Source organism: Thioalkalivibrio sp. (genome assembly GCF_007692535.1).
Taxonomy (GTDB): domain Bacteria; phylum Pseudomonadota; class Gammaproteobacteria; order Ectothiorhodospirales; family Ectothiorhodospiraceae; genus Thioalkalivibrio.
In genome coordinates this window covers 1-47420 of record NZ_REBW01000229.1, presented here as the reverse complement: position 1 = coordinate 47420, position 47420 = coordinate 1, and the positions used below count along the sequence as shown (strand labels likewise).

Sequence of the window (47420 nt, the reverse complement as noted above, 5' to 3'; positions counted from 1 at the left end):
GGGGGTTCAGGTCACCGGCGCAGTTCGTCGTCCCGGTAGTGCATATCGAGCCAGCAACGGGGCAGCGGCTCGCCGGAGGGAAACGCCACGTTGACCTTGGCGAAAGGCTCGGGATCGGGAAGATCCTCGCCCCAGTTGTAGCGGCCTTTGAAATGGGTCGCCGACGGATCGAAGAGTGCCGCCGTATCCAGCACCTCCACCAGATGGCCGTTGCTGATGTCCTTGAGAAACATGCCTGGCCTCCATCTCGCTCGCTTTCCCTGAGTATGGACGCGGGGTCCCTGATTGCAAGAACGCCCCCATCGTCACGTCAGTGGCTTCCCCGTCCGAAAGCGAAGGAACAGCTCGCCTTGCCGGTCGCAGCCGAGCACTTCGAACGCCCTGCGGTTTCTGCTGTGCGAACAGGATCGGCAACCTACCCCCGATTTTCTCAGGCATAGCGTGGCGTCGTTGTTTCCCGGACTGCATACTGGGACAGTTTCCTGGAGTTTTCCCCGCAGAAGGGGCACGAGGCGGACCAACTGGAATGAAGGGCTCCTGGCGTGATCTTGCACTCCTCCTCCTGATCGCAGTCGGATTCGCCACCGAGGCTGCCAGTTCGGAGTTGGCGGGCTATTGGTCCTGCCCCACGAAGCTACATCTGGCGGCGGTCGGGCAAAGCGAACTGACCCTGCAGCTGAACACCCGCGCTCATCTGCGTCCCGAGGGTCGTTACGAGAGCGAGGGGGATGCCATCGTGCACCTGGGGAGGTGGCCGCTGACGCTGGCGGCGACGAGCCGTGGGCAATGGGTGCGCGAACAGCAGGACGTCACGGTTACCGTGGAAACGCTGGAACTGTCGCCGGGGTCGACATTGGGCGTTGAACTGCAGCGCCACCTGATCCAGCAGATTACATCGCTGTTCCCGGAGCTCCCGCATACCCAGACCACGCGCATCCTCGCGGAGACACCCACGCAGCTTGTGCTCGAGGACGCGTTTGGCGAGCAATACACCTGCAGCCGGTTGTAAGTCACACGCAGCAACCGACACCCGCCATACCGGAGCCTTTTGATGCGCGGATTCCAAAGGGGTCCACGTAAAGTCAAACAGCGCTTTGGCCGGAAGTCGAGTGCCGGGTAACGTGGATGCGCGGCGATTGGCTAGAATACCTGTCATGGAAGCCATCAGTGAGTTGGGCACCCTTCCCGCGCTGATGGCGGGCATCAGCCTGAGCGCCGCGGCAGGGTTGCGCGTGTTTCTGCCGGTGCTGGCGCTTGGTCTTGCCGCGCGCTTCGGACTGCTGGAACTGGGCGAGCAATTCGCCTGGCTGGCTTCCGACCCGGTGCTGATGGTGGTGGGCATTGCAGCCCTGCTCGAGGTCGGCACCTACTACATCCCCATTGTCGACAACCTGCTCGACACCCTGGCCACGCCGGCGGCCATCGGGGGCGGCACGGTCATCGTCGCGGCGCTACTGCCGGAGATGCACGGGCTGCTGCAGTGGGGCACCGCGGCCCTGCTGGGCGGTGGCGCGGCGGGCATCACGCAGGGCACGACCGTTTTGGCGCGCGGCGTTTCCACGGCCTCGACCGGCGGTCTCGGCAACCCCCTGATCGCGACTTCCGAAACCGGAGGCAGCCTGGTCGCGATCCTGCTCGCCCTGTTGATCCCGGTGGTCTTCGGCGTGGTGGTGATCCTGGTCCTGGCCTGGCTGCTGGTGCGGCTGGTCCGGCTGTTACGCGGCAGGCGACACCGGGCACCGGCTCCCGACCGTTGAGAAAGCGGTCGCATCCCGGCTCAACTGCAGAATCGCCGTCTGCGGGGCTCAATCCCCACAAGGCAAAGCATCGATGAAGCGTACGGCCAGGCCCGATTGCGCTGCGGTAGCGAGTTCCTTATCGTCGCCAGCATCCTTTGCTTTCGACGAGAGAGTGGCATGAAGGTACTGGTCGTCCTCGGGCACCCTCGCGTCGAGAGCCTGTGCGGAGCACTGGCCGGGGCATTCGAAACGGGGGCACGCGAGGCCGGCGCCGAGGTTCGACAGTTACACCTCTCGGCGCTGGAGTTCGACCCCCACGTGCGCACGGAATCGCCGAACCAGCAGCCGCTGGAAGCGGGTTTACGGCAGGCACGGGACCTCATCGTCTGGGCCGAACACCTGGTGTTCGTCTATCCGACCTGGTGGGGCACGATGCCGGCCTTGCTGAAAGGATTCCTGGACCGGGTGTTCACCCCCGGCTTCGCGTTCCGGACCTGCGAGGGCGGTACCGGTTACCAGGGATTGCTCGGCGGACGTTCCGCGCAGCTGATCACGACCATGGATACCCCACCGCTGATTCATCGCCTGGTGTATCGCCAGCCCGGTCGCGAGGCGATGGCGCGTGCGACCCTGGGCTTCTGTGGCATCCGGCCGGTGCGTTCTCTGGTCTTCGGCCCAGTGCGGACCTCCAGCCCGGAGCGGCGCCAGCGCTGGCTGGACCGCGCTCGCCGCCAGGGCCAGAGGCTGCAACGTGGCCGGTTCACACCCAGCGAGCGGCTGCGCGGCAAAGCCGGCTCCTGGCTCCAGGGCCTGCGCCTGCAGTTCTATCCGATGACCTGGCTGGCCTACACGGCCGGGGCACTCGCAGCCGGGCCGCCGGGCGGCGTGTTCGGCAACCCGGTCTTCTGGCTGGGCTACCTCTGCCTGTTCCTGCTGGAGGTTGCGACGGTCCTGAGCAATGAACTGTTGGACTTGCGCAGCGACCGCAGCAACCGCTTCTTCAGCATGTTCACCGGCGGCTCCCGGGTACTGGTCGAAGGCTTGCTGAGCCCGCGGGAGGTCCAGGCCGGCATTGCGGTCAGTCTGGCGGCTTTCGTCGCGGCCACTGTGGCGCTCCTGACCCTGACGCCGGGTTCCGCATCTGCAGCGCTCGCCGTACTGGCACTGCTGACGTTCCTGGCCATCGGCTACACCGTGCCGCCCATGAAACTCAGCTACCGCGGACTGGGCGAGGTCGACGTGGCGGTCACCCACAGCCTCGGCGTGATCCTGTGCGGCTTCGTCTTCCTTGGCGGGCACTGGCAGGACCCGCTGCCGTGGCTGCTGAGCCTGCCGCTGCTGCTGGCAATCCTGCCGTCGATCACCCTATCGGGCATTCCCGACCTCGAGGCCGATGCGGCTGCCGGCAAGCGCACGCTGGCCGTGCGGCTGGGGCGCAGGAATACGCTGTGGCTGGCCACCGCGTTCACAGCGCTCGCGGCGGCTGCGGCAGTGCTGTGGGACCTGCTCGGCCTGGCCGACGGGGCATACGCGGGGATCGCCTATCTGGCCGTGCCCCACGCGTTGTGGCTGGCCTGGCTGCTACATGGACGCATCGAATCCGCGGCCCCTCCGGGCCGCATCGATGGCCTGATGGCGGCTTCCCTCACCTTCATCCTCTGGTTTGGCATCATCCCGGTACTCCGGCTCGCCGGTTGACTCGCAGTCGCCCTAGTCACGCGTACGGTGCCGTGAGGCGCAACCCCGGCCGGTGCCATTCGCATGCGCTCATTGACACCCTGCGCAGGTGACGGGCGCAGGGTGCCTCGAGGCACGACCGGACCGCACCGGAGCAGCGGTCCTGACCCTATCGGCGGACGCCGAAGAGGGTCAGCAGCAGGCCAACCACCACAGCGACACCGCCACCGATGAAGTACCACATGGTCTCATCGGTGAAGCGACCGGTCAGTGCCTCGTGTGCCTGGTCGACGAATGCCTCGGAGGCCTGCCAGCCGAAATAAAGCGCAACGATCCCCGCGACCAGCAGGGCGATACCGAGAATGCGAACAGGGCTCATCCGTGTCCTCCTATGCAAGACCTGCCACTGCCGATATCCGCGATAACGGTTGGCAGTCTCGAGATGGTTGATGGTCGGATCGGCGGCCGGGTCCAGACCCCGGATCACCGATGCGATGGAAAGATCAGATCCGCGGACGTCTGCCGGTGATCATGAACACGAGTGCGAGCACCAGACCGACGACGAACAGGATCCAGGCGATGTTCGTGGCCGCTCCGGCAACACCGGTCAATCCCAAGGCTCCCGCGATGATGGCGACAATCAGAAAGATCAATGCCCAATAGATCATGGCGACCTCCTTGTTACGAGTGGTCCTAATAACTTTAGCAGCCGTGCGGGACCTTTTCCAAAGGAGATCCGTCTCGTACGCGATCGGATAGGGGGTGAATCATCCGCCTGGTTCGAACCCCGGCGAATCTCCGCCGCAAGCCCCGCGACCGGGAAGAGGAGCGAGGCGGCACCCGCCTCGAGGCTGGTCGGAATGGCTCACTCCGTGGTCACCGAGTCTTCATCACTGGTCAACGCGGTGTCCAGCGTATGCCAGGACAGGGTCGCGCACTTGACCCGCATCGGGTACTCGTGAACGCCGGCAAGCGCCCCGAGGTTACCGAGTTCGGCGGGGTCGGTGTGCGGGTGGTCGTTGGTCAGAAGATCGTGCACGTCGGCGAACAGGCGTTGCGCCTCGTCCACCGTTCGCCCTTTCACAGTCTCTGTGAGCATCGACGCGGATGCCATTGAAATTGCACAGCCAACACCGATGAAGCTGACATCCTCGACCCGCCCGCCCACGACCTTTACGAACAGCCGCAACTGGTCCCCGCAGAGCGGGTTGTGTCCGTCCACCGCCCGGGTGGCATCGGGCATATCGCGAAAGTTTCGGGGATGCCGCTTGTGATCCAGGATCAGTTCCTGATAAAGGTCGTTCAGTTCGCTCATGCCAGAAGCTCCCGTGCGTGCCGGAGGGCCGCCGCCAGCCTGTCGACCTCCTCCACGGTGTTGTAGAAGGCCATCGACGCCCGGGAGGTGGCGGGTACCTGGTAGAAGGTCATCACCGGCATCGCGCAGTGGTGGCCGGCGCGGACCGCCAAGCCCCGGTGATCGAGGATCGTGCCCATGTCGTGGGGGTGCACGTCGTCCATCACGAAGGAAACCAATGCAACCTTGTCCCGCGCCTCGCCGATGACGCGCAGACCCGGTATGTCCTTCAGTCGATCGGTGGCGTACTCCAGCAAGCGGTGCTCGTAGGCCATCACGGCGCTCCAGTCCAGCTTCTCGAGGTACTCGATCGCCCGACCCAGACCAATGGCGCCGGCGATATCCGGGGTGCCTGCCTCGAATCGATGCGGCAGTCCGGCGAAGGTGGTTTTCTCGAAGCTCACCGTGCGGATCATCTCGCCGCCGCCCTGGTACGGGGGCATCGCCTGCAGCAGGCTCTCGCGCCCGTAGAGGACACCGATGCCGGTGGGCCCGAACAGCTTGTGCCCCGAGAAGGCATAGAAGTCGCAATCCAGCGCCTGGACGTCCACCCGCATGTGCGGCATGGCCTGGGCACCGTCCAGCAGCACGGGAACCCCGTGTTCATGTGCCATCGCAACAACTTGCCGTACGGGATTGATGGTACCGAGCGCATTGGACACGTGCGTCAGCGCGATCAGGCGCGTGCGGGCACTGAACAGGCCGGGCAACGCCTCCAGGTCCAACTCCCCTGCCGGGGTGATCGGCAACACCCGCAGGACGACGCCGGTCCGCTCGCGCAGCAGTTGCCAGGGCACGATGTTCGCATGGTGCTCCATCGCGGTGATGATGACCTCGTCACCCTCGCGCAACCCCTGACCGAAGCTGGACGCCACCAGGTTGATGGCCTCGGTAGTGCCGCGCACGAACACGATCTCGCGAGCGGACGGGGCATTGATAAACCGTCGCACCGACTCGCGGGCGGCCTCGAAATCCGTCGTTGCCCGTTCCGCGAGCGCGTGGACGCCGCGGTGCACATTGGCATTGTCGCGCCGGTAGTACCGGTCCATCGCCTCGATCACCGACTGCGGTTTCTGCGTGGTCGCGGCGTTGTCGAGGTAGGCCAGCGGGTGACCATGCACCTCCTGATCCAGGATCGGGAAGTCCCGGCGCACGCGCGCAACATCCCAGTCGGCATCCGACCTGGGTTTGACAATCGCATTCATGGCAACGCCCTCGGCAGCTTTCGCGGCTCGGATCCCCTATCCCATTCGCAAACCAACCTCCCGTGGGGCCGGCCCGGCCGCTGACCAACAAGAGTAGACGAGTTCAACCACATGCTCCGAGCCTCGACCCAATCCGACGCCCGGGTCAAGTTACAGGATCAAGAGCGGCGTCTCTGGGGTCGGACCAAGCCAAGCCATTGTTAAATCTGTTAAAAGATGCCCAAATAAGGGTGGATCAATGCCTTAAAGGGCCATTTTGGGTGCCAAAAATGGGCGTTTAAGAAGAAGGGATCGAGTCTCCAGAACATTCCCGGCGCACAAGGGCAGCCCGAAGGGGCGCGCCAGGGGTTTCCGCTGTTAGGGCGTCGTTTTGGATGCCCAAAATGGCCCTTTAAGCGCTTTTTCGGGGTGTTTTTTCGCCTCAATTACTATAGGGATCAATGGGTTGGCTTGGTCCGACCCCTGTGGCTGGCGTTTCACTCCCACTCGATGGTGGCGGGAGGCTTACCGGAAATGTCGTAGGTGACACGAGATATACCGTCTATCTCATTGATTATTCTTCGAGAGACGAGGTCGAGAAACTCGTATGGCAGATGTGCCCAGCGCGCGGTCATGAAGTCGATGGTCTCGACGGCTCGCAGGGCGACCACGTAATCGTAGCGACGGCCGTCACCCATCACGCCGACGGAACGCACCGGCAGGAATACCGCGAAGGCCTGGGAAACCTGGTCGTAGAGATCCGCGCGGCGCAGTTCCTCGATGAAGATGTCGTCGGCACGCCGCAGCAGGTCGGCGTATTCCTTCTTCACCTCGCCCAGGATGCGCACGCCCAGCCCCGGGCCGGGGAATGGATGTCTGTATACCATCTCGGAGGGCAGGCCCAGTTCCACGCCGATCTTCCGCACCTCGTCCTTGAACAGCTCGCGCAGCGGCTCGACCAGGCCCATCTTCATGTGTTCCGGCAAGCCGCCGACGTTGTGATGGGACTTGATCACGTGGGCCTTGCCGGTCTTGGAGCCCGCCGACTCGATCACGTCCGGGTAGATCGTCCCCTGCGCCAGCCAGCGCGCATTGACCAGCTTTCCGGCCTCCTCGTCGAAGACGTCGATGAACAGTCCGCCGATGATCTTGCGCTTCTTCTCGGGATCGCTGACGCCTTCCAGCGCCTTCAGGAAGCGCTGCTCGGCATCGACCCGGATCACCGTGACGCCCATGTGCCGGGCGAAGGTGGCCATCACCTGGTCGCCTTCATGCAGACGCAGCAGACCCGTATCCACGAATACGCAGGTCAGCTGGTCACCAATCGCCTTGTGCAACAGGGCGCCGACCACCGAGGAATCCACCCCGCCGGAGAGACCCAGCAGCACGTGGTCGGAGCCGACCTGCTCGCGCACCCGACCGATCATGTCGTCGATGATGTTGTCTGCGGTCCACAGGTCCTCGCAGCCGCAGATTTCATGGAGGAAGCGCGACAGGATGCGCTTGCCCTGGCGGGTGTGCGTGACCTCCGGATGGAACTGCACGCCGTAAAACCCGCGTTCCTCGTCGGCCATGCCGGCAATGGGGGCGGAGTCGGTCGAGCACATGAGCTTGAAGCCGGGGGGCAGTGCGGTAACGCGGTCCCCGTGCGACATCCACACATCCAGCAGCCCGTAGCCCTCGGCCGTCGTGTGGTCCTCGATATCGGTCAGGAGGCGGGTGTGACCACGGGCACGGACCTGCGCATAGCCAAACTCGCGGTGACTTGAGGGTTCGACCTTTCCACCCAGCTGCGCGGCCATGGTCTGCATGCCGTAACAGATGCCGAACACCGGAACCCCCAGTTCGAAGACCAGGGCCTCAGCACGCGGCGGATCCGCCATGTTCACAGACTCCGGGCCGCCCGAGAGGATGATGCCACTGGGGGCGAAGTCCCGCATGGCCTCCGGGTTCATGTCCCAGGGATGGATCTCCGAGTAGACCCCCGCCTCGCGCACGCGCCGAGCGATCAGCTGGGTGTACTGGGAACCGAAATCCAGCACCAGGATCCGGTGTGCATGTACGTCTTGAGTCATCTCGTCACCCAGTCATCAAGGGAAAACCACCTGATTATCACGCAAGATCTGCGGGCCGCTCTGTCGTGAAAACACTCTTTCCGCATCAGCCTTCCCAGGAGGTGAACCCTCTCGGCGATCTGGCGCCGGGAAACCCATCGGCCAGGGGCTGGCCTCCTACGTCCGCTCCCGTGAGACGCGGCCGGATACCGATCAGCCGCGCGATCGATCATCAGTCGCGCCGGTAATTCGGTGCTTCCTTGGTGATCGCAACGTCGTGGACGTGACTCTCGCGCATGCCCGCCGAGGTGACCCGCACGAACTGCGGCTTGGTCCGCATTTCCTCGATCGAGCGCGCTCCGACATAGCCCATGGAGGAGCGCAGCCCGCCGGTCAACTGGTGGATGATCGCGGTGATCGACCCCTTGTAGGGAACACGGCCCTCGATCCCCTCGGGCACGAACTTCTCGGGACCGGTGTCGACATCCTGGAAGTAGCGGTCCGAAGAGCCCTGCTGCATCGCGCCGAGCGAGCCCATCCCGCGGTAGGACTTGTACGACCGCCCCTGGTAGAGCTCAACTTCGCCAGGCGCCTCCTCGGTTCCGGCAAACAGGGACCCGAGCATCACGCTGTGGGCGCCAGCCGCGATCGCCTTCGCGAGATCCCCAGAGAACCGCACGCCGCCATCGGCAATCAGCGGGATTCCCGTGCCCTCCAGAGCGGCAGCGACATTGGCGATCGCCGTGATCTGCGGAACCCCAACGCCGGCAACGATGCGGGTGGTGCAGATGGACCCGGGCCCGATGCCGACCTTGACCGCGTCGGCCCCGGCCGCGACCAGATCGCGGGCCGCATCGGCGGTGGCGATGTTGCCGCCGACGACCTGCACATCGGGATAGTGCTGCTTGACCCAGCGCACCCGGTCGAGCACACCCTGGGAATGACCATGGGCGGTATCGACCACGATCACGTCGACGCCGGCCTCGACCAGCGCCGTGACCCGCTCATCGGTGCCGGCACCCACGCCCACGGCGGCGCCGACCCGCAGCCGGCCCCGATCGTCCTTGCAGGCGCCCGGATGCTCGGAGGACTTCTGGATGTCCTTCACGGTAATCATTCCGCGCAGTTCGAAACGGTCGTTCACGACCAGCACCTTCTCGATACGGTACTTGTGCAGCAACCCCATCACATGGTTCTTGTCGGCACCCTCCGGCACCGTGATGAGGCGGTCCTTCGGGGTCATGATCTCGGATACCGGTGCATGCATGCGGGTCTCGAAGCGCAGGTCCCGGGAGGTCACGATCCCGACCAGATCGGTGCCGTCCACGACCGGAACCCCGGAGATCCGGTTCGCGCGGGTCAGTTCCATCACCTCGCCGATGCTGGTGCCGGGAGCGACCGTGATCGGGTCGCTGATGACCCCGGCCTCGAATTTCTTCACCTGGCGGACCTGCTCGGCCTGGGCCTCGATGCTCATGTTCTTGTGCACGATACCGATCCCGCCTTCCTGGGCCATGGCAATCGCCAGCCGCGCCTCGGTCACGGTGTCCATCGCCGCCGAAAGCAGCGGCGAGCCGAGAGTGATCTCCCGGGTCAGGTGAGTGGACAGGTCGACGTCACGGGGCATGACGGTGGAGTGTCCGGGGAGCAGGAGCACGTCGTCGAAGGTAAGGGCTTCCGCGAGTATGCGCATGGGCTGCTCCTGAGGTTGGGGCGTGGGAAAACGGAAATAGCCGATCAGTATAAAATTCGCGGGGATCCTGGTAAAGGAAACCCGCACCAATCCTGCGAGCGCGGCGCGCGATGCAAGACCTTTCTGGCTGCCCAGGAGGCGGAGACCGGGGCCTTCCCTGCCAACTCTCCTGCCCTCGGACGCGCCACCACGAAGGATGAAAGCGCGGGTGCCTATGGAGTGCGGCGGCTTGCCGCCGCTGTGGGGAGCTGGGTTATCCCCGACGCCGAATGGCGGGAGCAAGCTCCCGCACTCCATAAGTCGTCCGCAGCCCCCCGGCTGACGATGAAAAGCCGCAAACGGTAGGTCGGGTTAGCCCAAAGGGCGTAACCCGACGGGTCTCGCACCCACCCATGGCCGCAAAACAGCGTCTTCCCCGGCACCCGGCACGTCGGGTTACGCTACGCTAACCCGATCTACAGAACTGGGCCGTGTAATTTGACGTTAAGCTGCGAGGCCCAACGAAGCCATACCGCCGGAGCCACATGGCGAACGAGCGAAGCGTCCTCAGCGTCAGCGAACTGAATCAGCAGGCCGACGACCTGCTGCGCGCCGCCCTGGGCGCGGTGTGGGTCGAGGGCGAGGTCTCCAACCTCAAGCGCTATGCCTCAGGGCACCGGTATTTCTCGCTCAAGGACGCAACCGCGAGTATCAGCTGCACGCTTTTCCGGGGGCAGAGCCGCAACGCAGCCGCCTTTGCCGACGGCGACCGGGTTCAGATCCTGGGCCGCGCAGGCGTCTACACGGCCCGCGGCCAATTCCAGCTCATCGTCGAACGGCTGGAGGCTGCCGGAGAGGGCCGCCTGCTGGCAGAGTTCCAACGCCTGAAGGCGCGGCTGCTCGCGGAGGGACTGTTCGAGCCCGAACGCAAGCTACCGCTTCCGCCCCTCGTGCACCGGCTTGGCGTGATCACCTCGCCCCAGGGCGATGTCCGCCACGACATCGCCCGCACGCTGGCACGGCGTTTCCCGCTGCTGTTGCCCTTCAAGCTTTACCCCGTTGCAGTACAGGGCGCCGCGGCAGCGCCCCAGATCGTGCGGGCGCTGGAACAGGCCGGCGAGGAGGCCGTGGTGGACGTGTTGATCCTCGCCCGTGGTGGCGGCTCGCTGGAGGACCTCTGGGCCTTCAACGAGGAGACGGTCGCCCGCGCAATCGCCGCCTGTCCGATCCCGGTGGTCACGGGGATCGGCCATGAGACCGACACGACCATCGCCGACTACGTCGCCGATCTGCGCGCCTCGACGCCCACCGCGGCGGCAGAGGCCGTAAGCCCGGATGGAGCGATGCTCAGGCGCCGGTTGGCCGAGTCCCGGACGCGGATGCGCCAGGCGCTCGCCAGCCAGCTAAGGGCACGCCGGCAGTCTTTGGCGCAGGCGCTGGCGCGGCTGCGCCGCATGCACCCGGGCCGGCGCCTGGAACAGCATCTGCTGCGCCTGGACGAACTGCGCGGCCGGCTGGACCGGGGGGTTCGCCGTCAGGGGGAGCGCCAGCGGTCCCGGCTGCGTCAACTGGCGCTGGAACTGCGGCTGCACAGCCCAGCGCATCGTATTCGGACCTTCCAGGCCCGCCTCCAGCAGCTGCGGCATCGCCTCCTGCAGGCGCGCCCGTCCCGGCAGCTGCAGCTGCAGCGGGGCCGGCTGGAGGGCCTGCACGAACGCCTCCGGCGCGAAGTACGCAACCGGCTCGGCCGGGACCGGTCGCGGCTGGACGGCGTCGCCGGAAGGCTGAGGGCCCTGGACCCCGATGCCGTCCTGCAGCGCGGTTACAGCATCCTGATGACCCCCGACCAGCGGGTGATCCGCAGTGCCGAACCGGAACTCGCCAACGCCCGCCTGCGCGCGCGGCTGGCCCGGGGCGAGCTGGATCTGCAGGTTCTCGAAGTTCGCACCCAATCCGCCGCCCGGAAGAAGCCCGTGTAGGAGGCCAGCCTCCTGGCCGACCGGGCTTGCCCGGCGGAGCTGTCGCCGAGAGGGCTCGCCTCCTACAACCCGGCCTCCCAGGCCAACCGGTGCCAGCGTTCCAGACTGTCCAGGTCGACATGACCGGCCACTGGCGGCTCTCCCGCCTGCACCGTCACCGGGACGCCGGGCTCGCCGAAGCCGTCCAGCACCGCCACGGCACCGGAGAAGTCCTGTCCCTCGGTGTAGTCGTTGGTGGTCACCACGACCGCCAAACCGGCGCCCTTGGCCGCCCGCACGCCATTGTCCGAGTCCTCCAATGCCAGGCAGGCCCGGGCCGGCAGGGCCAGTTCCGCCAGCGCGCGATGGAAAATATCGGGTGCCGGCTTCTTGGCCGGCACGATGTCGCCGGCCGCGATCACCTCGAACCACCCGATCCCCTCCTCGCCCAGCGTGGCCCGCAGCAGGGTGGTCACGTTTTCCGGGGTCGTGGTGGTCGCTATCGCCAGCCGCAGTCCCGCAGCGCGCGCCTCCTGCAGCAATCGCCGAACGCCCGGCCGCAGCGGGATCGCGCCCGTCTCCAGCAACGCGACATAGTGGCGGGTCTTGGCGGCATGCAGGGCTCGGATACGCGCGTCGATATCCGGCTCCTGCAGCAGCGCCGGCCAGTCCTCGGAGAGAAATTTCCTGATGCGTTCCTTGCCGCCGGTCACCGACAACAACGCCCCGTACCGGGCGACGTCCCAGTGCCAGTCCAGGCCGGCCTCGGCGAAGGCCCGGTTGAAGGCCACCCGGTGGCCATCCCGCTCGGTATCGGCGAGCGTGCCGTCGACATCGAAGATCAGCGCAGCGAGTCTGTCCATGCAATCCTCCCGGAACCGGCCCGAGCAGTCCGCCCGGACAAGCGTTTCAGGACCCCGCCAACGGCAACATACCGAGCGTCGCGCGATCCCGGAGCACCCCGGGGGGCTTGCCGTCGGGGTCCGACTCTGATACTAAAGGCGCCCATTTCATGCTGGAGATCAGCGACGATGGCTGCAAACCCGAAGAACGCCAAGCCCTCCTCCAAGCACATGGTCGCGAGCGGCATCGCCGCGTATGAGCCGGAAGCGGGCGAAGAATATATGAGCAAGGCGCAGCTCGCACATTTCCGGGAACTCCTGCTGATGTGGAAACAGGAGCTGGTGGAAGAAGTGAGCCGCACCGTCGGGCACATGAAGCAGGATGCGGCGAATTTCGCCGATCCCGCCGATCGCGCGACCCAGGAAGAGGAGTTTGGGCTGGAACTGCGCGCCCGGGACCGGGAACGCAAGCTGTGCAAGAAGATCGACGAGGCTCTGCGCAACATCGATCTCGGCAACTACGGCTACTGCGAGGCCTGCGGCGTCGATATCGGCATCCGCCGCCTTGAGGCGCGCCCGACCGCGACGCTGTGCATCGACTGCAAGACGCTGGCCGAGATCAAGGAGAAACAGATGGCATGAGGGCCGGCCACCCTCCCCGGCGCCAGCCGGCGACGTCTTGACCACGTACGTCGGCCGCTTCGCGCCCACCCCTTCGGGCCCGCTCCACCCGGGCTCCCTGACCGCAGCCGTGATCTCATGGCTGGACGCCCGCAGCCAGGACGGTCGCTGGCATCTGCGCATCGACGATATCGATCGCCCGCGCGCCGTAGCGGGAGCCAGCGACGCCATCCTCCGTGCCCTCGACTGCTTCGGCCTGTCCTGGGATGGTCCCGTCGTCCGTCAGAGCCAGCGCGGGCAGGCCTACGAGGAGGCTGCAAGGCAGCTGCTGTCGTGTGGGCATGCCTTTGACTGTGGCTGCTCCCGCAAGGACGTGGTCACCGCCGGGCAGCCCGGCTGGGAGGGCCCCGTCTACCCGGGCACCTGTCGCAATGGCCTCCCTGCCGGACGCAAGGCACGGGCCCTCAGGTTGCGGGCGGTCCAGCGCCACTGGACGCTGGTGGACCGTTGTCTCGGCCCGCTCGGCTTCGACCTGCATTGGCTGGGCGGTGACTTCGTGATCCGGCGCGCCGACGGCTTCTTCGCCTATCAGCTCGCGACGGTGGTGGATGACATCGATCTCGGAGTCACCGATGTCGTGCGGGGCATCGACCTCCTCGGCTCGGTACCCCGGCAGATGCAGTTGTATCAGTCCCTGGGCCGGAGCGCCCCGCGCTATCTCCACCATCCGGTGGTGATTGCGGGCAACCGTCTCAAGCTCGCGAAGTCCTCCGGGGCCACCCCTATCCACTGTCGTGACGCCGGCGCTTTCCTGGCCCGGGTGCTGACCGCGATCGGCGTCCCCGGGATCGAAGCCGACTTTGCGGCCAGCGGAGCCCGCGCCGCCGGCGAATTGCTTGAGCATGCGCGCTCCCATTGGCATTCCCGCTTCTTGCCCACGGGTCCGATTCCCGAGGCGTTCCTGCGCCAGGGTGACCAACCTGCGCCGGGGCGACTAAAGTGAACGGAATATCATGAAGGCCGTGCAACCGCGAACATCAGGCCGGCGCCATTAGGCGTGTGTAGGGGCAATGCATGATGAGAAACCTCGCAGATCGCGGACCCGGCAGGGCAGACTGCCAATGAACCCGTCCGTTGGCGTGTTGCTCGTCGTCGTGGGAATCCTGCTGTTCCTGTCGCCGCTCGTTCCCTGGGTGGCCACGGTGGCACCGGCATGGTGGTGGCCGTTCGCGGCCTGGGCCGCGTTCATCGCCCTGATCGCCGTCAGCATGATGAACCGCCGTGACCCTTAGTCTCGGGCTGCTCTACACGGTCGGGGTCATTTACCTGGCGCTGCTGTTCGGCATCGCCTTCGCTGCCGAACGCACGCGGACCCTCGGAAGCCTGGCCGGCAACGCCTGGGTCTACACCCTGTCCCTGGGTGTCTATGCGACCTCGTGGACGTTCTACGGCAACCTGGGTTTTCTCGAGACCCACGGGTATCTGTACCTGACGATCTACCTTGGCGTGACCCTCGCGTTCGCCGCGACGCCATGGTTGCTGCGTCCGATCCTGCGACTGGCCCGCGAACACCAGTTGACCTCACTCGCCGACCTCTTCGCCTTCCGCTACCGCAGCCGCCTCACAGGCCCTGTGGTCGCCCTGTTCATGCTGGCTGGTGTACTCCCCTATATCGCGCTGCAGATCAAGGCGGTGGCGGAATCCGCCGCAGTCCTGACGGCGGACACCCCACCCCACCTCCTGGCATTGACGTTCAGCGCCACCATCGCTCTGTTCGCGGTCCTGTTCGGCGCCCGTCACATCTCGCCGCGCGAGAAGCACTCGGGCCTGGTCGTCGCCATCGCCTTCGAGTCGCTGGTCAAGCTGGTGGCGCTGCTGACCATCGCCGGCATCGGCCTGTTCGCGGTCTTCGGCGGACTGGCCGGCCTGGATGCCTGGCTGGAGCGGCATCCCGAAGCGGTCACCGCACTGTACTCGCCCGTACTCGAAGGGGGCTGGTTCAGCCTGATGGTGCTGGCCTTCGCTGCCGCATTTCTGCTGCCCCGGCAATTCCACATGCTGTTCACCGAGAACATCAACCCGAGGGCCCTGACCCAGGCGGCATGGGGGTTTCCACTCTTCCTGCTGCTGCTCAACCTGCCGATGCCCGTGCTGTACTGGGCCGGGCAGGCCGCCGACCTGACCCAGGACACGAATTACTTCGCCCTGGGATTGGCCGCGTGGCTCGAATCGCCGACGCTGGCCCTGCTGGTCTTCATCGGCGGTCTTTCCGCCGCCAGCGCAATGATGATCGTAACGACGCTGGCTCTGGCCAACATGGGCATGAACTACCTGTCGCTGCCGGCCCGGGTGCGTGAACGCAGGACACTGTCGGCGAACCTCTACCGCAACCTGCTGTGGGGTCGGCGCATGTGGATCGTCCTGATCATCGCGCTGGGCTACGGCTTCTACGGGCTCCTGCAGGTGGTCGAGGGGCTGGCCCAGCTGGGCCTGATCTCTTTCGCCGCGGTCACCCAGTTCCTCCCCGGGCTGGTCGGCCTCCTGCTGTGGCCGCGCGCGACCCGGGTCGGGTTCCTGCTCGGTCTGGGTGCCGGCATCCTCGGCTGGTTCTTCAGCCTGGTGGCGCCGCTGCTGGGTAACGCCGGAATCTGGGCGTCGGCACCGCAACTGCAGCAGGCCCTCGGCGCCGGGGAATTCGATGCCTGGACCTTCGCGCTGACAGTGAGCCTGGGTGCGAACACCCTGCTGTTCGTTCTCGGTTCGCTGCTTTCGCGCCCGAACCAGGAGGAGATCGAGGCCGGACAGGCCTGCTGTCCCGGCGGATCCTTCTCTCCGACTGCCGGTCTGCCGCTGGCCCGCGACGTCACCGAGATGGAGGCGGAACTGGGCGCCACGCTTGGGACGATGCCCGCCCGGCACGAAGTGCAGCGGGCCCTGGACGACCTGGGCCTGCCGCGCCACACGCGTTCGCGGCGCGATCTGCAGCGCCTGCGCGAGCGCATCGAGCGCAACCTGTCCGGCTTGCTGGGCCCGGTCCTCGCCCGCATGATCGTGGACCAGCACCTGCGCCTGGACGCCGCCGGACGCTCCAGTCTCGGCGAGAGCCTGCGCCGCATCGAACAGCAGCTGGAAGACGCCAGGCTGCCGCTGACCGGCCTGGCCGCCGAACTCGACGCCCTGCGCCGTTTCCACCGGCAGATCCTGCACGAACTGCCGCTGGGCGTGTGCAGCACGACCGCGGGGGGTGAAATCACCGGCTGGAACCACGCCCTGCGCGTCCTCACGGGCATTTCCACGGACAGCGCCGTCGGCCAGCTGATCGAGCGGCTGGAACGGCCGTGGGGTGGGCTGCTGCAGGCCTTCCTCGAGAGCGGGGATCGCCAGATCTACAAGCTGAACCTCGAAACGCGTCACGGACCGCGGCGGCTGAACCTGCACAAGTCTTCCCTGGAGGTGGTCGCAGGCCGCCGCGAGGGCTATGTCATCCTGATCGAGGACGTGACCGCCCGGGTGCAGCTGGAGAGCGAGGTCGCGCACAGCGACCGCCTCGCCTCGATCGGCCGCTTCGCCGCCGGCGTCGCCCATGAGATCGGCAATCCGCTGGCCGGCATCGCATCGTTGGCACAGACCCTGCCTCTGGAAGACGATCCCGCCGAAATCCGTGACATCGCCGACGACATCGTCGGGCAAACCCACCGCATCAACGCCATCGTGCAGTCGCTGATCGCATTCGCCCATTCCGATACCCCTCCGCGCAGCGGATTCGAACCGGTGACCCTGGACGATCTGGTCGCCGAGGCGATTCGCCTGACGCGCCTGGCGGGGCGCAAGGACATCCACTACGACCTTTCGGGACTTGCAGGCCTGGCCATCCAGGGCGCGCGGCCCAAGCTGCTGCAGGTCTTCATCAATCTCCTGACGAACGCGGAACAGGCGTCACCGCCCGCCGCCACCATCGGTATCCGTGCCCAACAGACGGGCAGCAGGGTGCGCCTCGAGATTCACGATCAGGGCCCGGGGATCGAGGAGACCACGATCGACCGTCTGTTCGAACCCTTCTTCACGACCAAGCCGGCCGGGCAGGGTACCGGCCTGGGTCTGCCGGTGGCCTACAGCATCGTACAGGACCACGGTGGTAGCCTTGTGGCGACCAATGCACCGGAAGGCGGTGCCCAATTCATCCTGACCTTTCCGCTTGGCGTAACCACATGACACGCATTCTTCTGGTCGACGACGAGGCTGCCATCCGCCGTGGCGTACGGCGCTTCCTGGAACACCAGGGATTCGAGGTCGCGCTGGCCGAGGACCTTGCCGGTGCGCGCCGGCTGGCCACCAGCGGGGAATTCGACCTTTTGCTGGCCGACCTGCGCCTCCCCGACGGCGAGGGCACCACTCTGATCGGGGAATACCCGCGGCTGCCCACGGTGATCATGACCAGCTATGCCTCCGTGCCCTCCGCGGTCGAGGCGATGAAGTCGGGCGCGATCGACTACATCGCCAAGCCCTTCGACCACGATGCCCTGCTCCTGACGCTGCGCGCGGCCCTGCGCAGCAATGAGCAAAGCCGGGAGCGGATGGCCGCCGTACCCGAGTCCGCAGAGGACTGCGGGCTGATTGGCCAGACCCCCGGCATCGCGACCCTGCGCAAACAGATCCGCAGGGTCGCGGCAGCGAATTCCACCGTGCTGATCCGGGGTGAGTCGGGTACCGGCAAGGAGGTGGCTGCGCGCGCGATGCATACGCTGAGCCCGCGCGCCGGCCAGCCCTTCGTTCCCGTGAACTGCGCCTCCATCCCCGAGGGACTGGTGGAGGCCGAATTGTTCGGGCACGCCCAGGGCGCCTACACCGGAGCGGTCAAGGCGCGCGCAGGCCTCGTCGAGGCTGCCCACGGCGGCGTGCTGTTCCTGGACGAGATCGGGGAACTGGCACCCGCCGCGCAGGCCCGTCTGCTGCGGGTGCTCCAGGAGGGAGAGATCCGACCGGTGGGAGCGAACCAGGCCCGGCGTGTCGATGTGCGACTCCTCGCTGCGACGCACCGCGATCTCGAGGCGATGATCGACGCGGGTGAATTCCGGGCCGATCTCTACTATCGCCTGCGCGTGCTGGAGATCCGGATTCCTCCACTGCGGGAGCGCATGGAGGACCTGACCCTGCTCGCGGAACGCTTCCTGCTTGAACTCGAGGACCGGTTCGGCAAGAGGGGCCTGGCATTGGGCGAGGAGGCCGTCGCACGCATGATGCAGTACATGTGGCCGGGTAACGTCCGCGAACTGAAGAATGCCCTCGAGCGCGCGGTGGTTCTGTCGGAGGGCAGCCGTATCGATTGGGAACACCTGGGACTCGCCGCTTCGGCCGCGGAACCGCGGGGACACCCGGGTAGCCTGAGCGACTACTTCCGACGCTTCGTGCTGGAGAACCAGGGACAGATGAACGAGACCCAGCTCGCCCGGGCCCTGGGCATCAGCCGCAAGACGCTCTGGGAGCGGCGGCAGCGTGAGAACCTGCCGCGGACTTGACGATCGGCTTCCGGACGAAGCCGCGGCTTCGCCAGAACCGGCCGCACACGAGACGCTGCGTTACCTTCCGTAACGGCGACGTGTTACGGAGCGTAACGTCACGACCCCGGATGCAAACCGGGCCGACGAGTAACCCATTCATTCCCAACGGACACCCATGTCTGGCGTGAGTATTGCAGTACCGAGGGCTCACTCGCTTGCACCAGGCACCCATGTCCGACGCGCTCGACACAACCCGGGAATTCCTCAGCGCCCATGCCCCGTTCGACCGGCTGGAGGCAGACGCACTCGAGTTCCTGTTGCCGCGCCTGGAGACCCGCTTCTACGCCAGTGGCGATCGCATCACCGATCCGGACCACGGCCCGGCGCAGCGCTTCCACATCATCCGCCAGGGCCGGATTCGTGGTGAGACGCCCAGCGAAGACGAACAGATTTCGGGCAAGGCCTGGGAACTGATCCCCGGCGAGTCCTTCCCGATCGGGGCGCTGCTGGGGCGCCGTCCGGTGCATACGGTGCATCGCGCACTCGAGGACACGATCTGCCTCGAACTCTCGGTCGAGGACTTCGACCGACTGCGGTCGCGTTCCCAGGTCTTCAACGACTTCTGCTCGCGGCGCCTTGCCAGCCTGCTGGACCGGGTCCACCAGGGGCTGCTCAGCCAGGGCATGGGCAACGGGGGCGGCGGCAGCGGGCAGTTGAATACCCCTCTGGGAGCACGGATCGCCAAGGAACCCGTGACCTGCAGCCCCGACACCCCGTTGCGGACCGCCCTGACCACCATGCGCGACCAGCGGGTCGGCTCGATCGTCGCGGTCGACGGGGCGCAACGGCCGGTCGGAATCTTCACCATGACCGACCTGCTCGGTCGCGTCGCGCTGCAGGAGGTCGACCTCGACACCCCGCTGCAGCAGGTGATGACCCCCGATCCGATTGCGCTTGCGGACTCCGCGCTGGGATTCGAGGGCATCGAGACCATGGCCGAACACGGGATGAAGCACATCTGCGTGGTCGCCGACGGGCGCCTGGTGGGGGTACTCGGGGAGCGCGATCTGCTGACCTCCAATCCGCTGACGCTCGACCGCATGGTGCGGGGCATCCTTCGTGCCGAAGCGGTCGGCACCATCGCCGACCACCTCCGCGAGGTTCCACGCATGATCGGCGCCGTGATCAGCCAGGGGGCGGAAGCCGACCAGATCCTGCGCCTGATCACCCGCATCAACGATCACGCGACCCGCCGGGTGCTGGCCCTGATGCGTCGGCAACACGATATCAACGGTATCGATTTCACCTGGCTCGCCTTCGGTTCCCAGGCGCGCGAGGAACAGGCCCTGCGCACGGACCAGGACAACGGCATCCTGTTCCAGTGCGAGAAGGGACAGGAGGACGCGACACGGGAGCGGCTGCTCCCCTTCGCCCAGGATGTGAACAAGGCGCTTGATGAGTGCGGCTTCGACCTCTGCCCCGGAAACATCATGGCCGGGAATCCGGAGTGCTGCCTGAGCGGCCCGGAATGGGACCGGCGCTTCAGCCGCTGGATCGAACAGGGCACGCCGGAGCACCTGCTGAAGAGTTCGATTTTCTTCGACCTGCGAACCATCGACGGCGATGCCGACCCGGTGGAATCCCTGCGGTCGCAGATGCTGCGCAAGACCGCTTTCAACAGCCGCTTCCGGCGCCAGATGGCCGCCAACCAGATGAGTATCCGCCCGCCGCTGGGATTGTTCGGCGAGATCCGCAGCGGCGCCGACGGCATCAACATCAAGCTCCAGGGCCTGACGCCCTTCGTCGACGGCGCCCGGGTCATGGCGTTGGCGGCGGAACTCCCCGCCACCCGCTCTCACGAGCGGCTGGACCAGGCCGTTGCCAGCGAGGTGCTGCGCGAAAACGATGCCCGCGACTATCATGCCGCCCTGCGCTATCTGCAGATGCTGCGCCTGCGTACGCAGCAGCGTGCGCTGGATGCAGGGCGCGAGGACAGCAACCGAATCCGACCGGAGGACCTCGGGACCCTTGAGGCGCGCGTGCTCAAGGAGGCCTTCCGGCAGGCCCGCAAGCTGCAGGGGCAGCTCGCGGTTCAGTACCAGCTCTGACCATGTGTCGGAGGAGACCTTTCACACCAAGACCTAAGGAGAAATCCCATGACACAAGAGGAAAGCAGAGCCGCCTACTGGCGAGCGAATCTGCGGCTGCTCGCCATACTGCTGACGATCTGGTTCGTCGTTTCCTTCGGGTTCGGCATCCTGTTGTCACAGCCGCTGAACGCCTTCAGCCTCGGCGGTTACCCGCTGGGCTTCTGGTTCGCGCAACAGGGTTCGATCTACACCTTCATCATCCTGATCTTTTTCTACGCCTGGCGCATGAACGTGCTGGACCGTAAGTTCGACGTGCACGAGGAGTAAGAAAAAATGGATCTCAAGACTCTAAGTTTTATCGTCGTCGGCTTTACCTTCGCCATCTACATCGCCATCGCGATCTGGGCCAAGGCCAGCACCACGTCCGAGTTCTACGTCGCCGGCAAGGGCATTCATCCGACGCTGAACGGCATGGCGACCGCGGCCGACTGGATGTCGGCGGCCAGCTTCATCTCCATGGCGGGCCTGATCGCCTTCCTCGGCTTCACCGGCGGCGCCTACCTGATGGGCTGGACCGGTGGCTACGTGCTGATGGCGCTGCTGCTCGCCCCTTACCTGCGCAAGTTCGGAAAGTTCACCGTGCCCGAGTTCATCGGTGACCGGTTCTACTCGAAGACCGCACGCATCGTTGCGGTGATCAGCCTGCTCGTGATGTCGATCACCTACGTGATCGGGCAGATGCGCGGGGTCGGGATCGCCTTCTCCAACATCCTCGAGGTGGAACTGGCGACCGGCCTGTACGCGGGCATGGCGGTGGTCTTCATCTACGCCGTGTTCGGCGGTATGAAGGGCATTACCTACACCCAGATCGCGCAGTACGTGATCATGATCTTCGCGTACACGGTACCTGCGGTGTTCATCGCCATCCAGCTGACCGGGCAGCCGTTCCCGCAGATCGGCCTCGGCGGGACGCTGGCGGGCGAGGATACCTACCTGCTCGACGCCCTGGACAAGACGCTGATGGATCTGGGCTTCGCGGCCTACACGTCGGTTGCCGGCATGACCATGCTGAACATGTTCCTGCTGACCCTGGCGCTGATGATCGGCACCGCGGGTCTGCCGCACGTGATCATCCGCTTCTTCACCGTGCCGCGTGTCCGTGACGCCCGCAAGTCCGCTGGCTGGGCGCTGGTGTTCATCGGCATCCTGTACACGACTGCCCCCGCCGTTGGCGCGATGGCCATGTACAACTTCATCAACACGGTCCAGCCAGGGCCAGTCGGCGACCCCCAGGGCAACGTGATCATCGAGGAACGTCCCGACTGGATGCTGCGCTGGGAGCGCACGGGCCTGCTGCAGTGGGAAGACAAGAACGAAGACGGCCGCCTGCAGTACTACAACGAGGCCAACACCGAGTTCGCCGAGATGGCGCGTGAGGAGTTTGGCTGGGAAGGCAGCGAGTTCACCCGGATCGACCGTGACATCATGGTGCTCGCCAACCCGCAGATTGCAGGCCTGCCCAACTGGGTGATCGCGCTGGTCGCGGCAGGAGGTATCGCTGCGGCATTGTCGACAGCGGCGGGGTTGCTGTTGGCAATTTCGTCGTCGATATCCCATGACCTGCTCAAGGGCGTGTTCATGCCGAGGATATCGGAGAAACGCGAGTTGATGGCCGGACGCATATCGATGGGGGCCGCGATCCTGTTCGCGGGCTACCTTGGACTGAATCCACCCGGCTTCGCGGCCGAGGTGGTGGCACTGGCGTTCGGTCTGGCCGCGGCCAGCCTGTTCCCGACGCTGATGATGGGCATCTTCTTCAAGCGCATCAATCGTGAAGGCGCCATCGTCGGTATGCTCGTCGGCCTCGCCAGCACCCTGCTGTACATCTTCCTGTTCAAGGGCTGGTTCTTCTTCCCGGGCACGAACGTGTTCCCGGATACCGCCGAGTACTGGCTGTTCGGCATCAACCCGACCGGCTTCGGCGTGATCGGCGCGATCCTGAACTTCGTTGCCGCCTATGCCGTATCCAGCATCACCAAGGCCCCGCCCGAGCATATCCAGAAGCTCGTGGAAGAGGTCCGCGTGCCGCGCGTGGGTACGAGTTAAGCAACCCGCCCGCCTTCAGGCCCGCCGCAAGGCGGGCCTGATTCTTTTCGGATCGAACCGCTAGTGCAGTGCAGCTATTGCAGTGCAGCGTTGCGCTAGCGGTTCCATCTGGGGTAATGAATCGAACATGGATGCGGAACTGCAGGAGATCCGGGAATTTCTCGCCGCAAGTCCTGACTTCGCGGTGCTGCCGGAAGCTGCGCTGGACCGCCTCCCCAAGCAACTGGTCGTTCGCTATCTGCGCAGGGGCAGCAGTTTTCCGCCGGAGGGCACGGAAGCGGCGGACCTCTGGCTGGTGCGCGCGGGCGCGGTGGACCTGCGGGACAGCCACGACGAACTGCTCGACAAGCTGGGCGAGGGCGATGTCTACGCGACGCCGGCGGATAGCGATCCGATCGTTCCTGTGGTCGGGCGGGTCGTCGAGGACAGCCTTTTCTACATGCTGCCCGCAAGGGAATCCGAGGAATTGCGGCGGCAACACCCCGAATTCGCGGAGCGCTTCGACCGCGCCAGCAGTCGCCCGAAGGAAAAAGCCCTGGCCGCGCTGCAGGGCGCCGGCAGCCAGGGTGACAGCGTGCTGACGGTCTCGGTCGGCGAACTGATCACGCGTGCCCCCGAGTCCACCTCCCCTGAGGCGACCATCCAGTCCGCCGCACAGCACATGAGCGAGCAGAACATCTCCGCCCTGCTCGTCATGGCCAATCAGGAACTGGTCGGGATCGTCACGGACCACGACCTGCGCAAGCGCTGCCTGGCTACCGGACGATCACGCAAGGAGCCCGTCGGCAACATCATGAGCAGCCGGCTGCAGACGGTAAGCCCCGAGACGCCGGCCTTCGAGGCGCTGCTGCTGATGTCGCGCCAGGACATCCATCACCTGCCGGTGCTCGCCGGCAAGCGGCCGGTGGGGCTGATCTCAACCACGGACCTGATCCGGCACCAGGGCACCAACGCCGTCTACCTGGTGCGGGACATCCGGCGCTGCGAATCGGTGGCGGCCCTGTCCAGGGTGGCCAAGTCCCTTCCGGAACTGCAGATCCAGCTGGTGCAGTCAGGGGCCACCGCGTTCCATCTCGGGCAAGCCATCACCGCAGTGATCGACGCCCTGACCCGGCGCCTGCTGAAACTGGCCGAGGCCGAACTGGGTGCACCGCCGGTACCCTACGCCTGGCTCGCCTGCGGCTCGCAGGGACGTCGCGAGCAGACCGTGCACACAGATCAGGACAATGCCCTGATTTATGCGGACTCCGACCAGGAGGGTGTCGACGACTATTTCGTCGGTCTTGCCGCGTTCGTGACGAACGGCCTTGACAGCTGTGGGCTGCCGCATTGTCCCGGTGGGGTCAGCCCCAAGAACAGCGACTGGCGCCGCAGCGTCAGCGACTGGCGGAACGCATTCGCAAAGGCCACCTACAATCCAGACTTGAAGGGGGCGATGCTTGCCGCCCATTACTTCGATCTCCGCGTCGTGCACGGCGACGCCACGCTGTTCGACCCTCTGCGCTCCGAGGCCCTCGCGAGCGGGGCTCGACGACCCTTCATCAACCAGATGGTGACCAATGCCCTGCGGCATTCGCCACCCCTGGGGTTCTTCCGGCAACTGGTGCTGGTCCGCAGCGGTGAGCAGGCCGACACGCTCGATGTGAAGAAACAGGGCCTGCTGCTGGTCTCGAGCCTGGCGCAGGTCTACGCGCTCCTCGGAAGGCTGACCGGGATGCATACCATGGAACGGCTCCGGGGCGCCGTACACGCGGGCATCATCAACCGCGACGCCGGGGCCAATCTCTGCGACGCCTACGAGACGCTCGCCACGCTGCGCACCCGACACCAGGTCAAGCAACTGAAGGACGGCCTGCGTCCCGACAATCACATTCCGCCGAAATCGCTGTCGGCGCTCGAGCGCGGACACCTGAAGGACGCCTTTTCGGTGATCGCGACCATGCAGAAGAACCTCCGGGTGCAGTTGGCGGGCACGGGATCGCTGTGATACGCCCGGGGCCCTGGGTATTCTGCTGGCGTCGCCAACGCCTTGCGGCACGCCTGCCCCAGAACCCGCTTCGCGATTACCTCAGCCGCAGGATGCCGGACCTCAACGGCGATTGCAGCAGCACGCCGTTCCTGGCCGTGGATCTGGAGACCACCGGCCTGAATCCCAGGGAGGACCAGATCCTGAGTATCGGCTGGGTCGCGATGGACGGTCTGGCCATTCGTCTGGCCACGGCCGAACAGCGCTGGGTCCGACCCACTCGGGACATTCCGGAGGCCAGTGCAGTGGTTCACCAGATCACGGACGATCAGGCCGCGCGCGGTGGCAGCCTGGGCGAAGCCCTGGCGCATCTGCTCGGCGCACTGGCAGGCCGCGTGATGCTCGCCCACCACGCCGCCGTGGAGATCGGTTTCCTCGACCGGGCCTGTCTCGCGGAATACGGTTACCCCTGCATGATCCCTACCGTGGACACGCTCAAGCTGGCGCAGGAGGAACTCGAGCGGCGACAGGAGACGGCGCGCTCGGGGGGACTACGGCTGAACGCACTACGGCAGCAGTACAACCTGCCCCGCTACCGCGGTCACGACGCGCTGCTGGACGCACTGGCCGCGGCAGAACTGTTCGCCGCACAGGTCACCCACCGGGCCGAGGGACGTCCGCTGCCGCTGCACCGGGTGCTGCACCGGCCCGGAGGCCTGTGGTGAAACGGGTTGCGGAATGCGCGGGCAGACTTCATGGCACATGCTATCCTCGTTGGTTGAGCAGTGGCGTCAGGGGGAGCCGCTCGCGCATGCCAGAGCACGTAAAAACCAGGGGCCGCGCCGACGGTCCCTCGAACAACCATGACCTGGACCATTTGGAGGCAAGAGATGAGCGACAACATCGAATCCGCACTGCATGAAGACCGCCACTTCCCGCCGCCCGACGACTTCGTGGCGAAGGCGCGTCTGAAGCCCGCGGATGCCGAGGCCCTCTACAAAAAGGCGGACGAAGACTACGAGGGTTTCTGGTGCGACCTGGCCCGAGAGAAGATCAGCTGGAAGAAGGAATTCAGCGTGGGACTGGATGACAGCCGCGCACCGCACTTCGCCTGGTTCACCGATGGCGTGATGAACGTCTCCTACAACTGCATCGACCGTCATCTGGAACAGCGTGGGGACAAGCCCGCGATCATCTTCGAGGGCGAGTCCGGCGACACCCGGACCTACACCTACCGCGATCTCTACAACGAGGTGGGCAAGCTCGGCAATGCGCTGCGCTCGATGGGCGTGCAGAAAGGCGACCGCGTGGTCATCTACATGCCGATGATTGCCGAGGCCGTGATCGCGATGCAGGCCTGCGCGCGCATCGGTGCGATCCACTCGGTCGTCTTCGGTGGCTTCTCGGCCGATGCGCTGCGCGACCGTCTCGACAATTCCGGTGCCAAGGTGATGATCACGGCCGACGGCGGTACCCGTGGTGGCCGCGTGGTCTCCCTGAAAAAGAACGTGGACAAGGCGCTGGACATCAGTGAAGGCCTGGTCGAAAAGGTCATTGTCTGCAAGCGCGCCGGCAATGACGTGGACATGAAGGATGATCGGGACGTCTGGTGGCATATCGCCACGGCGGAGGAGTCGAACGACTGCGAACCCGAGTGGGTCGAGGCCGAACATCCGCTGTTCCTCCTCTACACCTCGGGTTCCACGGGCAAGCCGAAGGGCATCCAGCATGCCAGCGCCGGCTACCTGCTGAATGCCGTGATCACCAGCGAGTGGGTCTTCGACCTGCACGACGACGACATCTTCTGGTGCACGGCGGATGTGGGCTGGATCACCGGCCACACCTATGTCACCTATGGTCCCCTTTCCGTCGGCGCGACCCAGATCGTCTACGAGGGCGTGCCCACGGTCCCGGATGCCGGCCGCTGGTGGCAGATGTGCCAGGACCACGGAGTGACCGTCTTCTACACCGCCCCGACCGCAATCCGGGCGCTGATGAAGGCGGGCGACGAGTTGCCCTCCCAGTACGACCTGTCGAAACTGCGCCTGCTCGGCACGGTCGGAGAGCCGATCAACCCCGAGGCCTGGATGTGGTACCACGAGAAGATCGGCGGCGAGCGCTGCCCCATCGTCGACACCTGGTGGCAGACCGAGACCGGCGCGAACATGATCGCCCCGCTGCCCGCCGTCACCACCACGACCCCCGGCTCCTGTACGCGGCCGCTGCCCGGGATCATCGCCGACGTGGTCAACGAGGAAGGCGAGAGCCTCGGACCTGATCAGGGTGGGCTGCTGGTGATCAAGAAGCCCTGGCCCTCGATGCTGCGCACGGTGTGGCAGGACGACAAGCGCTACAAGTCCACCTACTGGCCGAAGTTCGACGGCAAGTACTACCTTGCCGGGGACTCGGCACGCCGCGATCCGGACGGCAACTTCTGGATCATGGGCCGCATCGACGACGTGCTGAACGTATCCGGGCACCGCCTGGGCACGATGGAAATCGAGTCGGCCCTGGTCGCGCACGAAGCGGTCGCGGAGGCTGCTGTCGTAGGTCGCCCGCACGACGTGAAGGGTGAATCGATCGTCGCCTTCGTGATCCTGAAGAGCGATCGTCCGACCGGCGCCGAGGCCGACGAGATGGTGAAGACCCTGCGCAACTGGGTCAGCGATCACATCGGGCCGATCGCCAAGCCGGACGACATCCGCTTCGCCGACGGTCTGCCGAAGACCCGTTCCGGCAAGATCATGCGCCGTCTGCTACGTTCCATCGCCAAGGGCGAGGAGATCACCTCCGACATCTCCACCCTGGAAAACGAGGGCGTGGTCGCGCAGCTTCAAGGCAAGGCCTGAGTCCTCACCCACGGTCCCGCCCCGGTTCCGACCGGGGCGGTGCCCGAGCGGGTCGCGGCTGACGGGCGTTTACCCGACCCCATTTCGGGCAACATCTACCAGGAGTTCCCGATGTCGATGCGGCACGCATACTCTCCATTGTTCCTGATCGCTCTGGCGCTCGCGTTTACCCCGATTCATGCCGAACCGCCCGAGGTCGGCATCACCGCTACGATGGACCGCGTGGAAGTCCTGCACGAGGGAGAACCGGTGTTCATTCAGCGGGATCAGGACACGTTCAACATCGTCACACCCGACTTCAGCATGACCTCGCGGCCCTGCCCTCCCTACTGCATCCAGCCGATGTCGGCCGGGCCCGGTATCGAGACGCTGGGTGAACTCGAATTGATCGATTACCTGCAGCGCTCGGGCGAGGACGACAGCATCGTCGTGATCGACTCGCGCACGGCCCAGGAATACGCGAGGGGCACGATTCCAGGTGCGGTCAATCTCCCCTGGGATCGCCTGCATTTCGGTTCCGGCGCGGATCCGATGCAGGTGGAAGGCTACCTGGAGGATTTCGGGGTGATCTTTGATGGCAGCTTCCACGATTTCAGCCAGGCAAAGACGCTGGTGTTGTTCTGCAACGGGCCATGGTGCGGCCAGTCGCCCACCAATCTGCGCACCCTGACCAACCTCGGCTACCCCGCGGAGCGGTTGAAATGGTACCGGGGAGGCATGCAGTTGTGGCACCTGCTCGGGCTGACCGTAATCAACCCCTGACCTGATGATCACGCAGGCTCCGCAGGTGGTCAGATTCGTGTTGCTTCAAGGGGTGCGGATGTAGGAGGCCAGCCCCTGGCCGATGGGCTTTCCGGCGCCAGATCGGCGAGAGGGCTCGCCTCCTACCGGGGAAGGCTCATGCGGAGAGTGCGTGGTGCACGACAGGAAGGTGAGCGGCCGAGAGTCGTCATCGGGCGCCGGGAGGTGCGGACCAACCGCAGTGGGACGACCCGACAAAGCGGCGCACGCCCCGGCATCAGCCGGTGCAATTCGCTCCGCTCACGGACACCCTGCGGCGAATGACCCACGGTTTTCGTTGACGCTGGCGATGCCCGGTCCTAGTATTCCGGGTCCGCGTTGCCCCGGATGTCCCCCGCTGATGACTTACTGTGTTGCGATCAAGCTCGATGACGGCCTGGTGTTCGCCTCCGACTCGCGAACCAACGCCGGGGTGGACCAGGTCAGCACCTACAGCAAAATGCACACCTTCGAAACAGAGGGTGAGCGTCTGTTCGTCGTGCTCACGGCCGGCAATCTCGCGACCACCCAGGCGGTGGTCAACCGGCTTAAACGCGAGATGGAGGAAGGCGTGGAGGGCAGTTTCGCAGACGCCGGCCACATGTCCGAGGCGGCCGAGTATCTCGGCCGGGTGAACCGGGAGGAACAGGAGAAGCATTCGGAGGCCTTGTCCAAATCCGGCATCGTCGCGGAGGCGACGCTGATCATCGGCGGCCAGATCCAGGGTGACGAGCCGGAAATCTATCGCGTATACCCGCAGGGCAATTACATCACCACCAGCACACACACGCCGTTCCTGCAGATCGGCGAAAGCAAGTACGGAAAGCCGATACTCGACCGCATCATTACTCCGTCCACGCCACTGGGCGATGCCGCGCGCTGCGCCCTGGTGTCCATCGACTCCACCATTCGCTCGAACCTCACCGTCGGCCCTCCACTCGAGGTCTTCGTCTATGAAGGGGGATCCTATGCCTTCGAGCACTACCTGTGCCTGGAGTCCGACAACGACTACCTGCACGCCTTGACCCACGCCTGGGACGACAACATCAAGAAGGCCTTCATCGACCTGCCACGCTTCGATTGGGAGGCGACGAAGGGGAGAAAGAAACGCGGGACCCTGTTCCACGCCCGCGCATCCAGGCAGGCATCCAAGCCGAACCGCTGAGCGCTACGGTCCCGCCTCCTCGACCCGCTGCACATCCACCGAGACCGTCAGGGTGTGCTTGGCGCCACTGCCGCGGACAACGCCCCGAATCGGCGCTACATCACCGTAGTCGCGACCCCAGGCCAGGGTCACGTAGCGCTGATCCGGCACGGTGGCGTTGGTGGGGTCGAATTCCAGCCAGCCGCGGATCGGATCATAGAGCGCGAACCAGGCATGTGTTGCGTCCGCACCCACGAGCCTTGGCCTACCGGGAGGCGGAATGGTCTCGAGGTATCCGGACACGTAGCGAGCGGGAATGCCCAACGTGCGGCTGCACGCGATCGCGAGATGGGCAAAGTCCTGACAAACGCCGACGCGCTTCGCGACCACAACGCTCAGGGGCGTGCTGACCTCGGTCTGCCCCGGACGGTAGTCGAATTCGTCGAAGATGAAGCGCGACAGTTGCAGGCCCAGCGCCTCGACGCCCTGCCCTGGGTCCACGGTCAGCCCCACGTGCTGCAACAGGTCCGGCAGTTCTGGCAGTAACGGCGAAGCCTGACTGAAGCTGCGCGCCTCCAGCGTGGCAGGCCTGCAATCCCCGCGCAGGCGCTCGCGAGCCTCGATCAGCGGCAGCGGTGGATCGAACGGCAGTTCCGCCTCGACCACGACCCTGCCCACCTCCGATACCGTGGTCACGCTCCATTCCCGGTGTGCTTCCTGGATGCCGAGAATGCTGGCCGGGTTCCCGTAGGCGTCGATGTACCCCGCGAGGTAGCTGGCCTGCGGAACGACGTCGATCTGGAAGGAGTACAGCCTCTGCGACGGCGTGGCTCGCGGCTTGAGCCGCAACTCGTTGAGGCTGCCGTGCACCGTGGCCGGGTAACGGTACCGGGTGGCATGGGTGATCCGGTATCGCATCAGGGAGCAGGGGCCACGAGCGGCAGCGTGGGCGCCGGAGCGAGGTAATACGCGAACATGGCCTGGTAGCAGGCCGCCAGCTCCTGCTGCTGCTGAAGCAGCAGCGCATCGAGATCCGCACGCAGCCCACCCTCGGGCTCGGCCCAGTCTCCGACAACGGCGAGACGCAGCCGGGAACGGGCCTCCTCGAGGTGGCGGGCATGCGCGGGCAGGCGTTCACCATGGCCGAGACGCGGCAACTGCTCGACATGCTCCACCAGGCGGTCCAGTTGATAGATCAGCGCCCTCGGGTTGTCCGGCTCCAGCAACAGCAGATCCAGCAGCCCGAGGGCGTTGCGCCGGTTTCCCGGCCGGGAACGGAATATGGACAGACTCTCGGCAAAGGCCAGCACCATATCGCCCAACAGCACCGCCTGTCGCGGCTCGGGCGGCACCACCAGCGTCGCGCGCAGGAGGTTCACCAACATCAGGCCACGTTCCAGCCGCCGTCCGCTATCCATGAAGCGCCAGCCGTGATGGCGCAGCATGCTCTCATGGGTCAATCCCGAAAGCGCCAGCAGGTGCACCGTGAGTTCGTCCAGAATACCTTCCGCCGCCAGCGGATCCTGCAGGGCCGCCAGGGGCTGCCCGACCTCCCTCAGTCCCGTCAGTACGCGCACGCTCTCCGCGGACAGCCGGTCGCGCAGGGCGTTGGCGGTATTGTGCAGGGCATTCAGCGCGGAAGGCACACTCCCCGGGACGCGGGCATCGGTCAGGAGCCGAAGGAGCTCCGACTCCGGCCGACGGACATCCCGGCCCTTGCCTTCGGCCCCCACGAACCCCGGATAACTGCCACTCAGGTGCGTGAGCGCCCGTAACATGTAGCCGGAGACCTCATCGCCTGGCCGGGCCTCGAAGCGCGCCACCTGCAACCGCCGGAGGACCAGGCGCAGCCAGCGGATCAGGCCTTCGGCACGTTCGGCGTAACGCCCGGCCCAGAGCAGGTTGTCGGCGACACGGCGCGGCAGGCTGGCGGGCTGGCTGACGCCGGGTTCCGGTTCCGGGAACGCGTCGGCGCGCGGGGGCGCCACTCCAGCACTGCGCAATACCCAGGTATCCTTGCTGACCCCTCCCTCCTGGTTCGAAACCAGACGGGTTTCGGGGCGGCTGGCAACGCGCGTCAGCCCCCCGGAAAGCACCAGGTGGCCGTCTCGGCACTGGCAGGTAAAGGCCCGCACGGTCCCGTGCCGGGGCTCGAGGAAACCCGCCTCGTTCAGGCAGGGCATGGTCGACAGTCCGATGCACTCCTGGCCCACGAAGCGAGTCGGCTGCTTCCGGATCTGCACACAGAGACGACGACGTTCCTCCTCCGGCAGCCCGGCCAGGAACAGCGGCCGCCCACCCTCGGTTCGATCAACGCTGCGGACCACAAGGGACTCGCTGTGCGCGATCACGTGTTCCAGCGAGTCCGGGTCGCCGCACCACCAGGTCGCGACCGAGGGCATCAGGAGCTCCTCACCGAGCGCAAACCGGGCGATCGCGGGCAAAAATGCCGGCCAGGCCGGGCTTTCCAGCAGACCGGTACCGAGGGCGTTCGCAACAACGACATTGCCACGGCGCACGGCCTCGACCAGACCGGCGACACCGAGCCTGGAATCCGGGTTCAGGCTCAGCGGATCACACCATGCATCGTCGACCCGGCGCAGAATCACGTCGACCCGCTCCAGCTGACCCAGCGTACTGAGCCAGATGAATCCATCGCGGAATACGAGATCCTGCCCCTGGACCAGGGTCAGGCCCAGTTGCCGCGCAAACAGGACGTGCTCGAACCAGGCCTCGTTCAATGGACCCGGGGAGAGCAGGACGATGCGCGGCTCCGGCACCGAGGGCACGAGGTCACGGAGGCCCTGGTACAGCCCACGGAAAAACGGGCCCAGTCCCTGCACGCCGAGTTCCGAGAAGGCCGCCGGCCAGGTCCGTGAAAGGATCTCCCGGTTCTGCAGGGCATAGCCGGCACCCGAGGGCGCCTGGGTGCGGTCCCCGAGCACCCAGAAGCGTCCGTCAGGCCCCCGGGCAAGATCGGCAGCGTAGAGAGTCAGGGCCGGGAGACCGGCCCGCAGCGTGCCCCGTACCGGTTGCAGAAAGGCGCTGTGCGCGGCCAGGAACTCCGGCGGCAGGATACCCGCCCGCAGCAACTCACCCGGACCCAGCACATCCTGGATGATCCACTCGAACAATCCTGCGCGCTGCACCAGCGCCTTCTCGATCCCGGCCCACTCCTCGGCATCCAGAAGATGGGGTATCGCGTCCAGCGGCCAGGGCCGCTGGACGCCGACCGGATCGGAATAGACATGGTAGGTCACGCCCAGTTCGTCGACCAGCCGCCGCGTTTCACTCCCGATGTCGCGCAGCACGCTGCCTTCGTGGGCGCCCAGTGCCCTCAACAACGGTACCCAGTGCGGCCTGGGCGTACCGTCCGGCTGAAGCAGTTCGTCGGCGTCTCCGGACACGGGAGCATAGGCTCCGAGCGCCGTGACCAGGGCATCCCCCTGACGTCCCGCGGTCTGTCCCTGGGCCTGCCCCTGCGCCAGGCTCATCGGGAACGCAGCGTCACTGCGACGGCTCCGGGCCCCGGCGCAGATCCAGCGTGTGGGGGTACTCGGGATTCCAGCCCTCGGCCGGTGGCGCCAGCGGCCTTACTCCGCTGCCCTCGGGCAGGAAACGACGCTCGCTGGCGACCGGGCCGGCCACCACGGTGCGTGGCTCCAGGGGTCCGGGCGAGTGGCCGTAGGGCCAGAACCGCGCCATGCGCCGCGCCTCTGCCTCGAAGGCATTGACCGGGAAGGTCTCGTAGTTGCGCCCGCCCGGATGCACCACGTGATAGGTACACCCGCCGATGGCGCGGCCGTTCCAGGTATCGACCAGATCGAACACCAGCGGCGAATGCACGGCGATGGTCGGGTGCAGCGCAGCGGCCGGCTGCCAGGCGCGGTAACGCACGCCCGCCACCTTCGTACCCTGGATGCGCGTCGGGCGCAGCGGCACCCTGCGGCCATTGCAGGTCAGTACATAGCGGTCCCCCGACAGACCGGTCACCCGCACCTGCAGGCGCTCCAGGGAAGAATCCACGAAGCGGGAGGTCCCGGACTGCGTCACCTCTTCGCCCAGCACGTGCCACGGCTCGATCGCCATCTTCAGTTCGATCTCGATCTCGCCGATCTGCACCCGGCCGAAGGTCGGAAAACGGAACTCGAAGAAGGGAGCCAGCCACTCGAGGTCGAAGGGGTAACCGTCTCGCTGCAACTCCTCCACCACCTCGCGCAGGTCGTTCTCCACGTAGTGTGGCAGCAGGAAGCGGTCGTGCAGTGCGGTTCCCCAGCGCACCAGCCGGTGCCGGTAAGGCTTGCTCCAGAAACGCGCGACCAGCGTCCGCAGCAGCAGCATCTGCACCAGGCTCATCCGGGCATGCGGCGGCATCTCGAAGGCCCGCAGTTCCAGAATGCCGAGCCGGCCCGAGGCGGTATCGGGCGAGTACAGCTTGTCGATGCAGAATTCGGCGCGGTGCGTGTTGCCGGTAATGTCCACCAGCAGGTTGCGGAACAGCCTGTCCACCAGCCAGGGCTCTGCACACTCCCCCTCGGGCATCTGGGACAACGCGATCTCGAGTTCGTAGAGGTTCTCGTGCCGGGCCTCGTCGACCCGGGGCGCCTGCGAGGTTGGGCCAATGAAGGTTCCGGAAAAGAGGTACGACAGGCCCGGGTGATGCTGCCAGAAGGTCAGCAGCGACCCGAGCAGGTCCGGACGCCGCAGCAGGGGGCTGTCGGCGGCGGTGGCGCCGCCCAGCGTCACGTGGTTGCCGCCGCCAGTCCCGGTGTGGCGGCCGTCGAGCATGAACTTCTCGGTGCCCAGACGGGTGAGACGCGCCTCGGCGTACAGGGTGGTGATGATCTCTTTCAACTCCTCCCAGTTCGAGGAGGGGTGAATATTGACCTCGATCACGCCGGGATCCGGTGTCACCATCAACCGCTGCAGCCGGGAATCCCGCGGCGGCTCGTAGCCCTCGAGCACTACCGGAAGACCCAGCTCGGCTGCGGTGGTCTCGATGCGGTCGACCAGCGCCAGGTAGTCCTCGAGCAGGGGCAGCGGCGGCATGAAGAGGTGCAGACGGCCGTTGCGCGCCTCGAAGGCCAGGGCCGTGTGCGGGATCTCGATCACCTCCTCCCGGGTCGACGGCCGGGGCCTGTCCGGCTGCGGGACCGGAACCACCCCGGATTCCGGAACGAATACCGGCAACGGTCCGGGCTCGTCGAAGGGATCCCTGGGTTGCGGCTGGATTTCCACCTCGCGCGTCACCGACCAGGGCAGGCGATCCAGCGGCAGGCGCAGGCCCATTGGGGAGTCGCCCGGAATCAGCCGCAGCCGGCCGTCCCGGAACGGCCAGGGTCCGGTCCGCCAGGTCTCGTACTCGCGGGCCAGCGGCAGCACGAAGCCCGCGGGGTTCTCCAGGCCGTGGCTCAGGAAGCGCGCGAGGCGTTGCCGTCCCGCCGGGGCCTTCAGGTCCGCCTTTTCCGGGTCCAGCCCCAGCGGCAGGTTGTCCTCCGACCAGGCGGCGTGAAAGGGATCCTCGAAGGCAGGAATCAGATCGTCGCGGGTCAGGCCCAGCTTGACGACCAGGGTCTCGGCGAACCGCCTCGCATCCTCCAGGTTGTGCCCATAGTCCTCGCTGAAATCAGCCAGCCATTGCGCATCGTGCCAGACCGGTTGGCCATCACGGCGCCAGAAGATGCCCAGTGCCCAGCGCGGCAGCGCTTCGCCCGGGTACCACTTACCCTGCCCGAAATGCAGAAGCCCGCCGGGCGCGAAGCGCTCGCGCAGGCGGCGGCTCAATTCACGGGAGAGACGGCGCTTGTCCGGGCCGTCGGCACGGGTGTTCCATTCCGGGCCGTCCATGTCGTCGATGGACACGAACGTCGGTTCCCCGCCCATTGTCAGCCGCACGTCCATCGCACGCAGTTCCGCGTCGATGCGCTGACCCAGGGCGTCGATGGCGACCCACTGGTCGTCGCTGTAGGGCCGCGTCACACGTGGATCCTCGTGGATGCGCTGGACCCGGTTGTCGTGCACGAACGAAACCTCGCAGGCCTCGGTATAACCGGTCACGGGCGCCGCCGAGATCGGATCAGGCGTGCAGGCCAGCGGGATGTGTCCCTCACCTGCGAACAGGCCGGAGGTCGGATCCAGGCCGACCCAGCCGGCCCCCGGAATGTACACCTCGGTCCAGGCGTGCAGATCGGTGAAATCCGCCTCCGTCCCGGAGGGACCGTCGAGGGACTTTTCGTCGGCCTTCAGCTGGACCAGGTAGCCGGAGACGAAACGTGCGGCCAGACCCTTGTGGCGCAGGATCTGCGCCAGCAACCAGGCCGAGTCACGGCAGGAACCGATCCGCCGTTCCAGCGTCTCCTCGCAGGACTGAATGCCCACCTCCATGCGCACGCTGTAGGCGATATCCTGATTCAGGCGCCGGTTCAGTTCGACCAGGAAATCGACGATGCTCTCGTGGCTTTCCGGCACCTCGTCCAGCCAGGCCTGCAGCAAGGGCCCGGCTTTGGAAACCTCCAGGTAGGGCACCAGCTCCTTGGCGAGGATGCCGTCATAGGCGAAGGGATATTGCTCGGCGTAGCTCTCGACGAAGAAGTCGAAGGGGTTGATAACCGTCAGCTCGGCAATCAGGTCGACATTGACCTCGATGAAGCGAACCGGCTCGGGGAAGGTCACCCGGGCGAGCCAGTTGCCGAACGGATCCTGCTGCCAGTGGATGAAGAACGGCTCGGGCGCGATGTTCAGCGAGTAACCGAGGACCGGCGTCCGGCTGTGGGCGGCCGGGCGCAGCCGGATCACGTGCGGCGACACGCGTACCAGGCGGTCGAACTCGTAGCGGGTGTGGTGCGTCAGTCCTACGCGTATCGCCATGCCCTGCTCTCCCGTTCATCGTCTTTACCGGCGCGGAAGCCCGCTGCCGGAGTACTGTCCATCACCATCAGGTCGGCAGCCGCGTCCGAACCGGACTTCGTGCCATTGCCGCGCACCCTGCAATCAGGCGGCCCTCTCCAGGCTGAACCAGGTGTCGACGATCGCGTCATGGATCTCGGCAATGTCCTGCTGCAGGCTGTCGAGAAAGTCGTGCAGCCGATCCTCGGAGATCAGCTGATCCACATCGGCCCCCAATGCATGACGCCGCGCCTGCATGACCAGGCGCAGCGGCACCTCGTTGCGCGGCAGACGCTCCAGGGCTTCCTGTACATAGCGCAGGGCATGGGCGACCGCGCGCGGAAACGGGATGTCCTGCAGCAGGAAACGCACGACGTCCGCACCGTTGATCCGCCGCTTCACGTGCTGGCGGTACATCTGGAAGCCGCTCTGGGAACGCAGGATGCTGGTCCAGAGCAGGCCATCGTAGGGACTCGGGTCGTCGCTGGTCTTTTTCAGGAAACGGATCGCGCCGACATCGATCTGGCGGGAGGTCATGTCGGCCCGCTCCAGGTTGCGACCGAGGCGGATGAAGTCATACGAGGGGTCGTGGCTCATGCATCCGGCCAGCAGGCCGGTCAACGTCTGGCAGCGCTGTACGATCTCGCTCAGAAACTGGTAGCGACCCCGCTTGCCGATGCCCGCATCCATGTTGTCGCGCGCGAAGAGAAAGAGTTCGTTGACGATCTCCCAGGCCTCCGATGGCACCAGGTCGCGGGTGGTGCGCACGTTTTCGCGCGCCGACTTCAGCGAACTGAAGACCGAGCTTGGATTGTAGTGATCCGCGAGCAGGAACTTCACGCAGTTGCGTTCGTCGTCGCGCTGGTAGTGCTCGTCGAAGATGTCGTCCGTGCCGGTCACCGCCACCAGCCCCTTCCAGGACAGCTTCACCGTCTTGGGCATGTCCAGCGACACGAGATTGAACGACATGACCATGCGCGCGGTGTTCTCGGCACGTTCGATGTAACGCGCAAGCCAGTACAGCCTTTCCGCCACTCTCGAAAGCATCTCAGGCCTCCTCGTCCACGATCCAGGTGTCCTTGCTCCCGCCGCCCTGTGAGGAATTCACGACCAGGGAGCCCTTGCGCATCGCGACCCGGGTCAGCCCCCCGGCGGTCACATCGGTCCGCACGCCCTGCAGCACGAAGGGCCGCAGGTCCAGATGACGCGGCTCCAGCCCTTCGTCGCAGAGGGTGGGCGCCACCGACAGGTTCAATGTCGGCTGGGCGATGTAATTGCGCGGGTCCTTCTTGATCAGCTGCGCAAACTCGGCACGCTGTTTCTTGGTCGCGTGTGGACCCACCAGCATCCCGTAGCCCCCTGATTCGTTGGCGGGCTTGACCACCAGTTCGTCCAGATGCTTCAGCACGTACTCGCGTTCCTTCTCGTTCACACAGAGGTAGGTCGGCACGTTCGGGATGATCGGATCCTGGTCCAGGTAGTACTTGATCATGTCCGGGACGTAGGCATAGATCACCTTGTCGTCCGCCACCCCGGACCCGGGTGCGTTCGCGATTCCGACCTTGCCGTTGCGCCATGCGCGCATCAGGCCGGGTACACCGAGCATGGACTCGGCGTTGAACGCCTCGGGATCCATGAACTCATCGTCGATACGACGGTAGATCACATCCACCCGCTCCAGTCCCTGGATGGTGCGCATGTAGACGCAGTCATCGTCGCCAACGACCAGGTCCGCACCCTCAACCAGCTCTGCGCCCATACGCTGGGCCAGGAACGAATGTTCGAAATAGGCCGAATTGAAGATCCCGGGCGTCAGAACCACCACCTCGGGGAAGTCCTGCGGTCGCGGCGAGATCGACGCGAGCATGTCGAAAAGCTGGGTCGGGTATTCGTCGACGGGAAGGATGCTCGAGTTCTCGAAGACTTCCGGGAACACCCGCTTGGTCACCTGGCGGTTCTCCAGCATGTAGGACACGCCGGAGGGCACCCGGAGGTTGTCCTCCAGCACGAAAAGGGTGCCGTCGCCGTCCCGCACCAGGTCCGAACCGCAGATGTGCGCCCACACTCCATGCGGGGGATGGATCCCCTTGCACTGCTCGCGGAAGTTCTTCGAGTTGTTGAGCACGTACTTCGGAAGGACCTTGTCGCGAAAGATCTTCTGATCGTTATAGACGTCGTCGATGAAGAGGTTCAGCGCGGTCAGCCGCTGCACCAGGCCCTTTTCCACCGTCTGCCACTCGCGCTTCGGGATCACGCGGGGGATGATGTCGAACGGCCAGGCGCGGTCGATGTTCTCGCCCTCGCTGTAGACGGTGAAGCTGATGCCCATTTCCAATATGGCGTGGTCGGCGGCCTGCTTGCGGGTCTGCAGTTCCTGGTCGTCCAGCGAACTGAGATAGTCCGTGAGCTTCTTTGCCACGGGACGTGGCCTGCCGCGTGACTGAATCAGTTCGTCGTAAAAGGGAGCGGGATCATACGACTTCCAGTCAATCGACATCCGGGCCATCCTCGCGCAAAAGGGAAGCGGAATGTCCGCTACTCTAACCCACCCGGAGCCCAGCAAGAACCCTGCCCGATTCCCTACCGTTCGTCGGGCGGGCATGCCCGGCAACGCTGGGGCAGGCCTGCACCAACGCGGAGCCGGTGCAGGCCGGGGCTCCCCGAAGATGCTCAGGAACGGTGCAGCAGCCAGCCCACTGGGAGCGCGGGTGGAGTGGAAGAGCGCAGCGTCATCGGCCGGCCGGCGGGCGGGACCACGTGGCGTCACGCGCTTGGGAGGTTGTATCCGCGCTCCATGGCGAATGACGGCCTGAGGCCTTCACCGCCCCGAGCGCCAGGTCTGACTCTCAGGCGGGTTTGGTGAACTGGATCTGCTTCCAGTACCCGAACAGGCTGGCCGGTTCGATGGCCACCGGCTGCTGCCCGGCCACCGCGACGAAATCGGACAGTTCCATGTCCGGGCGGAATCCGACTGCGCGGGACAGCGGCCGCAGGCTGCGCTCGAAGCTGCGCAGGATCCACTGCCGCGACGCGAAATGGTTCACCACGAGGATCTGCCCACCGGGGCGGCAGACACGCCACATTTCGGCGAACAGCCGATCCGGATTCGGCACCACCGAGGCCACGTACATCGCCACCACCGCATCGAAGCTGTCGTCGGCGAAGGCCAGGTGTTCGGCATTCATCTCGGCCAGGCCGGTGACCGCGGGACACATGCCATCCGCAACGCGCTGGCGCGCGATTTCCAGCATCTCCCGGCTGACGTCGATTCCGACCACCTCCGCATCCGGGCAATAGAACGGCAGCGAGATACCGGTTCCCACGCCGACCTCCAGAACGCGCTTGCCAGAGACCGGCGCCAGTGTCTTCAGCGCAAGGCGACGCCCCTGGGCAAAGACACGCCCGAAGATGACGTCGTAGTGCCTCGCGTAGCGACGATAGCTCTTGCGTATGCTGACCAGATCCACGGTCGGTGCCCCTTAGCGAAGTGTCGTCACGTCCGAACCCGGGCCGCCCCGCGCAGACAGCCCAGCCGGACGCATCAGGCCGCTTCGATGGCCTTCATGCTGAGCCGGATGCGCCCCTGCTTGTCGACCTCCAGGACCTTGACCGTCACCGTATCGCCTTCGGTCAGGAAATCGCTCACGTTCTCGACGCGGTCGTTCGAGATCTGGGAGATATGCACGAGGCCGTCCCGCCCGGGAAGAATGGCAACGAAAGCGCCGAAGTCCATGATCTTCACGACGCGGCCGCTGTAGACCCGGCCCACCTCGACATCGGCGGTGAGTTCCTCGATCCGACGCTTGGCTTCCTCTCCCGCGGCCTGATCGGTCGAAGCGATCTTCACGCTGCCGTCATCGGAGATGTCGATCGACGCCCCGGTCTCCTCTGTCAGCGCGCGGATGGTCGCCCCGCCCTTGCCGATCACGTCCCGGATCTTTTCCGGATTGATGCGCATGGTGATGAAGCGCGGGGCATAGCTGGACATCTCGGTGCGGTGCGAACTGATCTCCTCACCCATCCTTTCCAGGATGTGCAGCCGCCCTGCACGCGCCTGTTCCAGCGCACGTTCCATGATCTCGCGGGTGATGCCCTGGATCTTGATGTCCATCTGCAGCGCGGTGACACCGCCGGTAGTGCCAGCCACCTTGAAATCCATGTCGCCGAGGTGGTCCTCGTCGCCCAGAATGTCGGAAAGCACGGCGAAGCGGTCGCCCTCCTTGATCAGGCCCATCGCAATTCCCGCCACGGGGGCCTTCAGCGGGACCCCGGCATCCATCAGCGCGAGGCTGGTTCCGCACACGGACGCCATCGAGCTTGAGCCATTCGATTCGGTGATCTCGGAGACCACCCGGACGACGTAGGGGAAACCGTCTGCCTTCGGCATCACCGCCTGAACGCCGCGCTTCGCCAGCCGACCATGACCGATCTCCCGACGCTTGGGCGAGCCCACCATGCCGGTCTCTCCGGTGCAGTAGGGCGGGAAGTTGTAGTGCAGCATGAAACGCTCGCGGCGCTCGCCCTCGATTGCGTCGATGACCTGCGCATCGCGATCGGTACCCAGCGTCGCCACCACCAGTGCCTGGGTCTCGCCGCGGGTGAACAGTGCCGAACCGTGGGCGCGCGGCAGCACGCCGGTACGCACGGTGATCGGACGTACGGTGCGGTTGTCGCGGCCGTCGATGCGCGGATTCCCATCCAGGATCCGGTCGCGAACGATGCGGTATTCGAGGTCGTGGAACGCGGTCTTCACCGCATCGGCCGAGGGCGCGCCTTCGGCACCGGTGGCCAGCTGCTCGACGACACTCGCGCGCAGGCTGTTCAGGCGATCGGTACGCGCCTGCTTCTCGGGGATCTGATAGGCGTCGATCAGGAGATCGCGGGAGACACCGGCAACCCGGTCCTCGAGATGACTGTCGTCCGCCGGCGCGGTCCAGTCCCAGGAGGGCTTGCCGACGTCGGCGGCGAGTTCCCGGATTGCCTGGATGGCGGCCTGCATCTGCTCGTGCCCGAACATGACCGCACCCAGCATCACTTCTTCCGAGAGCTCGCTGGCCTCGGATTCGACCATGATCACCGCGCTCTCGGTGCCGGCGACCACGAGGTCGAGGTCGGATTCCGCCAGTTCGCTTGCCGTCGGGTTCAGCAGGTATTCACCATCCCGGTAACCGACGCGGGCAGCGCCGATGGGGCCGGCGAAGGGAACCCCGGAAACCGCCACCGCAGCCGATGCGCCAATCAGCGCGGGAATGTCCGGATCCACCTCGGGATTGATCGACATGACCGTGGCAACGATCTGGGTCTCGTGCTTGAAGCCCTCGGGAAACAGCGGTCGCAGCGGCCGGTCGATCAGGCGACTGGTCAGGGTCTCCTTTTCGTTGGGGCGCCCCTCACGCTTGAAGAAGCCCCCGGGAATCTTGCCCGCAGCGTAGGTCCGTTCCTGGTAATTCACCGTCATCGGGAAGAAGTCGCGGCCAGGGTCGGCATCCTTGCGTGCCACCATGGTGACCAGCACCACGGTATCCGCCACGTTGACCAGGACGGCTCCGCTCGCCTGGCGGGCGATGCCGCCGGTCTCGAGGATGACCGTGTGCTTTCCGTACTGAAACGTCTTCTTGTATGACACGCTTTGGCTTCCCGCTTCTTGGTGAACTTAACGGCGCAGACCGAGGCTCTGCACGAGCGCCTGGTAACGCTCCTGGTCTCTGCCCTTCAGATAGGTCAGCAGCTTGCGCCGCTGGTTGACCATCTTGAGGAGACCGCGACGTGAGTGATGGTCCTTCTTGTGGGTCTCGAAGTGCCCCATCAGGTGCTTGATGCGTGCGGTCAGCAGGGCAACCTGGACCTCCGGCGATCCGGTATCCGTGGGATCCCGGCGATATTCCTCGACGATGGTCGTCTTGGTTTGGGTATCGAATGACATGTCGTGCTTGACTCCTGAGACGTAAACCTTGGTTGTATGGCCCTGCGGGCGTGGCCCTCGCACCCTCTCCCACCGGCACCTCTTCCGCAGTCCGAATCACCCCTGATTCCGGGTGGGACGCAGCGCCGCGCGGCACGAACGCAAGCCTTCGCAGCATGGGCGTTGGCGAAGGCGCGAAATAGTAGCACGCAAATGCCATGAATTAACAGGAATTGGCGGACACGAACAGACGTCGCGGCGCCACGCGGCCGTCATCCTGCAGCTCGCCGATCCCCAGGAACTCGCCAACGGCACCATAGAGCCGCAATGGCCCCATCTCCCTGACCCCCGGGACGAACACCGGCTGCCCCTGCCGCAGGAAACGGCTGCTGGCTGCGTCCAGCCGCACCTCCGGGCGGTCGACCAGGGCTCGGTCGGCGGGCAGAAGCCAGCGCTCGACCGCCTCGGGACCGCCCTCGGCGGCCGCCGCCTCCAATGTCGCCATACTGACCATGTCGGCCGCGTCGAAGGCGCCGTGACCGGTTCGTCGCAACTCCGCCACCGTCGCTCCGCAACCCAGCGCCCGGCCCAGGTCCTGCACCAGGGTCCGGATGTAGGTGCCCTTGCTGCAATGCACCTCCAGGCGCAGACGGTCCGGAGCCACCTGCTCGACCGACAGGGAATGAATGATCACCGCGCGCGCGGGCCGCTCGACCTCGATTCCCCTGCGCGCCAGGTCGTAGAGGCGCTGCCCCTCGTGCTTCAGCGCCGAGTACATCGGCGGAACCTGCTGAATCGGACCCCGCAGCCCCTCGCAGGCCGCCTCGATGTCCGCATCCGACAGTGCGGGCACCGGCATTTCCCGCAAGACCTCGCCCTCCAGGTCACCGGTCGCGGTCTCCATGCCGAGCCGCGCCACGGCCAGGTAGCGCTTGTCCGCGTCGAGCAGCCACCCGGACACCTTCGTGGCCTGCCCAAAACACAGCGGGAGGAGCCCCGTTGCCAGTGGATCGAGACTCCCCGTATGCCCCGCCTTCCGGGCCGCAAGCAGATACTTGACCCGCCCCAGCGCCTGATTCGAGCTCAGCCCCAGCGGCTTGTCGAGGAGGATGATACCGTCGACGTCGCGACGCTGGATCGGCATGGCGGCGGATCGTTTCCGATCTTCCGGACCCCGGGGTGCGGAGGGCGTCAGTTCCGGGGCTCGGCGCCGGCCTCGTCGCCGGAGCCCTCCGGCGCGTCGCCGTCGGGGTGCCGGGCCTCATCCTCGGCGATCGCGGAATCGATCAGGGCCGAGAGCCGTGCCCCCCGCTCAGGGGTATCGTCATAGATGAAACGCAGGGTCGGTACGCTGCGCAGACGCAGCCGCGTACCCAGGGCCCGGCGCAGGTAGCCCGCCGCATGGTTCAGGCCCTTTTCCGCCTCGATCCCCTTTTCCTCCCCGCCCAGCTGAGTGAAGAAGACCTTGGCATGGGCGAGATCGCGGGACACCTCGACGCCCGACAGGGTCACCATCCCGACGCGCGGATCCTTGACCTCGAGCCGGATCAGTTCGGCCAGTTCCCGCTGCATCTGGTCGCCGACCCGGTCGCTGCGCTGGTAATCCTTTCTCGCGGTCATCAGAGCGTCCGGGCCACTTCGACGCGCTGGTAGACCTCGATCTGGTCGCCGGGACGTACGTCGTTGTAGTTCTTGACCGCGATTCCGCACTCGGTACCGGTCTTGACCTCGCTGACGTCGTCCTTGAAGCGCCGCAGGCTCTCCAGTTCGCCCTCGTAGATGACCACGTTGTCACGCAGGACGCGGATCGGATTCCCGCGCTTCACGGTACCCTCGATCACCAGGCAGCCCGCAACGGCGCCAAAGCCCGAGGCCTTGAAGACATCGCGCACCTGGGCGAGACCGACGATCTCCTCGCGCATCTCCGGGGACAGCAGTCCGGTGAGCGCCTGCTTCACATCCTCGATCGCCTCGTAGATGACCGAGTAATAGCGTAGGTCGATCTCATTATCGGCAGCGAGTCGCCGGGCGCCGGCATCGGCTCGAACGTTGAAGGCGATGATGATCGCCTGGCTGGCCATCGCCAGGTTGATGTCCGATTCCGAGATCCCGCCCACGCCCGTGGACACGACCTTGACCCGCACTTCGTCGGTGGAAAGCTTGATCAGCGCATCGCGCAGCGCCTCCGCCGAACCCTGCACGTCGGTCTTCAGCAGGATGTTGACCGTGGCAATCTGTCCGTCCTGCATCTGGTTGAAGATGTTTTCGAGCTTGGAGGCCTGCTGCGCGGCAAGCTTGTGCTCACGCTGACGGGTCTCGCGATGGGCCGCCACGTCGCGCGCGGTCTTCTCGTCCGCAACCACGAGGACCTCGTCGCCGGCATTGGGCACGCCGGACAGACCCAGGACCTCCACCGGCATCGATGGACCCACGGATTTCACCGCGGCACCGGTATCATCGAACATCGCCCGCACCCGGCCGTATTCCTGACCGCTCAGCATGATGTCGCCATGCTTCAGACGCCCGGCCTGCACCAGCACCGTCGCCACCGGCCCCCGACCCTTGTCCAGGCGCGACTCGATCACGACACCGCGCGCAGCACCCTGATCCGGGACCTTGAGTTCCATCACTTCGGCCTGCAGGCCAACCGCTTCCAGCAGTTCGTCGATGCCCTGGCCCGTCAGCGCGGACACTGGAACGAACTGCGTGTCCCCACCCCAGGCCTCGGGCATCACCCCGCGTTGGGAGAGCTCGTTCATCACCCGCTCCGGGTCGGCAGCCGGCTTGTCGATCTTGTTGACCGCAACGACCAGCGGCACGCCACCGGCCCTGGCATGTTCGACCGCCTCGATCGTCTGGGGCATCACGCCGTCGTCGGCGGCCACCACCAGGATCACGATATCGGTGGCCTTCGCACCGCGCGCACGCATCGCCGTAAAGGCGGCGTGACCCGGGGTATCGAGGAAGGTGATCCCGTCCTTTGAGTTGGGCACATGGTACGCGCCGATGTGCTGGGTGATGCCACCGGCCTCCCCGGAAGCGACCTTGGCCTTGCGGATGAAGTCGAGCAGCGAGGTCTTGCCATGATCGACGTGGCCCATCACCGTCACCACCGGCGGACGCGGCTTGGCCTCGCCACTCTGCTGGATGTCCACGGTGATCTCGTCCTCGATGTTCCGGGCCTGTGCCGCAACCGCCCTGTGGCCCATCTCCTCGACGACCAGCACGGCCGTGTCCTGGTCGATGCTCTGGTTGATGTTTGCCATCACGCCCATGCCCATCAGGGCCTTGATCAATTGCGGCGCCTTGATGGCCATGGCCTGGGCCAGTTCCCCGACCGTAATGGTTTCGGGAATCTCGACCTCGCGCACCACCGGTGCGGTCGGGCGCTCGAAGCCATGCTTGCTCGCCACTGCGGCGGCTGCGGCAGTCTGCGCGACCCGGCTCTTGCCCTTCTCGCGCCGGCCGCGGCGCTCACCCGCCACATGCAGTTCCTTGCGCCCGCCCTCCTCGTCACGGCCGCCACGGCGGCCTTTCTTGCGGGCAGGCTCGGCGGCCTTGGCCGGTGCATCCGCGCGCGCCTTGGCTTCCTTTTCGGTCAGAAGCCGCTGGGCCTCTTCCTTGCGTTCCAGACGGGCCTTTTCCTCGGTCTTGGCCAGCAGGGCCTCGGCCTCCTCCCGTTGCTTGGTTTCCTGGCGCTGCTTGCGCTCTTCCTGCTCCTGCTGGCGCAACTCTACCGCACGGCGCATTGCATCACGCTCAACCTCGACCTGGCGTGCCAGTTGCTCGGTCCGGCTGAGGGGTTTGGCCTTTTTCTTCGGTTCGGCCTTTGCAGGCGGCTCTTCGGGGGGCTCTGCGGCAGTTTCCGCAACGACCGGCTCAGGTTCAGGGACCTCAGGCTCTGGTGCCGCAGTGGGCTCGACCACGGGCTCGGGCACCTTCTCGACAGGCGCCGCTTCCGGCGTCGGAAGCTCGGGCGCCGGCGCCGGCGGCACCTCCGGCAAGGGCTCGGCACGAGCGGTCACCGGCTCTGGAACCGCTTCGGGCTCGGGGGCCTTGCGCACGACCTGGCGACGCTTGCGCACCTCCACGTTCACGGTCTTGGTCCGGCCCTGGCCCGCGCTGACCTTCAGGGTCTGCGTGGTGGCCCGGCGCTTCAGCGTCATGCGGCCCGCGTCGCTCTTGTCAGCGGCGCCATGCGCCTGCCGGAGGTGATCGAGCAGGCGCAGCTTCTGCGCATCGGTCACCTTGGCAGCCGGCCCGTCCACCTCAACGCCCGCCTCTTTCAGCTGACCAATGAGACGGTCCACCGGCGTACCCACCGATTCCGCGAATTGCTGTACTGTCATCTGCGACATTGCGCCTACCTCCTATCCAATTCTAACCGCTTGCACGCCGCGGCATATCCACACCATTGCGCCGCGATCAAGCGTCCGCTGCGAACCAGGGTGCCCGGGCCGTCATGATCAGTTCGGCGGCCTTCTCGGGATCGATTCCGCTCGCCTCCACCACGTCGTCCACGGCCTGTTCGGCCAGGTCTTCCATGCTGCAGATGCCGTGGGCCGCCAGCTTGTTCGCCAACGCCTGAGTCATGCCTTCCATGCTGACCAGATCATCCGCGGGCTGCGCGCCCTCGAGTTGTTCCTCGGCGGCAATCGCCCGGGTCAACAGTGCGTCACTTGCCCGCGAGCGAAGTTCCGCGACCATATCGGCATCGAACTCCTCGATGGCCAGGAGCTCGTCTTCGTCGACGTAGACCACCTCGTCGAGGGTGGTGAAGCCCTCCTGCACCAGGATGGCGGCAACTTCCTCGTCCACGTCCAGCGCGTCCATGAACTGCTGCTGGACCTGCTGGGCCTCGGCATCGCTCTTTTCCGCGGCCTGCGCCTCGGTCATCACGTTCAGTTCCCAGCCCGTGAGCTGGGACGCGAGCCGGATGTTCTGCCCCCCACGCCCGATCGCCAGGGAAAGCTTGTCCTCGGCCACCGCGATATCCATGCTCTGCTTTTCCTCGTCGACCACGATCGACAGGACCTCGGCGGGTGACATCGCGTTGATCACGAACTGGGCCGGATTCTCGTTCCAGACGATGATGTCGA

The 47420-nt window shown here is 65.8% G+C and carries 37 protein-coding genes; 17 read left to right on the top strand and 20 right to left on the bottom strand.

Going from position 1 to position 47420, the window contains the following annotated elements; genetic code table 11:
- Positions 1–11: 11 nt before the first annotated feature.
- Positions 12–233, bottom strand: a complete 222-nt coding sequence (locus EA346_RS13180; protein WP_296759364.1) for an acetyltransferase — start codon at positions 231–233, stop codon at positions 12–14.
- Positions 234–526: 293 nt separating this feature from the next.
- Here EA346_RS13180 and EA346_RS13175 point away from each other — a divergent pair, with 293 nt between their 5' ends.
- The 3 genes from EA346_RS13175 to EA346_RS13165 all read left to right on the top strand — a co-directional run bounded on the left by EA346_RS13175 (position 527) and on the right by EA346_RS13165 (position 3437).
- Positions 527–1009 (top strand): hypothetical protein, encoded by a 483-nt coding sequence (locus EA346_RS13175; protein WP_296759362.1) that lies wholly within the window; start codon positions 527–529, stop codon positions 1007–1009.
- A 145-nt stretch (positions 1010–1154) separates the two neighbouring features.
- Positions 1155–1757 carry a DUF4126 domain-containing protein gene (locus tag EA346_RS13170; RefSeq protein WP_296759359.1) on the top strand — a complete coding sequence of 201 codons (603 nt, stop codon included), beginning with the start codon at positions 1155–1157 and terminating at the stop codon, positions 1755–1757.
- A gap of 159 nt (positions 1758–1916) precedes the next feature.
- Positions 1917–3437: an NAD(P)H-dependent oxidoreductase gene (locus tag EA346_RS13165; protein ID WP_296759356.1), complete on the top strand. Its 1521-nt coding sequence runs from the start codon at positions 1917–1919 to the stop codon at positions 3435–3437.
- A 148-nt stretch (positions 3438–3585) separates the two neighbouring features.
- Here the strand turns inward: EA346_RS13165 and EA346_RS13160 are convergent, their stop codons facing one another.
- The 6 genes from EA346_RS13160 to guaB form a co-directional block, all read right to left on the bottom strand.
- Complete coding sequence (locus tag EA346_RS13160) at positions 3586–3795, bottom strand: DUF3185 family protein (protein ID WP_296759353.1); 210 nt, start codon at positions 3793–3795, stop codon at positions 3586–3588.
- Positions 3796–3919: 124 nt separating this feature from the next.
- Positions 3920–4084 (bottom strand): DUF1328 domain-containing protein, encoded by a 165-nt coding sequence (locus EA346_RS13155; protein WP_296759351.1) that lies wholly within the window; start codon positions 4082–4084, stop codon positions 3920–3922.
- Between the two features lie 197 nt (positions 4085–4281).
- Positions 4282–4731: a Fe-S cluster assembly sulfur transfer protein SufU gene (gene sufU, locus EA346_RS13150; RefSeq protein ID WP_296759348.1), complete on the bottom strand. Its 450-nt coding sequence runs from the start codon at positions 4729–4731 to the stop codon at positions 4282–4284.
- On the bottom strand, positions 4728–5975 hold the full coding sequence (locus EA346_RS13145) for a cysteine desulfurase (RefSeq protein WP_296759346.1): 1248 nt from the start codon (positions 5973–5975) through the stop codon (positions 4728–4730). The genes sufU and EA346_RS13145 overlap by 4 nt, the downstream gene beginning before the upstream one ends.
- Positions 5976–6451: 476 nt before the next feature.
- Positions 6452–8029 (bottom strand): glutamine-hydrolyzing GMP synthase, encoded by a 1578-nt coding sequence (gene guaA, locus EA346_RS13140; RefSeq protein ID WP_296759343.1) that lies wholly within the window; start codon positions 8027–8029, stop codon positions 6452–6454.
- A 211-nt stretch (positions 8030–8240) separates the two neighbouring features.
- Positions 8241–9701: an IMP dehydrogenase gene (guaB, locus tag EA346_RS13135; RefSeq protein ID WP_296759341.1), complete on the bottom strand. Its 1461-nt coding sequence runs from the start codon at positions 9699–9701 to the stop codon at positions 8241–8243.
- 524 nt (positions 9702–10225) lie between these two features.
- Here guaB and xseA point away from each other — a divergent pair.
- Positions 10226–11659 carry an exodeoxyribonuclease VII large subunit gene (xseA, locus tag EA346_RS13130; RefSeq protein WP_296759339.1) on the top strand — a complete coding sequence of 478 codons (1434 nt, stop codon included), beginning with the start codon at positions 10226–10228 and terminating at the stop codon, positions 11657–11659.
- A gap of 62 nt (positions 11660–11721) precedes the next feature.
- Here the strand turns inward: xseA and EA346_RS13125 are convergent, their stop codons facing one another.
- Positions 11722–12501 carry an HAD-IA family hydrolase gene (locus EA346_RS13125; RefSeq protein WP_296759337.1) on the bottom strand — a complete coding sequence of 260 codons (780 nt, stop codon included), beginning with the start codon at positions 12499–12501 and terminating at the stop codon, positions 11722–11724.
- Between the two features lie 168 nt (positions 12502–12669).
- Between EA346_RS13125 and dksA the strand changes: the two genes are divergently transcribed.
- The 13 genes from dksA (at position 12670) to EA346_RS13060 (ending at position 29555) form a co-directional block, all read left to right on the top strand.
- Entirely contained in the window at positions 12670–13122 is a 453-nt protein-coding gene (dksA, locus tag EA346_RS13120; protein WP_296748767.1) for an RNA polymerase-binding protein DksA, read from the top strand.
- A gap of 37 nt (positions 13123–13159) precedes the next feature.
- Positions 13160–14104 carry a tRNA glutamyl-Q(34) synthetase GluQRS gene (gluQRS, locus tag EA346_RS13115; RefSeq protein WP_296759335.1) on the top strand — a complete coding sequence of 315 codons (945 nt, stop codon included), beginning with the start codon at positions 13160–13162 and terminating at the stop codon, positions 14102–14104.
- 118 nt (positions 14105–14222) lie between these two features.
- On the top strand, positions 14223–14393 hold the full coding sequence (locus EA346_RS13110; protein WP_296759334.1) for a hypothetical protein: 171 nt from the start codon (positions 14223–14225) through the stop codon (positions 14391–14393).
- On the top strand, positions 14383–17313 hold the full coding sequence (locus tag EA346_RS13105; protein ID WP_296759332.1) for an ATP-binding protein: 2931 nt from the start codon (positions 14383–14385) through the stop codon (positions 17311–17313). Before EA346_RS13110 ends, EA346_RS13105 begins: the two co-directional genes overlap by 11 nt.
- Positions 17310–18617 carry a sigma-54 dependent transcriptional regulator gene (locus EA346_RS13100; protein WP_296759331.1) on the top strand — a complete coding sequence of 436 codons (1308 nt, stop codon included), beginning with the start codon at positions 17310–17312 and terminating at the stop codon, positions 18615–18617. The genes EA346_RS13105 and EA346_RS13100 overlap by 4 nt, the downstream gene beginning before the upstream one ends.
- A 212-nt stretch (positions 18618–18829) precedes the next feature.
- The gene (locus tag EA346_RS13095) at positions 18830–20707 is read left to right on the top strand and encodes a DUF294 nucleotidyltransferase-like domain-containing protein (protein WP_296759328.1); all 1878 of its coding nucleotides are present in this window, start codon (positions 18830–18832) and stop codon (positions 20705–20707) included.
- A gap of 48 nt (positions 20708–20755) precedes the next feature.
- Positions 20756–21016 carry a DUF4212 domain-containing protein gene (locus EA346_RS13090; RefSeq protein ID WP_296759325.1) on the top strand — a complete coding sequence of 87 codons (261 nt, stop codon included), beginning with the start codon at positions 20756–20758 and terminating at the stop codon, positions 21014–21016.
- A gap of 6 nt (positions 21017–21022) precedes the next feature.
- Entirely contained in the window at positions 21023–22795 is a 1773-nt protein-coding gene (locus EA346_RS13085) for a sodium:solute symporter family protein (RefSeq protein WP_296759323.1), read from the top strand.
- Positions 22796–22922: 127 nt separating this feature from the next.
- A complete protein-coding gene (locus EA346_RS13080) occupies positions 22923–24782 on the top strand; it encodes a DUF294 nucleotidyltransferase-like domain-containing protein (protein ID WP_296759321.1) in 1860 nt (619 codons plus the stop codon).
- A 92-nt stretch (positions 24783–24874) separates the two neighbouring features.
- Positions 24875–25486 carry an exonuclease domain-containing protein gene (locus tag EA346_RS13075; protein WP_296759319.1) on the top strand — a complete coding sequence of 204 codons (612 nt, stop codon included), beginning with the start codon at positions 24875–24877 and terminating at the stop codon, positions 25484–25486.
- A gap of 165 nt (positions 25487–25651) precedes the next feature.
- Positions 25652–27610 (top strand): acetate--CoA ligase, encoded by a 1959-nt coding sequence (gene acs / locus EA346_RS13070; protein WP_296759317.1) that lies wholly within the window; start codon positions 25652–25654, stop codon positions 27608–27610.
- Positions 27611–27721: 111 nt separating this feature from the next.
- Positions 27722–28372: a rhodanese-like domain-containing protein gene (locus EA346_RS13065; RefSeq protein WP_296759315.1), complete on the top strand. Its 651-nt coding sequence runs from the start codon at positions 27722–27724 to the stop codon at positions 28370–28372.
- A 379-nt stretch (positions 28373–28751) separates the two neighbouring features.
- Positions 28752–29555 carry a proteasome-type protease gene (locus EA346_RS13060; protein WP_296759312.1) on the top strand — a complete coding sequence of 268 codons (804 nt, stop codon included), beginning with the start codon at positions 28752–28754 and terminating at the stop codon, positions 29553–29555.
- A 3-nt stretch (positions 29556–29558) separates the two neighbouring features.
- On the opposite strand, the gene EA346_RS13055 is transcribed toward EA346_RS13060, so the two are convergent.
- The 12 genes from EA346_RS13055 to EA346_RS13000 all read right to left on the bottom strand — a co-directional run.
- Complete coding sequence (locus tag EA346_RS13055) at positions 29559–30452, bottom strand: transglutaminase family protein (RefSeq protein ID WP_296759311.1); 894 nt, start codon at positions 30450–30452, stop codon at positions 29559–29561.
- Positions 30452–33028 carry a circularly permuted type 2 ATP-grasp protein gene (locus tag EA346_RS13050; protein WP_296759308.1) on the bottom strand — a complete coding sequence of 859 codons (2577 nt, stop codon included), beginning with the start codon at positions 33026–33028 and terminating at the stop codon, positions 30452–30454. The genes EA346_RS13055 and EA346_RS13050 overlap by 1 nt, the downstream gene beginning before the upstream one ends.
- 13 nt (positions 33029–33041) lie before the next feature.
- Entirely contained in the window at positions 33042–36401 is a 3360-nt protein-coding gene (locus EA346_RS13045) for a DUF2126 domain-containing protein (protein ID WP_296759307.1), read from the bottom strand.
- Positions 36402–36524: 123 nt separating this feature from the next.
- The gene (locus tag EA346_RS13040) at positions 36525–37466 is read right to left on the bottom strand and encodes an alpha-E domain-containing protein (RefSeq protein WP_296759305.1); all 942 of its coding nucleotides are present in this window, start codon (positions 37464–37466) and stop codon (positions 36525–36527) included.
- A gap of 1 nt (position 37467) precedes the next feature.
- Complete coding sequence (locus EA346_RS13035) at positions 37468–38916, bottom strand: circularly permuted type 2 ATP-grasp protein (RefSeq protein ID WP_296759304.1); 1449 nt, start codon at positions 38914–38916, stop codon at positions 37468–37470.
- A gap of 349 nt (positions 38917–39265) precedes the next feature.
- A complete protein-coding gene (locus tag EA346_RS13030; protein ID WP_296759302.1) occupies positions 39266–39886 on the bottom strand; it encodes a class I SAM-dependent methyltransferase in 621 nt (206 codons plus the stop codon).
- Between the two features lie 74 nt (positions 39887–39960).
- The gene (pnp, locus tag EA346_RS13025; RefSeq protein ID WP_296759300.1) at positions 39961–42045 is read right to left on the bottom strand and encodes a polyribonucleotide nucleotidyltransferase; all 2085 of its coding nucleotides are present in this window, start codon (positions 42043–42045) and stop codon (positions 39961–39963) included.
- 27 nt (positions 42046–42072) lie between these two features.
- Positions 42073–42342, bottom strand: a complete 270-nt coding sequence (gene rpsO, locus EA346_RS13020; RefSeq protein WP_296748786.1) for a 30S ribosomal protein S15 — start codon at positions 42340–42342, stop codon at positions 42073–42075.
- Positions 42343–42544: 202 nt separating this feature from the next.
- Entirely contained in the window at positions 42545–43465 is a 921-nt protein-coding gene (gene truB / locus EA346_RS13015) for a tRNA pseudouridine(55) synthase TruB (RefSeq protein ID WP_296759298.1), read from the bottom strand.
- A gap of 47 nt (positions 43466–43512) precedes the next feature.
- On the bottom strand, positions 43513–43941 hold the full coding sequence (gene rbfA, locus EA346_RS13010; RefSeq protein ID WP_296759297.1) for a 30S ribosome-binding factor RbfA: 429 nt from the start codon (positions 43939–43941) through the stop codon (positions 43513–43515).
- Entirely contained in the window at positions 43941–46679 is a 2739-nt protein-coding gene (gene infB / locus EA346_RS13005) for a translation initiation factor IF-2 (RefSeq protein ID WP_296759296.1), read from the bottom strand. The genes rbfA and infB overlap by 1 nt, the downstream gene beginning before the upstream one ends.
- Positions 46680–46746: 67 nt before the next feature.
- Positions 46747–47420, bottom strand: a 674-nt coding sequence (locus EA346_RS13000) for a helix-hairpin-helix domain-containing protein (RefSeq protein WP_296759294.1), incomplete at its 5' end; no start/stop codon positions are given.

Excerpts from the sequence above, each read along its gene's own strand:
- EA346_RS13050 (WP_296759308.1), bottom strand. The coding sequence starts at position 33,028 with ATGAGCCTGGCGCAGGGGCAGGCCCAGGGACAGACCGCGGGACGTCAG.
- EA346_RS13085 (WP_296759323.1), top strand. The coding sequence starts at position 21,023 with ATGGATCTCAAGACTCTAAGTTTTATCGTCGTCGGCTTTACCTTCGCC.
- EA346_RS13180 (WP_296759364.1), bottom strand. The coding sequence starts at position 233 with ATGTTTCTCAAGGACATCAGCAACGGCCATCTGGTGGAGGTGCTGGAT.
- EA346_RS13175 (WP_296759362.1), top strand. The coding sequence starts at position 527 with ATGAAGGGCTCCTGGCGTGATCTTGCACTCCTCCTCCTGATCGCAGTC.
- EA346_RS13065 (WP_296759315.1), top strand. The coding sequence starts at position 27,722 with ATGTCGATGCGGCACGCATACTCTCCATTGTTCCTGATCGCTCTGGCG.
- EA346_RS13090 (WP_296759325.1), top strand. The coding sequence starts at position 20,756 with ATGACACAAGAGGAAAGCAGAGCCGCCTACTGGCGAGCGAATCTGCGG.
- infB (WP_296759296.1), bottom strand. The coding sequence starts at position 46,679 with ATGTCGCAGATGACAGTACAGCAATTCGCGGAATCGGTGGGTACGCCG.
- xseA (WP_296759339.1), top strand. The coding sequence starts at position 10,226 with ATGGCGAACGAGCGAAGCGTCCTCAGCGTCAGCGAACTGAATCAGCAG.
- EA346_RS13160 (WP_296759353.1), bottom strand. The coding sequence starts at position 3,795 with ATGAGCCCTGTTCGCATTCTCGGTATCGCCCTGCTGGTCGCGGGGATC.
- rpsO (WP_296748786.1), bottom strand. The coding sequence starts at position 42,342 with ATGTCATTCGATACCCAAACCAAGACGACCATCGTCGAGGAATATCGC.
- EA346_RS13075 (WP_296759319.1), top strand. The coding sequence starts at position 24,875 with ATGCCGGACCTCAACGGCGATTGCAGCAGCACGCCGTTCCTGGCCGTG.
- dksA (WP_296748767.1), top strand. The coding sequence starts at position 12,670 with ATGGCTGCAAACCCGAAGAACGCCAAGCCCTCCTCCAAGCACATGGTC.
- EA346_RS13060 (WP_296759312.1), top strand. The coding sequence starts at position 28,752 with ATGACTTACTGTGTTGCGATCAAGCTCGATGACGGCCTGGTGTTCGCC.
- EA346_RS13165 (WP_296759356.1), top strand. The coding sequence starts at position 1,917 with ATGAAGGTACTGGTCGTCCTCGGGCACCCTCGCGTCGAGAGCCTGTGC.
- EA346_RS13055 (WP_296759311.1), bottom strand. The coding sequence starts at position 30,452 with ATGCGATACCGGATCACCCATGCCACCCGGTACCGTTACCCGGCCACG.
- guaB (WP_296759341.1), bottom strand. The coding sequence starts at position 9,701 with ATGCGCATACTCGCGGAAGCCCTTACCTTCGACGACGTGCTCCTGCTC.
- EA346_RS13170 (WP_296759359.1), top strand. The coding sequence starts at position 1,155 with ATGGAAGCCATCAGTGAGTTGGGCACCCTTCCCGCGCTGATGGCGGGC.
- truB (WP_296759298.1), bottom strand. The coding sequence starts at position 43,465 with ATGCCGATCCAGCGTCGCGACGTCGACGGTATCATCCTCCTCGACAAG.
- EA346_RS13125 (WP_296759337.1), bottom strand. The coding sequence starts at position 12,501 with ATGGACAGACTCGCTGCGCTGATCTTCGATGTCGACGGCACGCTCGCC.
- rbfA (WP_296759297.1), bottom strand. The coding sequence starts at position 43,941 with ATGACCGCGAGAAAGGATTACCAGCGCAGCGACCGGGTCGGCGACCAG.
- guaA (WP_296759343.1), bottom strand. The coding sequence starts at position 8,029 with ATGACTCAAGACGTACATGCACACCGGATCCTGGTGCTGGATTTCGGT.
- EA346_RS13145 (WP_296759346.1), bottom strand. The coding sequence starts at position 5,975 with ATGAATGCGATTGTCAAACCCAGGTCGGATGCCGACTGGGATGTTGCG.
- acs (WP_296759317.1), top strand. The coding sequence starts at position 25,652 with ATGAGCGACAACATCGAATCCGCACTGCATGAAGACCGCCACTTCCCG.
- sufU (WP_296759348.1), bottom strand. The coding sequence starts at position 4,731 with ATGAGCGAACTGAACGACCTTTATCAGGAACTGATCCTGGATCACAAG.
- EA346_RS13040 (WP_296759305.1), bottom strand. The coding sequence starts at position 37,466 with ATGCTTTCGAGAGTGGCGGAAAGGCTGTACTGGCTTGCGCGTTACATC.
- EA346_RS13045 (WP_296759307.1), bottom strand. The coding sequence starts at position 36,401 with ATGGCGATACGCGTAGGACTGACGCACCACACCCGCTACGAGTTCGAC.
- EA346_RS13095 (WP_296759328.1), top strand. The coding sequence starts at position 18,830 with ATGTCCGACGCGCTCGACACAACCCGGGAATTCCTCAGCGCCCATGCC.
- EA346_RS13155 (WP_296759351.1), bottom strand. The coding sequence starts at position 4,084 with ATGATCTATTGGGCATTGATCTTTCTGATTGTCGCCATCATCGCGGGA.
- EA346_RS13110 (WP_296759334.1), top strand. The coding sequence starts at position 14,223 with ATGAACCCGTCCGTTGGCGTGTTGCTCGTCGTCGTGGGAATCCTGCTG.
- EA346_RS13035 (WP_296759304.1), bottom strand. The coding sequence starts at position 38,916 with ATGTCGATTGACTGGAAGTCGTATGATCCCGCTCCCTTTTACGACGAA.
- EA346_RS13080 (WP_296759321.1), top strand. The coding sequence starts at position 22,923 with ATGGATGCGGAACTGCAGGAGATCCGGGAATTTCTCGCCGCAAGTCCT.
- EA346_RS13100 (WP_296759331.1), top strand. The coding sequence starts at position 17,310 with ATGACACGCATTCTTCTGGTCGACGACGAGGCTGCCATCCGCCGTGGC.